A 54,965-nucleotide genomic window follows, 5' to 3' on the forward strand; every position below is an offset into this window, starting at 1 on the left:
AAACAGGCGTAGGTCAAAAATCTTCGTGCCAATCGATTGCAAGATGATCGCCAAGGAATTGAATGTCGACAGTGACATAGTATTTGGCAGGCTCTACTACCATATGGAACAAAAGTACGGCTACACCAGACACGATGGCACCAAGGTAGCGTTCTATACATCGATTGCAGGAGAGGAAGACCGCTGCGTCAACTTTCCACTTGTTGCCTCCGTGCTGGCGGGGCTTCAGCAAGAAAACAGTAAGTTTCTATGGGCAACTACCATGTCTGGTATCGCCTTGGCGGTATCAATCGCCGTGCCATTGGCTGGATGGCTTTCCAGATCATTAACCCCATGAGGATGACAGCCGTAGCGGTAACAGTTGCAATGGTCAGCCTATTGGTAAGCGGACAGGTTTATGCAAAGGAAGAGGCAGGACTGCTCGCGCAATGCAACGATGTAATTCAGTTTATGGACCACGAAGAGCTCCAACCTGAAGCGACACCCTCCATGGGCCTGTGCATTGGAATGGTTGAAGGTGTTCTTAAGACGATGAGGTCTATGAACTCGAAGCTTCCGAAAGAATTTCAAACCTGCTTCCCCAATAGAGAGATTGCAAACGACGAAGCAGTACGGCTGGTAGTGAATTACATTCGGCAGAGCGAGCTAACAGACACGGACGATGCCACGCTAGCCATGTTCGCCATCCAAGAAGCGTATCTCTGCGAGTGACTCGAAAATTAGTGGGGCTGGACGTAATCACATAATTCTCTGTACTCAAGACACTGCATTGATCTAGGGGATGGAATGAAACAACTTCAGATTCGAAAAACCGCCACGAAGAAAATAAATATCCACAACGACATATCCAATACGGCAAACCACCTAAGGAAGCGAGTCGAGGAAATGGATGCGACTGGCAACCGCGAAGGGATCTCACTAGACATTACTGCCTGCCTCGTCTTGCTCGCCTTCACCTTTGAATCGAGACTCAACTTCATAGGGGCCCAGAAGGTGGCGGACTGGAGAGAAAGAAAGCCGTTCGAAAGAAAACTCAAGTCTGTACTTCAGGCTCTTGATTTGACCCCGGACTTCTCGAAGCGGCCGTACTCGACTATCGATCAACTGAAGGACTTTCGAGACACCATCGCACACGGCCAGCCTGTCACCATTGAGGTAGACGAAACAGTATTTGTTGATCCGGGAGCTGCCTATGATGACGTTGATCTTCGAGGCAAGTGGGAGGACTTTGTGAATACGGACTTTATGCGGCAATGCTCTGAGGACATTGATGAAATATGGAAGGAATGGCGTGTCATAGGAGAAATTCAACAACATCAAACGCTCACTCACGGTGAGTACAGCTTTGAACTGATAGCAGACCACCTAGACCCGGTATAAATGTCACTTCTTAAATTCTTTGTTACCCGTATCTTTAAAAAATCGACACTTGCCAAAGGTCGAATATCAGCAGGGAGGACAGATTTATTTTCTCTACGCAGGTAAAACGATCTGCACGACTCTTGTCGCCAAACACGCTTTCCCAGCGCCAAAAAAAAAGCCCCGCAGCTTCTCAGCTACGGGGCTTTTTCTATGTATGGCGGAGAGATAGGGATTCGAACCCTAGGTACCGGTGAAGGTACAACGGATTTCGAATCCGTCCCATTCGGCCACTCTGGCATCTCTCCAACGGCGCGCATCATAACAACACTTTTACCGAAAGCAAACCCTCTTTCGAAAATTTCTCCGTGCTATCAGATGCTTGCGTCGATTAAAGCGGTACGCCCAGACGGTTGGCGACTTCTTCGTAGGCTTCGATGACGTCACCGAGGCCCTGGCGGAAGCGGTCCTTGTCCATCTTCTTCTTGGTGTCTTTGTCCCACAGACGGCAGCCGTCCGGGCTGAACTCGTCGCCCAGGACGATGGAGCCGTCGCTGAACACGCCGAATTCAAGCTTGAAGTCCACCAGCAGCAGGCCGGCGTCGTCGAACAGTTTGCTCAGGACTTCGTTGACCTTGAGCGACAGTTCTTTCATGCGCGCCAGTTGCTCGGCGGTGCCCCAGCCGAACGCCACGACGTGGGATTCGTTGATGAACGGGTCGCCCTTGGCGTCGTCCTTCAGGAACAGTTCGAAGGTGTACGGGTTGAGCTTCATGCCCTCCTCGACGCCCAGACGCTTGACCAAGCTGCCGGCGGCGTAGTTACGCACGACGCACTCGACCGGGATCATGTCGAGTTTTTTCACCAGCACTTCGTTGTCGGCCAGCAGCTTGTCGAACTGGGTCGGAATGCCGGCCGCTTCGAGTTTCTGCATGATGAAGGCGTTGAACTTGTTGTTCACCATGCCTTTGCGGTCGAGCTGCTCGATGCGCTTGCCGTCGAACGCCGAAGTGTCGTTGCGAAACAGCAGGATCAAGCGGTCAGCGTCGTCGGTCTTGTAAACCGATTTGGCTTTGCCGCGGTAGAGTTCTTCACGTTTTTCCATGATGGGCTCCGCTTGCTAAGTAGATGGGCTAGGCGATGTGGCGCCAGTCGAGCCCTGAATCTTGATCGGCCAGTTGCAGCCAGTCCGGGTCGCACCCGAGGGTGTCGACAAAACATTGCCGGGCCAGCTGCGGCAGGTTGTTCTTGCTGCTCAGATGGGCCAGGACCAGGTGTTGCAGGCCTTGCCAGCCCAACTCGGCCACCAGGAATGCCGCCTGATGGTTGTTCAAATGTCCCAGCTCGCCGCCCACCCGCTGCTTGAGAAAGTACGGGTAATGACCACGGGCCAGCATGTCGCGACAGTGATTGGACTCGATCATCAACGCATCGAGGTCCCGATAACCGTCCAGCACCCGCTCGCAGTAAGAGCCCAGGTCAGTCAGCAGGCCGAAGCGCCGCTCACCGTCACTGAACACGTACTGGGTCGGTTCCTGCGCATCATGGGCCACGGCAATGACCCCGATGTTCAGAGCACCGATCTGCAGTTGCTCGCCACCAGTCACGAAACCGGCAGGTTCAATCGGTTTGCGCATCCCGCGCAGTGTGCCGCGACTGAGGTAGACAGGCAGATTGTAGCGCCGAGACAGCAAACCCACGCCATGCACGTGGTCGGCATGTTCGTGGGTTACGAGTATCGCGCTCAGTTGCGCCGGGTTCACACCCAGGCGCAACAGGCGTTTTTCGGTTTCCCGCAGGGAAAAACCACAATCCACCAGCACATACGTACCAGCACTGGCGATCAGCGTGCCGTTCCCTTGGCTACCGCTGCCGAGAACGGCAAAACGCATTGGATCAGCCCAGGTTGTCCTGAATCACGCTCAACACTTTGCGAGCCACATCGGCCGGCGCAACGGTGTTGATGTTTTTCTCGACGGTCACCTGAACGTTCTCGCCGACCTTGCTCAGGCGAACCTGATAACGCTCGGCGCGAGCTTCAACTTCTTCCTTGGTCGGCGCGCTGCCGAACAGGCTGCTGAAGAAACCAGGCTTCTCGTCTTTCTTCTCGGCCTTTTCGGACAAGTTGATGTAGTAGAGACCCAGGCTGCGGTTGATGTCTTCAACGCGCCATTCGCCCTGTTCCAGCGCACGACCGACGCTCGACCAGGCACGATCCAGGTCCGTACCGACGTTCAGTACCGGGTTGCCGCTGCCGTCTTCACTCAGGCTGACACGGCTCGGGGTATCGAAATCACGCGAAGCCAGCATCGACACCGAACCACCCTTCTCGGAGGTACGGCTCATGCTTGCGAGCATGTCGTCGACCAGCGCAGCGTCCAGGCCAGTGTTGACCGAACGGTTGGTGAAATCGACATTGGCGGTGCTGCCGGCAGGACGCTCGGCGCTGACCACATATACTTCACTGGTGTTGCGCTGCACGCCTGGCTCGATGCGCACCCGCACGCGGGTTTCGCTGTCGGTGCTGACGCCGGCGGCGCTCAGGCGCTTGGCCATGGCGGCGGACAGTTCGTCGGAATGCTGCCAGGTAGTGGTGAATTCACCGGTTTGCGGGCGCTGTTCATCCAGACGGAAACCGTTGTCCTGGAAGTACTGCACCGCCACTGGCCAGACTTCGGCCGGTGGGTGCTGGGCCATGACCCAACGCGAATCACCGCTCTTCTGCAGCGAGTAGTCGCTGGCGTCGGCAACGGTCGACAGGGGTTGAGGGCGCGGAACGATGTATTCACCCTTGGCGGTGTCGTCGGCCACGTTGCGCGGGATCGGCAGCAGCGGATCCAGGCGCTTGGAGGTGCTGACATCCGGTGGCAGTTGCATCGGTGCAGTCTGTTGCGCTTCCAGGTAATCGCTACCACGGTCACGGAAATAACCTTCCGGGCCCCAGACCCATCCGCAGCCACTGGTGCTGGAGATAATCAAGGCAAGTGCGGAAAGTCCGGCCATTCGCTTCATGCGTTGTACTTCCTCAATTAAACCAGGACGCTGCACTGGCGCAGGGCCGAGCGCAACGTTTCATGACAAGGTGTGCTCAGCCAGGTCAGCGGCAGGCGGATGCCTTCGTGCATCAGGCCCATTTCGACCAAAGCCCACTTCACAGGAATCGGGTTGGCTTCGATGAACAGGTCCTTGTGCAGCGGCATCAGTTTTTCGTTGATGGCCCGTGCGGTCTCGGCGTCGCCCTTGAGCGCGGCCTCGCACAGGTCGGCCATTTCGCGCGGGGCGACGTTGGCGGTGACGGAGATGTTGCCCTTGCCGCCCAGCAGAATCAGCTCGACTGCGGTCGGATCATCGCCGGACAGCACGATGAAGTCCTTGCTCACGCCGTCGATGATCGCCTTGGCGCGTTTCAGGTCGCCGGTCGCTTCCTTGATGCCGATGATGTTCGGCACGGTGGACAGGCGGATCACGGTCTCGGCCTGCATGTCGCAGGAGGTGCGGCCAGGAACGTTGTAGAGAATCTGCGGGATGTCGACCGCTTCGGCGATGTGCTTGAAGTGCTGGTACAGGCCTTCCTGGGTCGGCTTGTTGTAGTACGGGACTACCAGCAGGCAGGCATCGGCGCCGGCTTCCTTGGCATTGCGGGTCAGCTCGACAGCTTCGCGGGTCGAGTTGGCGCCGGTACCGGCGATCACCGGAATGCGACCGGCAACCTGTTTGACCACGGCTTTGATGACGGCGATGTGTTCTTCTACATCAAGGGTTGCCGACTCGCCGGTGGTGCCGACCGCGACAATGGCATGGGTGCCGTTCTTGAGATGGAAGTCCACGAGTTTGCTGAGGCTGTCCCAGTCAAGACGCCCTTGTGCATCCATGGGTGTGACCAGTGCCACCATACTGCCCGCAATCATGAAACCGCTCCTGCCGGAAAAAGAGAGCGGTAATGGTACTGGCGCCAAGATGCTTGCACAAGCGAAGTACTGTGCCGCCATTCCCCTTGGCGCCGCTTTTCGCTACCCTTCAGACTTTGATCGGTACTGATCAGCTTGTACGCCGGGTTCCAGTCTCCCGTTTCGGCCTCCCGGGCCCCGTTCCAGTGTCGTTGCCGTACGCTTGCTTGTTGATGGAGCCGTAGCGCCACACGAATCGGGTCTTCCGGACAGTCATTGCCCCGGCAATCAACGCCCTCTCCCTACCGACCGCTCATCGCTTTAGGAATGCTGCATGTCCACCCCCACAGTTCGCGAACAATTCCTTGTCATCAGTGCCCTCGGCGCCAATCCCATGGAGCTGACCAACGTCCTGTGCCGCGCCAGCCATGAAAACCGCTGTGCGGTCGTCACTTCGCGCCTGACCCGCCACGGCGAGTGCAGCGCGCTGGTGCTTGAAGTTTCGGGCAGCTGGGACGCCCTGGCTCGCCTCGAAGGCAGCCTGCCCGTGCTGGCCAAGCGTCATGCGTTCACCGTCAACGTGGTGCGCAGCGCCGCCCTGGAAAACCGTCCGCAAGCCCTGCCGTACGTGGCTTACGTGTCTTCGGCGTACCGTCCGGATATCATCAACGAGCTGTGCCAGTTCTTCATGGATCACAACGTCGAGCTGGAAAACCTGACGTGCGATACCTATCAGGCACCGCAGACCGGCGGCACCATGCTCAACGCCACGTTCACCGTGACCCTGCCCGCCGGCACCCAGATCAGTTGGCTGCGCGACCAGTTCCTGGATTTCGCCGACGCCATGAACCTGGATGCACTGATCGAACCGTGGCGCCCACAGAACCCAATGTAAGGAAGCTTTCATGGCCGTTGTCATCGACCAACCGGTTACGGATTTCGAAGCACCTGCCACCAGCGGGCAGACTGTCAGCCTGTCGGCCCTCAAGGGCAAGCAAGTGGTGATCTACTTCTACCCGAAGGACAGCACCCCGGGCTGCACGACCGAAGGCCAGGGATTTCGCGATCAATACGCAGCATTCAAGGCTGCCAACACGGAAATCTTCGGGATTTCCCGCGACAGCCTGAAGTCCCACGAGAACTTCAAGTGCAAGCAGGAGTTTCCGTTCGAACTGATCAGCGACAAGGACGAAGCCGTCTGCCAGCTGTTCGACGTGATCAAGCTGAAAAAACTCTACGGCAAGGAATACCTGGGCGTTGATCGCAGCACCTTCCTGATCGACAAGAACGGTGTATTGCGTCAGGAATGGCGTGGCGTGAAAGTGCCAGGACACGTCGATGCAGTGCTGGCTGCTTCTCAGTCGCTGAACAAGGCCTGATGTTGTCGGCGCCCTTGCGGGCGCCGATTCATTCTCAAAGCAGCGGCGCCACCACCGGCTCCTTGCGCGGCCAGGCATCAAGCACAGCCTTGAACAGCGTTGCCAGCGGAATCGCGAAGAACACTCCCCAGAATCCCCACAACCCGCCGAACAACAGCACCGCGCAGATGATTGCCACCGGGTGCAGGTTGACCGCTTCGGAAAACAGCAATGGCACCAGCACGTTGCCATCCAGCGTCTGGATGATCCCGTAAACCGCCATCAGATAGATGAACTGATCACTCCAGCCCCACTGGAACAGCGCAATCAGCAGCACCGGTACGGTCACCACCACCGCCCCGACATACGGCACCACCACCGATACGCCGACCAACAGGGCCAGCAGCGCCGCGTAGTTGAGACCCAGTGCGACGAAAGCGATATAGGTCACGCCGCCACAGATCACGATTTCGATGACCTTGCCGCGAATGTAGTTGGCGATCTGCCGGTTCATTTCCTCGGCGACCCGGGTGATCAGCGCCCGCTCACGCGGCAAATAGCCGCGCACCCACTCGCCGATCATTGCCCGATCCTTGAGGAAGAAGAACACCAGGATCGGCACCAGCACCAGATAGATCATGATGTTCACCAGCAGCGGCAGGCTCGACAACGAGAATGTCAGCGCCCACTGGCCGAACTTGCCGATCTCGCCTCGCGCCGCTTCGATCGCCTGCAACACTTGCTCGTCAGAGACCAGATGCGGATAGCGCTCCGGCAGCAACAGCAGCAACGATTGCCACTTGGCGAGCATGCCCGGCAGCTCGTTGAACAGGGTGATCAACTGATGCCAGAGCAACGGCAGCACCACGACGATGAACACCATCAGCACACCCATGAACAGCGCAAACACCAGACCGACCGCCGCGCCGCCGGGCACACGTAAGCGTTCGAGCGTAACCACCAGCCCCTGCATCAGGTACGCCAGCACCATTCCGGCCAGCACCGGCGCGAGCATTCCGCCCAGCGTCAGTACAGCGGTGAAGGCGAGAAACAGCAAAACCGCCAGCACCACCGCTTCCTCATCGGAGAAGTAGCGCTGAATCCAGTCGCGCAACACTTTGAACATCAATTTTCCTTAGGTCATTTACGCGGTCGGTTTCAGGCTTTTTTCAGCCAGTAGCGGTAGACACCCGCCTCGTCTTCTTCACGCAGCAGCGTATGACCGGCCAACTTGGCAAAGGTGCGAAAGTCGCGCTGCGAGCCGGCATCCGTGGCAATCACCTTGAGTACCGCGCCACTGGGCAGCTTGTTCAGCTCCATCTTGGCCTTGAGCAACGGCAACGGACAATTCAGGCCACTGGCGTCCAGTTCACAGTCATGGGCTACAGCGTCGGTCATGCGTCACTCCGGATCAGGTGGTCAGGCTGCCTAGAATATCTGGTCGCAGGCCCGGTGTCCGGCTACAGTAAGGTCTTTGTCGACTAAGGCTTTGTGCATGACATTTCTGCGCCCTACCCTGCTGACGCTCGCTTGCCTGCTCGCCTCACCGGGCTTCGCCGACGACCTGCCGTCACTCGGTGACGCCAGCTCTGCCATCGTCTCGCCACAACAGGAATATCAACTGGGTCGCGCCTGGCTGGCCTTGCTGCGCAGCCAGGTTTCGCAGCTCAACGATCCACAGCTCAAGGACTACGTCGAGTCCAGCGTCTATAAGCTGGTGGAAACCAGCCAGGTCAATGACCGACGCCTGGAATTCATCCTGATCAACAGCCCGCAGCTCAACGCCTTTGCGGCGCCGGGCGGGATTGTCGGGGTCAACGGCGGTTTGTTCCTCAATGCGCAGACCGAGGGCGAATATGCCTCGGTACTGGCTCACGAACTGGCTCACTTGTCCCAACGCCACTTCGCCCGAGGCGTCGAGGCTTCGCAGCGGATGCAGGTGCCGATGATGGCGGCGCTGCTGGCCGGCATCGTGATCGCTGCGGCAGGCGCAGGCGATGCCGGCATTGCAGCGATTGCCGGCACTCAGGCGGCGGCGATCCAGGAGCAACGGCGCTTCTCGCGCCAGAACGAGCAGGAAGCCGACCGCATCGGCATCCTCAATCTGGAGAAGGCAGGCTACGATCCGCGCTCGATGCCGACCATGTTCGAGCGTTTGATGCGCCAATACCGTTTTGACGCCAAGCCGCCGGAATTCCTGCTGACTCACCCGGTCACCGAATCGCGTATCGCCGACACCCGTAACCGCGCCGAACAGGCAAAACCCGGCGGCATCGAAGACAGCAAACGCTACCAACTGATACGCGCGCGAGTGCAGTTGACCTACGAAGAAACGCCGGGCCTTGGTGCCAAGCGCTTCCGCGCGCAACTGGACGATAATCCGAACAACGATGTGGCCCGTTACGGATTGGCGATCGCCCAGATCAAGGGCGGTCAGCTGAACGAGGCACGAGAGAATCTCAAGCAACTGCTGGAGAAATCGCCGAACGAGATCATCTACAACCTGGCGCAGGTCGATCTGGACATCACCAACAATAAGTTGGCCGATGCCCAGTCACGCGTTGACCGGATGCTCAGTCAGTATCCAGGCAACTACCCGCTGAACCAGGTACGCGTCGATCTGCTGCTGAAACAAAATCGTACCGCCGATGCGGAGAAGGCGCTGGAAGGTTTGTTGAAATCGCGTCCGGACGATCCGGACGTCTGGTATCAGGTTGCAGAAACACGCGGACTGTCCGGCAACATCATTGGCCTGCATCAGGCCCGTGCCGAATATTTCGCGCTGGTCGGCGATTACCGCCAGGCCATCCAGCAACTGGACTTCGCCAAGCGCAAGGCAGGCAGCAACTTCCCGCTGTCCTCACGCATCGATGCTCGCCAGCGCGAGCTGATGGAGCAGGAGCGCATGGTCAAGGACATGATGGGTTAAGCCTGCGCCGAGACAAATTCCGGACACAAAAAAACCGCCTCTTTCAAGGCGGTTTTTTTTACTTCTTAGATAACTGGATCATTCAGCCAGTTTGAAGGTGATGAAGCTGGCACGACCCTGACGAAGAACGCGCATCGACACCGAACGGTTCTTCGGCAGCGCCTTGGCGATCTCGGCAAACTCCTTGGAAGAACCAATGGCCTGGTTGTTCAAGTGCGTGATGATGTCGCCCGGTTGCAGACCGATCAGGGCCGCAGGACCGTCCTGCACTTCCTTGATCACCACACCGCCCTTCAGGTCGTAGGTTTTCTTCTGCTCGGCGCTCAGCTCGGCAACCGATACACCCAGACGATTGCTGTTGGTCTCGGCACCGGATTTCGGCAGGGCATCCAGTTCCTTGTCTTCATCTGGAATGGCGCCGACAGTCAGCTCGACATTCTTGCGCTTGCCGTCACGAATCACTTCGAGATTGGCTTTGGCGCCAGCCTTCAAAGCACCCACCAGATGTGGCAGGTCAGCGGACATGACGATCGGTTGACCGTTCATGCTCAGGATCACGTCACCCACTTGCAGGCCGCCCTTGGCAGCCGGGCCATCATCCTGAATCTGTGCAACCAGCGCACCGGCCGGTTTATCCAGACCGAACGACTCGGCCAGATCCTTGTTCACTTCCTGGATGACGACGCCCAACCAGCCACGGCTGACTTTGCCGCCGCTTTTCAGCTGATTTGAAACGTCCATGGCCACGTCGATCGGAATGGCGAACGACACGCCCATGAAGCCACCGGAACGGGTATAGATCTGCGAGTTGATCCCGACCACTTCACCGTTCAGGTTGAACAGTGGGCCACCGGAGTTACCCGGGTTGATCGGCACGTCGGTCTGGATGAATGGCACGTAGTTTTCGTTCGGCAGACTGCGGCCGACGGCACTGACGATGCCTTGGGTCACGGTGTGGTCAAAGCCGAATGGCGAACCGATTGCGACCACCCATTGACCGGCTTTCAGGTCCTGGGATTTGCCGAGTTTCAGCACTGGCAGATCCTTGCCTTCGATTTTCAGCAGCGCCACGTCGGAGCGTGGGTCGGTGCCAATCAGCTTGGCTTTCATTTCACTGCGATCTGCCAGACGGACTAGAATTTCATCGGCATCGGCGATTACGTGGTTGTTGGTCAGGATGTAGCCATCCGGCGAAATGATGAAGCCCGAACCCAACGATTGCGCTTCGCGCTGACGATCACCACGCGGAGAACGCTGTTGCGGCGGCATGCCCCGCTCGAAGAACTCGCGCAGCATCGGTGGCAAGCCTTCCAGGTCAGGCATTTGCTGGTTCACTTTGCGATCCGGCAGCTTTTGCGTGGTACTGATGTTCACCACCGCAGGCGAGGCCTGTTCGACCAGTTGGGTGAAATCAGGCAGGTTGGCCGGACTGGCCGCTTCAGCCGCCTGGACTGCAGGAACAGCCTGACCGAGCACCAGCACAGTGGCGAAAATGGAGAGATAAGACTTCAAGCTTGGTATCGACATACAGCTCCCGTTACGACGAGCAGGGTTAAGCGATATGGAGCAAGGAACACCGGAAACCACAGGCCGGCATTTTTGTTCCGGGAACAACAAACAAGGCCAGAGCCGAGAGGCTCTGACCTATAAAAAATTTTCGGGTGTTTGGCAAATGAAAATGCTCAGCAAACATTTCACGTCTCGACGACGAAGTGGAGATAGCTGGAATCAGCTCACTGCTTGCTGGTTGCAGCGCCATCATTGCGCATCGACAGGGCAATCCGTTCGGCGGTCCCGATTGGAATCTCGCCAACCACCGTCACCATCATTTCGCCTTGAGGCGTTGTCAGACGGCGGGATACGGCAACGGTCGGGCCCAGTTGAGTCCGGGTATCGGTGACAGTTGCGCCGTTCAGCGGCTCGAGAAACACGGAGAAGCGGGCAAGACCATCGTCATACATCAGGCTGTTGACCTGGGTCTTGGTTTCCGGATCCTTGTGCGAGGAACTGCTGGTCAGTTCAAAGCCAGGAGGCAGCCAGTCGGAACGCCAGACCTGTGCGGTTTTGACCGCAGACGCCTTGTCGCTGTCGAGCGTGACTGTCTTGCAATCGGAGTTGGCTTGCAGGTCTTTATCGGATGGGACTTCAGAGGTATCCAGCCGCGTAAACTGGAATCTCTCAAGCAACTGCCCCTTGTCGTTCAACAGCAGAGACTTGAGCGGCAGGCCCGTTTCCTTGTCCAGATGCAGTTCGAAACCGTAGCGGTGCTGATCACGCGGCGTCAGCGATACGATCACCGCTTCACGCCCGGCCACGCGCGACTTGCCAATGACGGCAAGCTCATACCAGTTCTTCAGCTTTTGGGGATCGAGAGGGCGAGCGGCGGAATTGGGAGAATCCCCCAGACCCGCAATCAGGGTGCCGCTGACGCATTGAGTATGCCCATCAATGCGCACGACTTCCTGAGCCGAACCGTCGAGCTGAAGCAAACGCTCTCGGACCTGGCCATTCTGGACGCGATGCCAGATGTTGTGGGTAGAAAAGCTACCGTTACGCTCGTAAACGAATGTGCCGTGAAAGCTTTGCTGCTGCTCGGCCTGGCCCAGGCGGGTCAACCAGTCCTGAGCCTCGTCGGCGTGGGCTGGGACAATGAACCAGCCGCTGAGCAGAAGCGAAAGTAGAGGTATGGCGCGCATGATCCCCCTTAACGGTTTTCCAGGCTTGCTGCACGTGCATATGGCAGCGCGCTCTCGGTGCCTTTCAAGGCAGCCTGTTGAGCATGTTGACGCAGGTAACCTGGCAGACGCTGATCGTGCCAGCCTGGCTGACCTTGCAGTACGCCATTGGCCATTGGGCCAGTAGCTTCCGAACTCTCATTATAGCCTGCCAATACCGCCGGGCCTTTGACCTGAGGGGTAGCCAGCACTGGCTGATTGGATTGCTGAGCGAGTTCGACGCCGGCGATTTCGTCCTGGTTGTACAGACGAACACCTGCCAGTACAGCAACGGTCACCGAAGCGGCTACAGCCAGACGACCGAGGCTGCGCCATGGGCCGCGTGTCACTTTGGCAGGGGTCGCTTCGTCTTCCAGCGCAGCTGAAACCGCCGCAGCGAGATCCAGACGTGGAAGCAACAGATCCTTGTGCATGGCTGCCCGAGCGATCTGGTAACGAGCCCAGGTTTCACGGGTTTCAACGTCGTCCAGTGCATTGAGCACTCGACGCAATTCCAGTTCGTCCGCTTCGTTATCCATCACTGCGGACAGCGATTCCTGCAGGGCTTCACGACTCATGGCGTTCCTCTCTTGGCTGTCGCCGCTGTCTTTAGTTTTCCTGCAACAACGGTTGCAGAGCTTTATCGATGGCCTCCCGGGCGCGGAAAATCCGGGAGCGCACGGTACCAACCGGACATTGCATGACGCTCGCGATGTCCTCGTAACTCAGACCATCGAATTCGCGCAAAGTTAACGCCGTGCGCAAATCCTCTGGCAGCTGCTGAATGGTTCGATGGACGGTGCCTTCGATCTCATCCCGCAGCAATGCACGTTCAGGAGACTCGAGATCTTTCAGGCCGTGATCGCCATCGTAGAACTCTGCATCCTCGGAACTTACATCGCTATCCGGCGGCCGACGGCCGCGTGAAACCAGATAGTTCTTCGCCGTGTTAATGGCGATGCGGTACAGCCACGTATAAAACGCACTGTCGCCGCGGAAATTTCCAAGCGCTCGATACGCCTTGATAAAGGCTTCTTGTGCGACGTCCTGGGCTTCATGGGTGTCGTGCACAAAACGCACGATCAACCCGAGAATTTTGTGCTGATACTTCAGCACCAACAGATCGAAAGCTCGCTTGTCGCCACGCTGAACGCGTTCGACCAGCTGCTGATCCTCTTCCTGGGTTAGCATGAACACTCCTCGATAAACTCGGAGGAGGCTTGCATGACCAAACGACCGGACTTGCAAACATAGACTCGGGCTTTTCGCAAAAGTTCTCCCCCTCCAAGCAAGTTTCCTGCGGGCTCTGATTTGGCACGCACGAAAAACGCAGCGCGGGATGAACCGGCTGCGCGAATAATCTTGTCATCGGCTCGCCGGCAAGAACCCAACCGCAGGTTCCGCATTGAAGCCGACACTGTCCCTTGTTTCGGGCAACTGTCTATTGATCTTGGGCCTTTGGCAAAAGTTCCAAATATTTATAGACGTGCCGCGCCGACATTGTGCAACCGTGAGCGGAAAAAGCGTGTTTCATCTGCGATACAGTCGCTTTTTCTCAAAACCGCTGAAAAAAACATCCGACAAAGCGTCGGTATTTCTCCGTCACGGTAGTTTCACAATGCCATATCGGCCCGGCTATTGTGCCGCCCCACCCCTCTATATACTAGTGGGCTGTGTGGCTGTCTCGACTCGCCCATCCGCCTGTCCTGCGCCAACCCCGACCCGGGTCGCTTTGAGCGGAATCCTGAAATGAGCCAACAGTTTCAACACGATGTTCTGGTGATTGGCAGCGGCGCTGCCGGTTTGAGTCTCGCGCTGACCCTGCCCGGTCACTTGCGCATCGCCGTACTGAGCAAAGGCGACCTCGCCAACGGCTCGACCTATTGGGCCCAGGGTGGCGTCGCGGCCGTGCTGGATGATACCGACACCGTCGAATCCCACGTCGATGACACCCTGAATGCCGGCGGCGGCCTGTGCCATGAAGACGCCGTGCGTTTCACCGTCGAGCACAGCAAGGAAGCGATCCAGTGGCTGATCGACCAGGGCGTGCCCTTCACTCGTGACGAACAGTCCGGCACAGAAGATGGCGGCTTTGAATTCCACCTCACCCGCGAAGGCGGCCACAGCCATCGACGGATCATCCACGCCGCCGATGCCACTGGCGCTGCGATCTTCACAACCCTGCTGGCCCAGGCCAAAGAACGCCCGAACATCGAATTGCTCGAACAGCGGGTAGCGGTCGATCTGATCACCGAGCGTCGGCTGGGGCTGGAAGGCGAACGCTGCCTGGGCGCCTACGTGCTCAACCGCAAAACCGGGGAAGTCGATACCTTCGGGGCACGCTTCGTGATCCTGGCGTCCGGCGGCGCTGCCAAAGTCTATCTCTATACAAGCAACCCGGACGGTGCCTGCGGTGATGGCATCGCCATGGCCTGGCGTTCGGGCTGCCGGGTTGCGAACCTGGAGTTCAACCAGTTCCACCCCACCTGCCTCTATCACCCGCAAGCCAAGAGTTTCCTGGTGACCGAAGCCCTGCGTGGTGAAGGCGCTCATTTGAAGCTGCCGAACGGCGAACGCTTCATGCAGCGCTTCGACTCACGTGCAGAACTGGCGCCACGGGACATCGTCGCCCGCGCCATCGACCATGAAATGAAGCGTCTGGGTGTCGATTGCGTCTACCTCGACATCAGCCACAAACCCGAAGCCTTCATCAAATCGCACTTCCCGACCGTCTACGAGCGCTGCCTAGGATTCGGCATCGACATCACCAAACAACCGATCCCGGTCGTACCGGCGGCGCACTACACCTGCGGCGGCGTGATGGTCGATCAACAGGGCCGCACCGACGTGCCCGGCCTGTACGCCATCGGCGAAACCAGCTTCACCGGCCTGCACGGCGCCAACCGCATGGCCAGCAACTCGCTGCTCGAATGCTTCGTCTATGCCCGTTCGGCGGCGGCGGACATTCTCGAGCAACTGCCCGACGTCGCGATCCCGCGTGCCCTGCCCGCCTGGGACGCCAGCCAGGTGACCGACTCCGATGAAGACGTGATCATCGCCCACAACTGGGACGAATTGCGGCGCTTCATGTGGGACTACGTGGGCATCGTGCGCACCAACAAGCGCCTGCAGCGGGCACAGCATCGCGTGCGCCTGTTGCTGGATGAAATCGACGAGTTCTACAGCAACTATAAAGTCAGCCGCGACCTGATCGAATTGCGCAACCTGGCGCAGGTAGCGGAACTGATGATCCGCTCGGCCATGGAGCGCAAGGAAAGCCGAGGCCTGCATTACACCCTCGACTACCCGGACCTGCTGCCCGAAGCACTCGACACTATTCTGGTGCCGCCCACCTACGTCGGCTGAACTTGAGGCGTACCCGCAGGCGTCGGTGCAGATCCGCCGCCTGCGAATCCCGGGGCACGCAGATCGACCTGACCCGCCGCTCACCACGCAATCGAAAGCGCAACACCACGATCAGTGGCAGCGCCAGGCTGTCCGGGCGCAATTGCACCGCTTGCCAGCCATCGGCCTTGTTCCACAGTTGCCAGCCATCGGCGTCACGGCGCAATCCGCAAAATGCCTCGGGATGACTCAGCAGAATCTGCCGCGGTAACACCCAGGCAACATGGGCAAGACACGCGAAAGCCCCAAGCAGAAAAACCCAGAATGGAATCGATAACAGAAACAAAGAACCCAGCGCGAATGCCTGGGCCAGAAGATACGCCGCCAGCAACTGCCGTGAGGCATGCCAGCGGCATTCGAACGTATTACTTGGGCTGGACACGATCCAGGATCATGCGAACCATGCGTTGCAGCTCGGGATCTTCCGATTCGCTGCGCTCCATGAACCAGCCGAACATGTCCTGATCCTCGCACTCGAGCAGGCGGACATACAGCGCGCGATCCACCTCGTTCAGATTGGCGTAGACCTCTTTCACGAACGGCACCAGCAACACGTCGAGTTCCAGCATGCCGCGACGGCTGTGCCAAAAGAGGCGATTCAGTTCAACTTGTTCGACCATGGAGCCCTCCTCAAATAGGCCGCAAGTATACAGGCCCGAAGCGGGTCGAACAGTCGGCTTTGGTCGGGCACCACCGATCCTTTATCAACTACCCATTTCAACACCACCCCCTTATGATGTGCCCCAGTCTATTTACCCTGCGATGACCCATGGCCGATTCTGCTTTTTTCTGCACCCTCTCTCATGAAGGCGTTCTCGCGGTTCGCGGCGCGGATGCCGGCAAATTCCTGCAAGGCCAGCTGACCTGCAACATCAATTACCTGAGTGAAACCCAGGCCAGCCTTGGTGCCCGTTGCACGCAGAAAGGCCGGATGCAGTCGAGTTTCCGCATCGTGCTGGAAGGCGACGGCGTGCTGCTGGCGATGGCCAGCGAGCTGCTGGAGCCGCAACTGGCGGATCTGAAGAAGTACGCAGTGTTCTCCAAATCGAAACTGACCGACGAAAGCGCCTCCTGGGTGCGCTTCGGTCTGGATCATGGCGATGCTGCCCTGAGCAGCCTGGGTCTGGAACTGCCGGCAGACATCGACAGCGTGGTTCGCCACGAAGGGCTGATCGCGATTCGCGTCTCCCCGAACCGTGCCGAACTCTGGGTGCCTGCCGATCAGGCCGACTCCGTCAAAGGCAAGCTGTCCGCGCAATTGAGCGAAGGCGAACTCAATCAATGGTTGCTGGGCCAGATCCGCGCCGGCGTCGGTCAGGTCATGCCGAGCACCCGCGAGCTGTTCATTCCGCAGATGCTCAATCTGCAGGCCGTCGGCGGCGTGAGCTTCAAGAAAGGCTGCTACACCGGTCAGGAAATCGTCGCGCGCATGCAGTATCTGGGCAAACTCAAGCGTCGCCTGTACCGCGTGCAACTGGACGCCAGCGAATTGCCGGAGCCGGGCACCCCGCTGTTCGCCCCGAGCCACGGCAGTTCCATCGGCGAAGTGGTGCTGGCCGCCCGTGCCGAAAAGAATATTGAACTGCTGGCGGTGTTGCAGGCCGAAGCTGCCGACGCAGGCGATTTGCATCTGGGCACGGCCGAAGGTCCGGCGCTGCACTTGCTCGACCTGCCTTACGAACTGGATCGCGACCGCGAAATCCAGCGTTGATCGCAGCATTTGTTGCAACACCCTAGAGAAACGACATGAGTGAGCTGGCGGATAAGGTCCAACAGGATTTGGTTGAGGCCATCGATAACGATGACCTGGTTCTGCCAACGTTACCGGAAGTGGCCCTGCAGATTCGCAAGGCCGCTGAAGACCCGGACATCAGCGTCAGCGACCTGAGCAAAGTGATCGGCCGCGACACGGCGCTGTCGGCGCGCCTGATCAAAGTGGTCAACAGCCCGCTTCTGCGTGCCACCCAGGAAGTCACCGACCTGCACACCGCCATCACCCGGCTCGGCGTCAATTACAGCAGCAACCTGGCGATCGGTCTGGTGATGGAGCAGATCTTCCACGCCCGCTCCGACGTGGTCGAACAGAAGATGCGCGAAGTCTGGCGCAAGAGTCTGGAGATCGCGGGGGTCAGCTACGCCCTGTGCCGTCGCTATACCCAGCTCAAACCCGATCAGGCCGCGCTCGGTGGACTGGTTCATCAGATCGGCGTGCTGCCGATCCTGACCTATGCCGAAGACCACTACGAGTTGCTGTCCGATCCGGTCAGCCTCAACCATGTGATCGACCACATTCATCCGTTGCTCGGCGACAAGCTGCTGCGGGTCTGGGAGTTTCCGGAGCGTCTGGTGGAGCTGCCGGGGCTGTATCAGGACCTCAAGCGCGAATCGCAGCAGATCGATTACGTCGACATCGTGCAAGTGGCCAGCCTGTATTGCCACAAGGACACCGACCATCCGCTGGCCCGCATCGATCCGTTCAGCGTGCCGGCATTCCGCAAGCTTGGCATCGATCCGGAAAACAAGGCGCTGTGCGCCGATCTGGAAGAATCGCGGTCGATGTTCTACTGATCAACCGGCGACAAAACTCACCCGCACTTTCAAACCTGCCTGCTCGCCATCGTGCAGACTGATCTGCGCCAGATGCGCGCGGCAGATTTCCCCGACAATCGCCAACCCCAGCCCGGAACCGGCCACCTGCTGGTTGCGCCGGTAAAAACGTTCGAACACCCGATCCCGCTCTTCCAGCGGAATGCCCGGCCCATCGTCTTCAACCTCCAGCACCGCCGGCGCCGTGACCCGCAGAATCACGTTGCCGCCCGGCGGCGTGTGCGCCAGCGCGTTGTCCACCAGATTGCTCAGCAACTCGTTGAGCAATGTCGGTTCGCCACGCAGCCAGACCGGCTCGTCCGCTTCCAGCGCCAAGGCAACGCCGCGAGCATGAGCCAGCGGTGCCATGGCCATGCCCAGTTCCCGCGCCAACTGACTCAGATCGAGCAACTGCGCCCCGCCCTCGGCGATCGCCCGGGCGCCGTTTTCCACCCGCGCCAGCGACAACAACTGGTTGGCCAGATGGGTCAGGCGATCCGTGCTTTGCGCCGAGGATTCCAGTGTGTCGCGCCAGGTCTGCGGCTCGTTTGAGCGCAAGCCCAGTTCAAGTCGAGCCTTGAGTGCCGCCAGTGGCGTGCGCAGTTCATGGGCCGCATCGGCGATGAATTGCGCCTGCCGCTCGAATTGCCCGCGCAGGCGTTCGGTAAAGTGATTGAGCGCCCGCACCAGCGGCCACAACTCGTGTTGCACCTCGACCAGCGGCAACGGCCGCAGGTCATCGGGCTGACGCTCTTCCACTGCCGTGCGCAAACGCTCGATCGGCCGCAGCGCCGCACTCACCGCAAACCACACCAGCAACAACGCGCCAATCGCCAGCATCCCGAGCCGCAGCAAGGTATCGGCGGCCAGGCTGCGGGCCATGCTGACGCGCGCCTCGTCGGTTTCGGCGACGCGGATTTCCGCCATGCCGTTCATGTTCGGCTCGCTCACTGCCTTGAGCAGACTCACCACACGTACGTTCTGCCCCTGATACTTCGCGTCGTAAAAGCGCGCGAGGGCGGGATAGCTGTCGGTTCTCGGGGTGCCCGGCGGCGGGCCCGGCAGGTTTTCGTAGCCGGAAATCAACTTCTGGTTGATGTCGTTAACCTGGTAATAGATGCGCCCCGCGCTGTCGTAAGCGAAGGTATCCAGCGCCACATAAGGCACGTCGGCACTGAGACTGCCGTCGCGCTGCGACAGGCCGGCGGCAATGGTCCGCGCCGAGGCCAGCAGCGTGCGGTCATAGGCGGTGTCGGCGGCTTCGCGACCGTTCCAGTACGCGCTCAATCCGCTGGCGAGCATCAACACCACCAGCAACAGCGCGAGGTTCCACAACAACCGCCAGCGCAGGCTGCTGGGCTTATGCATCGCGGCTTTCCAGCAGATAACCCAGACCGCGGAAAGTCACGATGGCCACCGAATGGCCGTCGAGCTTCTTGCGCAGGCGGTGCACGTAGATTTCGATGGCATCGGGGCTGGCCTCTTCGTCGAGACCGAACACCTGCGCAGCCAGTTGCTCCTTGCTCATCACTCGACCCGGACGGGCAATCAGCGCTTCAAGCACGGCCTGTTCGCGAGAGGTCAGCGTCAGCAATTCATCGCCGAGGGTGAAGCGCCGAGTGTCGAGGTCATAGGCCAGCACACCGCAACGCTGCTGGCGTTCGCCGCCCAAAACACTTCGGCGCAGCAACGCCTTGACCCGCGCTTCGAGTTCGGTGAGTTCGAACGGTTTGGCCAGATAATCGTCGGCCCCAAGATTGAGCCCATGAACCCGATCCTTGACGTCGCTGCGAGCGGTCAGCATCAGCACCGGCAGGTTCTTGCCCCGGGCCCGCAGGCGCGCCAGCACTTCAAAACCGTCCATGCGCGGCAGGCCGACATCGAGGATCGCCACCGCGTATTCCTCGCTGCCCAGGGCCAGATCGGCAGCCACGCCATCGTGCAAGACGTCCACGGTCAGACCGGTGCTCTTGAGCGCCTGGGCGACGCTTTCGGCCAGCGGCAAATGGTCTTCGACGAGCAGGACACGCATGGATCTCTACCTCATTCAGGGATGGCCGACGCCATTCTTTGCGGCGGAGTTTACAGCCGCAACCGCCACTGTGAAGCCCGAAAACACGCGAAAGAATACTGAAAGGTTAGCGAAAGGTTGGGCCGTTAGAGTCGCTTTACCGAAGGTCCCGACTGCCGACCTTCGCCGTTTTGTCTGTCCATACACCGTAGCTTCAAAACGTAGCTCTCGAAAAACGCCTCGATGCGTTTTCGCCAATAAGAACAATAACGAGGTACTGCACCATGCTGTCGACACAGCTTCAGGTTGACCCGTTTCATTCTTCCTCTCGAATTTCCCCGTTTTCGCTTGTCAGCGCCATCCTCGGCTGCGCGGCGTTCAACCCGTCCGGGTCTGAGCCTGATAGCCTGCGCGCGCGAAACTGCCGCACCTGAAACATCCCCAAAAACAACAACTCCCGTGGAGACACTCATGAACCGATCCCTGCGCCGTTTCGCCCTCGCCGCCGGTTGCGTGCTGTTCGCCGGCCAACTGATGGCCGAACCGAAACGTCCGGAATGCATCGCCCCCGCCTCCCCCGGCGGCGGTTTCGACCTGACCTGCAAACTGGCGCAAAGCGCGCTGGTCAACGAAAAACTGCTGACCAAACCGATGCGCGTGACCTACATGCCCGGCGGTGTCGGCGCAGTGGCGTACAACGCCGTTGTGGCGCAGCGTCCGGCCGATGCCGGCACGCTGGTGGCGTGGTCCAGCGGCTCGCTGCTCAACCTGGCTCAGGGCAAGTTCGGTCGGTTCGATGAAACCAACGTGCGCTGGCTGGCGGCGGTCGGCACCAGCTATGGCGCCATCGCGGTGAAAAACGATTCGCCCTACAAAACGCTCGACGATCTCGTGCAGGCGCTGAAGAAAGATCCGAGCGCTGTGGTGATCGGTTCCGGCGGCACCGTCGGCAGCCAGGACTGGATGCAGACGGCACTGATCGCCAAAGCCGCCGGGATCAACCCGCGCGACCTGCGTTACGTCGCCCTCGAAGGGGGCGGCGAGATCGCCACCGCCCTGCTCGGCGGCCACATTCAGGTCGGCAGTACCGACATCTCCGACTCCATGCCGCATATCCAGAGCGGCGACATGCGCCTGCTGGCCGTGTTTGCCGAAAAACGCCTGGATGAGCCGGAAATGAAGGACATTCCTACCGCGCGTGAACAAGGCTACGACATCGTCTGGCCGGTGGTGCGCGGCTTCTACCTCGGGCCGAAAGTCAGCGATGAAGACTACGCCTGGTGGAAAGACTCCTTCGACAAACTGCTGGCCTCGGAAGACTTCGCCAAGCTGCGCGATCAGCGTGAACTCTTCCCGTTCGCCATGACCGGTCCCGAGCTGGACACCTACGTCAAGAAGCAAGTGGCGGACTACAAGGTGCTGGCCAAAGAGTTCGGCCTGATTCAGTGATCGTCTCGGTCTAGCGTCCATGGCCCTCTCGCCGGGGCCATGGCAGGAGTTCCCTCATGCTTATTCAACGCATTTTTGCCTCGGTGCTGTTGCTGGCCTGCGCCGGCCTGGCGCTGATGGCGTGGCCGTATCAGGCGGCTTTTTCCTACGAACCGGTCGGTCCTCGGGCATTCCCTCTGTTGATGTTGGGCCTGATGAGCCTGGCGCTGCTGTACATGGTGTTTCGCCCGGCGCCGATCAAACACAGCGATGACGAGCCGCCGCTGGATCGCGAAACCCTGACCAAGATCGCAATCTGCGTCGCCTTGCTGCTGGTGTTCGCCGGCTTGTTCGAACCGCTGGGCTTCATCCTCAGCAGCATTCTGATCGGCATCCCGATGGCGCGCCTGTACGGCGGGCGCTGGGTGCCCAGCGTCATTGTCACGACGCTGATGGCGATTGGTTTGTACGTGTTGTTCGACCGCGTGATGGACGTTCCGCTGCCCCTCGGCCTGCTCGACGTTCTGGAGAACTGATATGGATACTCTCGGTTATTTGGGTCAGGGCTTCGGCGTCGCGCTGAGTCCGTACAACCTGGTCACGGCCCTGACCGGCACGCTGATCGGCACCGTGGTCGGCTTGTTGCCGGGCCTGGGCCCGATCAATGGCGTGGCGTTGCTGATCCCGATCGCATTCGCCCTCGGCCTGCCGCCGGAATCGGCATTGATTCTGTTGGCGGCGGTGTATCTGGGCTGCGAATACGGCGGCCGGATCAGCTCGATCCTGCTGAACATTCCGGGCGAAGCCTCCACCGTGATGACCACGCTCGACGGTTACCCGATGGCCCGCAAAGGCCTGGCCGGCGTGGCGCTGTCGTTGTCGGCATGGAGTTCGTTCATCGGCGCCTTCATCGCCACCTGCGGCATGGTGCTGTTCGCCCCGCTGCTCGCGAAATGGGCGATTGCCTTCGGTCCGGCGGAATACTTCGTGTTGATGGTGTTCGCGATTGTCTGTCTCGGCGGCATGGCCGGTGACCGGCCGGTGAAAACCTTTATCGCGGCGTTGATCGGTCTGTTCCTGTCCAGCGTCGGTATCGACGCCAACAGCGGCGTTTACCGTTTCACCGGCGACAACATTCACCTGACTGACGGCATTCAGTTTGTGGTGCTGGTGCTGGGCCTGTTCTCGATCAGCGAAATCCTCCTGCTGCTGGAAAAAACCCATCGCGGCCAGGAAGCGGTGAAAGCCACCGGGCGGATGATGTTCAACTTCAAGGAAGCAGCGTCGGTGTTCGTGGTGAACATCCGTTGCGGCCTGCTCGGTTTCATCATGGGCGTGTTGCCGGGTGCCGGCGCGACCCTGGCCAGCGCCGTGGCCTACATGACCGAGAAACGCATCGCCGGCGCCAGCGGCAAGTTTGGTCAGGGCGACGCCCGCGGCCTCGCCGCACCGGAAACCGCCATCGGTGCCTCCGCTTGCGGCGCGCTGGTGCCGATGCTGACCCTCGGCGTTCCAGGTTCGGGCACCACGGCGGTGATGATCGGCGCCCTGTCGCTGTACAACATCACTCCCGGCCCGCTGCTGTTCCAGCAACAGCCGGACATCGTCTGGGGCCTGATCGCTTCGCTGTTCATCGCCAACATCATGCTGGTGATCCTGAACATCCCGATGATCCGCATCTTCACCCGTATCCTCGCCGTGCCGAACTGGGCTCTGGTGCCGGTGATCGCGATCATCACCGGGATCGGTGTGTACGCCGTACACGCGACCACATTCGACCTGTTCCTGATGGTCGGCATCGGCATCTTCGGCTACATCCTGCGCAAACTGGATTTCCCGCTGTCGCCAGTGCTGCTGGGGTTCATCCTCGGCGGGCTGATGGAGCAGAACCTGCGCCGGGCGCTGTCGATTTCCAACGGTGCGCTGGAGATTCTCTGGTCGAGTCCGATCACCTTCGGCGTCTGGGTGCTGACCGCGCTGATGCTGGCGTTCCCGCTGCTGCGAATCTGGCGCCGTCGCTCCGCTGCCCGGAACGCGATTGCCGATGTTTGATCGCTCCTCGTTGAAGCAATGGTGGGGAACCCCGCTGGTCGGTCTGCTTGGCGGTTTCATCGCCAGCCAGATCGGCTGGCCGCTGCCGTGGATGGTCGGCTCGTTGCTGGCGATCATCCTGGTGCGCTGCCTGACCCCGTGGCAATTGACAGAAATCCCTGGCGGCCGCAAGTGCGGCCAGTGGATCGTCGGCATCGGCATCGGCCTGCACTTCACCCCGCTGGTGATGGAGCAGGTACTCAGCCACTTCGGCCTGATCTTCTTCGGCGCACTGGTCACCAGCCTCTCGGCGGTGGTCGGCGTGTGGCTGATGCGCCGCACCGGCGAGGATCGCGCCACGGCATTTTTCTCCAGCATGCCCGGCGGCTCCGGCGAGATGGTCAACCTCGGCGCCCGCAACGGCGCGCTGCTCAGCCATGTCGCGGCCGGGCAGAGTCTACGGGTGCTGGTGGTGGTGTTGTGTGTTCCGGCGGCGTTCAAGTATCTGCTGGGTGACGGCACCCCGATTTCACACGCCGGCAGCGTCGATTGGCGCTGGCTGGCGATTCTTTTTCCGGCGGGCGGCCTGCTCGCCTGGATCTGGCAACGCCTGCATCAACCCAACCCATGGCTGTTCGGCCCGCTGCTGGTCAGCGCGGCGGTGAGCATCGGCTGGGATCTGCACATCGGTTTGCCCAATGGCGGCAGTCAGATTGGCCAGTGGTTGATCGGCAGCGGCCTGGGTTGCCACTTCAACCGGCAGTTCTTCCGCCGCGCACCATCGTTCATGGGACGCACGTTGATCGGCACGGCGCTGACCATGTTGATCGCGACCCTGGCGGCGTTGGGGCTGAGCGCAATGACGCATCTGGATCTGCGATCGCTGACCCTGGGCATGATGCCCGGCGGGATCGCCGAGATGAGCCTGACGGCGGAAACCCTGCAACTGTCAGTGCCGTTGGTGACGGCGATGCAGGTGATGCGGTTGTTGTTCGTGTTGTTTCTGGCGGAACCGTTGTTCAAGTATTGGAATAGAAACGGGGAATGTCCGTAAGTCATGTAGACGCCCAATACGCTTCAAGACCGGAGGAGCATGACTTGAAGCGTATTCTTAGCCCAATCAGGAAATATCGAATTTCCCCATCATCACTTCTACCGTTTTACCAGACGCGCCTATGCGGCCTGTCAATCGAAACTCCGAGGCTTTATAACGGGTACCTTCGACGACTTCAGTGAGCGTGATCTCTCCACTAATCGCTCGGTAGTGCTCTTCGCCATCACCCACATCAACGAAGAAATCTACGTCAATACTGCCGGGCCCGAGAGCGTGCTTGCCACTCGCGAGGCCTTTTGGAAGCTTAAAAATAAGCGACGTAAAATAGCTATCGATATCGATACGACCACCTGCAGCGAAATAGTTGTCGTCATCGTGGAGAAAAACATCTTGAGTGTCGATAACGTTTCGTGGGTCATCTTGATCAAACCGCGTAGTTCTTGCAAAAAGACTTCCCGACGCCTTCGGAAAGGACTTTACATTCTTGATTCTCAAATCTGTCATGACGATCTCCCGCTCCAATGTTTACCAGCGCACTCGACTGTGGACGCCGACTGCATAACTAAACGCGGGTTTCGCTTTTATATCTACTGTCAGAAATAACAGGTCGATGAAGCAATCCGACGGGCGGCTCTCACCACCCGAGAGACTTCAGAAGATTAATTAAACAACCGACGGCAGGCGCCACTCGATCGGCGCTTCGCCGTTCTGCTCCAGGAATTTGTTGGTGCGGCTGAAGTGCCCGCAACCGAGAAAGCCACGATAGGCCGACAGCGGCGACGGATGTACCGACGTCAGCACCAGATGCTTGGTGGCGTCGATCAGCTTCTGTTTGCTCTGCGCATGAGCGCCCCAAAGCATGAACACCAGATGCGGTTGCTGCTGGCTGACCACCTCAATGATCCGGTCCGTAAAGAACTGCCAGCCCTTGTCCTTGTGCGCGTTGGCATTGGCGCGTTCGACGGTCATGGTGGTGTTGAGCATCAACACGCCCTGATCGGCCCAGCTCTGCAAGTAGCCGTGGTTGGGGATGTCGATGTTCAGGTCGCGCTTCAGCTCTTTATAGATGTTGACCAGCGACGGCGGCGCCGGCACGCCCGGTTGCACCGAGAAGCACAAGCCGTGGGCCTGACCCGGGCCGTGGTACGGGTCCTGGCCGAGGATGACCACTTTCACCTTGTCCAGCGGCGTCGAATTCAGCGCGTTGAAGATCATCGGGCCCGGCGGATAGATTTCCTTGCCGGCCGCCCGCTCCTGCTGCAGAAAAGTGCGCAACTCTGCCATGTAGGGCTGGTCGAATTCGGCACGCAGTGCCTCCTTCCAGCTCGGTTCGAGTTTGATACGGTCGTCAGCAGTCATGGTCATACCCGGCAAAAACAATGGGGCGAACCCTAGGAAAGCCGACCACGCTTGTCAATTGATCTGACGCAGATCCGGCACTTTCCCACACAGCGATCATACTGATCGTTCAATTTCCCGATCGAGGTCACGATGAATCTGCACTTCGAAGAACTCACCGGCACCGACGGCGCGCGCATCGGCGTGGCCACGCTGGATGCCGAAAAGTCGCTCAATGCGCTGTCCCTGCCGATGATCCACGCCCTGAGTGACAAATTGAACGCCTGGGCCAAGGATCCGCAAATCGTCTGCGTGCTGCTGCGCGGCAACGGCGCCAAGGCCTTCTGCGCCGGCGGCGAAGTGCGCAGCCTGGTGGAAGCCTGCCGAGCCCATCCCGGCGAAGTGCCACCGCTGGCCGCACAGTTCTTCAACGCTGAATATCGGCTGGATTACAGCCTGCACACTTACCCGAAACCGTTGATCTGCTGGGGCCATGGATATGTGCTCGGCGGAGGCATGGGCCTGCTGCAAGGCGCGAGCATCCGGATCGTCACGCCGAGCAGTCGTCTGGCGATGCCGGAAATCAGCATCGGCCTGTACCCGGACGTCGGCGCCAGTTGGTTCCTGTCGCGTCTGCCGGGCAAGCTCGGTCTGTTCCTTGGTTTGACCGGCGCGCACATGAACGGCCGCGATGCGATCGATCTGGACCTGGCCGACCGCTTCCTGCTCGACGAACAGCAGCAGGAACTGATCGACGGCTTGTTGCAGTTGAACTGGCAGGAACAGACCGCCATGCAGCTCAACAGCCTGCTGAAGGCATTGCAGCAGGAAGCCGTGGCGCAGATGCCCGAGGCGCAATGGCTGCCGCGTCGGCAGCAGATCGATGAATGGCTGGATGTCAGCGACGTGACCTGCGCCTGGAAAGCCATCAGCCTGCATCGGGACAGCAGCGACCTGTTGATTGCCCGTGCGGCGAAGACCATGAGTGAAGGCTCGCCATTGACGGCGCATCTGGTCTGGGAACAGATCATTCGTGCCCGCCACTTGTCGCTGGCCGAAGTCTTTCAGATGGAATACACCCTGAGCCTCAATTGCTGCCGGCATCCGGAGTTCAGCGAAGGGGTTCGGGCGCGGCTGATCGACAAGGATCACAAACCGCACTGGCACTGGCCGGACATCGCCCGGGTGCCGGACGCGGTGGTCGAGGCGCACTTTCACAAGGTGTGGGAGGGGCGGCATCCGTTGGCGGATCTCTCCAGCTACTGAAATCCGGGCACAAAAAAAGCGGCGCTCAATGCGCCGCTTTTTTGCGGGGGGGTTACCAGCGGTTGCCGTGTCGGTTGTAATCGCCGCGTCCACTGTGACGGTCGTAGTTGCCACGACCCCGGCGATCATCCCAGCCGCCGCGACGGTGGTCGTCCCAGCGTCCGCGATCATGACCGTGCCAGCGACGGTTCTCGTAGTAACGCGGAGCCGGTTGGTAGTAACGAGGCGCCGAGTAATAGCGTGGAGCCGGTTGGTAATAGCGTGGTGCTGGCTGGTAGTAGCGCGGCGCCGAATAATACGTGCTGCCGCCGCTGTAATAGGTGCCACCGCTGTAATACGAAGGTGCCTGCGATGTGTAGACCTCTGAGCTGTAGTAGCCATCTCCGTAGGAATAAGGGACGCATCCGCCAAGGGAAAAAAGCATCACGGTAAACAGAAGAATTCGGCGATACATGGCGGCCTCCTGGACCGCGGGTAGCCACACCAGCGACGCTGGCAGGCGTCAGTCTTTCATTCGGCGACTGACGAAATATCTGACAGCGTTTTCGGCATCCGGTGCGTTTTTGCAACAACTTGAAACAAGTGATTCATGAAACCTTGTTCATGCAGAAACTCCGTCATTCAGCCGCTGATTAGTGGTGCCCACCGTGGTATCCGCCGCCGTGATAACCCCGTCCGTACCCGCCGCGATAGCCATGGCCGCCGTAGTAATAGCGGGCGCCACCGTAGTAGCGCGGACCGTAATAACCACCGTAGTAATAGGGCGAGTAATAGCCGGGATAGTAATAGGGCGTGGAGTAAACATCGTAGCCGCCGGCGTAGTAGTAACAACCGGACAGCCCTAGACCGAGCACTGCTCCCAGCAGCACCCGACGCAGCAATTTTGAAATACGCATGGCGGCCTCCTGAAAGACCTGTGACAGCAGTCGGCACAGACCGGCTGACACCAGATTTGACTGGCTGGCCGGCACCGAGTGCCCAATCCTCTAGGGCATCGGATCAGCGGCAGCGGACGCTGCATGACGGTGCAACCGCGCACCAACACAAAGCGCCCACAGGCGTTTGCCATCCGCCGCAACGTCACGAAGCCCGTAACAGAGCGCCCGACCCGACTTGGCACGCCTCTCGCTTTAGCAAACCCGTGCAGGAGTCATCACAGGTTCGCGGCACCACAATTTGCAATGGCTGACTAGGGTTCCGGCTCGCATCTGCGAGTGGCTGGTCCGAGAGTTGGCGACCTCCAGTTGAGGTTACACGGCGGGACAAAAGCCCGGGAGACAAGCCACCGTTCGCGGTGCCGCGTTGCCTTCCTGTCCGCCCACGATCAACTGGAGAAGCCACCATGTCCCGACCACGTTTGCCCGCCCTGCTCGCCGCCGCGTTCGCCGCGCTCATCAGCACTCAATCCCCCGCCGCGCAGAAAGACCACTTCAGTGTCTGCTGGACGATCTATGCCGGCTGGATGCCATGGGAATACGCCGGCAGCCAGGGCATCGTCGATAAATGGGCGAAGAAATACGGGATCAAGATCGACGTGGTCCAGCTCAACGACTACGTCGAATCGATCAATCAATACACCGCCGGTCAGTTCGATGGCTGCACCATGACCAACATGGATGCGCTGACCATTCCGGCCGCCGGCGGCGTCGACAGCACCGCGCTGATCGTCAGCGATTTCTCCAACGGCAACGACGGCATCGTCCTCAAGGGCGAAGGCAAGAAAGTCGCCGACCTCAAGGGCATGGACGTCAACCTGGTCGAACTGTCGGTCTCGCATTACCTGCTGGCCCGCGCGCTGGACTCGGTGGACCTGACCGAGAAAGACCTGAAAGTGGTCAACACCTCCGACGCCGACATTTCCGCCGCCTTCAACACCGAGCAGGTCAACGCCGTCACCACCTGGAACCCGATGCTTTCGGACATCAAGGCCAAACCCGGTGTGACCGAAGTTTTCAACTCCAGCCAGATCCCCGGCGAAATCATGGACATGATGGTGGTCAACAGCGCCACCCTCAAAGACAACCCGGCGCTGGGCAAGGCGCTGACCGGCGCGTGGTTCGAAGTGGTCGACTTGATGAACGCCAAGAACGCGGCGGGCAAAGCCGCACTTGAGCACATGGCAAAAGCCTCGGGCACCGATCTGGCCGGATTCCAGGCGCAACTGGACACCACCAAACTGTTCGCCACACCGAAAGAAGCCCTGGCGTTCGCCACCAGCAAGCAACTGCCGGAAACCATGCGCAAAGTTGCCGAGTTCTCGTTCCAGCACGGCTTGCTCGGCGAAGGCGCCAAGGACACCAGCGCCGTCGGCATGACCTTCGCCAACGGCGTGACCAGCGGTGACACAGGCAATCTCAAGCTGCGTTTCGATCCGACTTATGTGCAGCTGGCCGCCGACGCCAAGCTGTAAGCCACGGAGGATTTGGCCATGCGCCTGATCAATCGTCACCCGGATCGACCGAGTCGCCTGTTGCTGGTGATCCTGCCCTTCGCCCTGGTGCTGTTCGCCTACTTCATGGGCTCGGCCGAGCGCCTGGCGGACAACCCCAACGACAAACTGCTGCCCAGTGCTGTGCAGATGAGCGATGCGGTCAAACGCCTGGCATTCAATGCCGATAGTCGAACCGGCGAATACCTGCTCTGGCAGGACACCGCATCGAGTCTCGGACGCCTGGCCATCGGCCTCGGCATCGCGGCGCTGGCCGGGTTGTGCCTGGGCATGGCGGCCGGCACCCTGCCGCTGTTCGGCGCACCGTTGTCGCCGATGCTGACGGTGCTGTCGATGGTGCCGCCGCTGGCGATCCTGCCGATTCTGTTCATCGTCTTCGGCCTCGGCGAGCTGTCGAAGGTAATGCTGATCGTGATCGGTATCACCCCGGCGCTCGCCCGTGATCTGGAGCAGCGCGCGCGGGACATTCCGGTCGAACTGCTGATCAAGGCGCAGACCCTCGGCGCCTCGACCTGGACCCTGATGCTGCGCGTGGTTCTGCCACAACTGTTGCCGCGCCTGCTGATCTCGCTGCGGCTGATGCTCGGTTCGGCGTGGCTGTTCCTGATCGCCGCCGAAGCCATCGCTTCCACCGACGGTCTGGGCTACCGGATTTTCCTCGTGCGCCGCTACCTGGCGATGGACGTGATCCTGCCGTACGTGGTCTGGATCACCCTGCTCGCCTGGCTGATGGATTGGGGCCTCAAATACCTGACCCGTCGGGCATTCCCCTGGTATGAGGGGGCGGCCAAATGAGCTTCATCACGGTGAAAAACGTCTGGCAGCAATACGCCGACCAAGTGGTGCTCGAAGGCTTGAACCTCAGCGTCAACGAGGGCGAGTTCTGCACGCTGGTCGGTGCCTCGGGTTGCGGCAAATCGACCTTCCTGCGCCTGCTGCTGGGGCAGGAAACCGCCAGTCGCGGCACAATCCTGCTCGATGGCCAACCGCTCGCCCGCGAACCGGATGCCAGCCGTGGCGTGGTGTTCCAGCGCTACTCGGTATTCCCGCATCTGAGCGTGCTGGACAACGTTGCGATCGGCCTGGAATTGCCGCGCGCTCCGCTGCTCGGGCGCTTGTTCGGAAGCGCGAAAAAAGACGCCCGCGAACAGGCCTCGGCGCTGCTGCACAAAGTCGGCCTCGGCCATGCGCTGGACAAGTACCCCGCGCAGCTCTCCGGCGGCATGCAACAGCGGCTGGCGATCGCCCAGGCGTTGATCATGAAACCGCGGGTTTTGCTGCTCGACGAACCGTTCGGCGCGCTCGATCCGGGCATTCGCAAGGACATGCACGCGCTGCTGCTGTCGCTGTGGCGCGAGACGCAACTGACCGTGTTCATGGTCACCCACGACCTGTCCGAAGGTTTCAGCCTCGGCACCCGCCTGCTGGTGTTCGACAAGGTCCGCCTCGACCCGCACGCCCCCGGTGCCTATGGCGCCCGCATCACCTACGACATCCCTTTGAACAGTGACCGCCGCGCCGAACGCGCCGCCGTCGACGCCCTGCCCGCCGAGCTGACCGGCACACTTCGTATTGCCTGAGAGGACTGCTCCCATGACTGATTCGACCCAACTGTTTCCACCCTTCGCCGAAGAAACCCTGCCCGGCGGCGGTCACCGCTCCTTCGTCTTGAAGCGCGGGCAACTGCTGCGTCTGACCGACCTGCGCGGTGGTGCCAACGTCAGCCTGACCCTGCTCAACGCCAACGAAAAAACCGAGCGCCTGAACCTGCCCGACAGCCTCAAATGCCAACACACCGCCAAGCTCACCACCGGCCATTGCCTGTACTCGGACATGGGTCGGGTGCTGGCGGCAATCACGGCGGATACCTGCGGCTGGAGCGACAGCCTCGGCGGCGTGCTGTGCGCCGAGGAAGTCGCGGAAAAATACGGCCAGGGCCGCTATCAGGAACTGCGCAACGGCTTCTTTCGCAACGGCACCGACAACCTGCTGGTGGAGCTCGGCAAGTGGGGGCTGGGCCTGTCCGACCTGCTGATGACCCTCAACCTGTTCAGCCGGGTCAACGTCGATGACAGCGGGCGTTTGCACTTCGTCGAAGGCCACTCGCAGGCCGGTGACTACATCGAACTGTATGCACCGATGGACACCCTGGTTGTGCTCACCGCCCTACAACATCCGCTGGATCCGTCGCCGCAATACGCCCCCAAACCGCTGAAGCTGAGCTGGATGAACGCCGACCCGAGCGTCGCCGAGCACTGCCGTACCTCGCGCCCGGAAAACGAGCGCGGCTTTATCAACACCGACCGTTTGTTCGCCTGAGGATCGTCGCCATGTCAGTTGCTATCGCCACTTCGCAAAAACAACCCGACGCTGCGGTGTACCGCGCCACCATTCCCGCCGGCGAACCCTGGCTGATGGAGGTCAAGGCCGGCCAGACCCTGCGCATCCTCGACCTGGAAGGCAATCAGGCGGTCGATACGCTGTTCTACAGCCTCGCCAATCCCCGTGAACGCTACGACGTGCAACGCACATTGCGCCGACAAAACAACGTCTACCTGAGCACCGGCAGCGTGTTGTATTCCAACCTTGGCAAACCGATGCTGACGATCATCGCCGACACCTGCGGCCGCCACGACACCCTCGGCGGCGCCTGCGCGCAAGAGAGCAACACCGTGCGCTACGCCCTGGAAAAACGCTACATGCACAGCTGCCGCGACAATTACCTGCGCGCCTGCGCCCACGACGGGCGCCTGGGCAAAGGTGACATCGGGCCGAACATCAATTTCTTCATGAACGTGCCCGTCACTGCCGAGGGCGGCCTGACCTTCGAGGACGGCATTTCCGCGCCGGGCAAGTACGTCGACCTGCGCGCGGAGATGGACGTGATCGTGCTGATCTCCAACTGCCCGCAACTGAACAACCCGTGCAACGCCTACAACCCGACACCTGCGGAGCTACTGGTATGGAACTGAAATTCGTCCGTCTGCGCCGTTGGCTTTTTGCCCTGTGCCAGGCCCGTTCCGGCCAGTGTCTGAAATCCCCAAAACACCCCTGAACCCTGTGGGAGCTGGCTTGCCAGCGATGGCGTCGGCACAGCCAACATTGATGATGACTGACACACCGCCATCGCAGGCAAGCCCGCTCCCACAAGGTCAATGGTGACTTTCGAATTGTGATTTTGCCGTCGGGGACGACCCCGGCGCTCATCGAAAAACTGCGGGACGGCCCGCATCCCCTTCAGGGGTTTTGCCATGTTCAAAAAAGTCCTGATTGCCAACCGTGGCGCGATTGCCTGCCGCATTCTGCGCACCTTGCGTGAACTGCACGTCGAAGGCGTCGCGGTGTACTCCGAAGCCGATGCCGCCAGCCTGCACATCCTGCAAGCCGAGGAAGCCCACAGCCTCGGCGAAGGCGCAGCGGCCGGCACCTATCTGGCCGTGGACAAGATTCTCGCCATCGCCAAAGCCACTGGCGCCACCGCGATCCACCCCGGCTACGGCTTCCTCTCGGAAAACGCCGCGTTCGCCGAAGCCTGCGCAAACCATGGCATTGCCTTCATCGGCCCGACACCGGAGCAACTGCGAGTGTTCGGCCTCAAGCACACCGCACGGGCCCTGGCCAAACAGCACGGCGTGCCGATGCTCGAAGGCACCGAACTGCTCGACAGCCTCGATGCTGCACTGATTGCCGGCGCGCAGGTCGGTTATCCGGTGATGCTCAAAAGCACTGCCGGTGGCGGCGGCATCGGCATGCGTGTGTGCCGTAACGCCAGCGAACTGAGCGAGTCGTTCGAGGCAGTGAAGCGCCTCGGCCAGAACAACTTCAGCGACGCCGGAGTGTTCATCGAAAAGTACATCCAGCGTGCGCGGCATCTGGAAGTCCAGGTGTTCGGCGACGGCCACGGCGCGGTGATCGCCCTCGGCGTGCGCGACTGCTCGGTGCAGCGACGCAACCAGAAAGTCCTCGAGGAAACCCCGGCACCGAACCTGCCCGAAGGCATGGCGGATGAGCTGTGCGCAGCGGCGATCAAACTGGCCAAAGCGGTGAATTACCGCAGCGCCGGCACCGTCGAATTCGTTTTCGACAGCGATGCGCAGCGCTTCTATTTTCTCGAAGTGAACACCCGGTTGCAGGTCGAACACGGCGTTACCGAACAGGTGTGGGGCGTCGATCTGGTGCGCTGGATGATTGAACTGGCGGCGGGAGACCTGCCGCCGCTGAGCACATTGTTTGAGGGCCTGAAACCGGACGGCCACGCGATTCAGGCGCGACTGTACGCGGAGGATCCGGGGCGCGATTTCCAGCCGAGCCCAGGGCTGCTGACCGCTGTGGAGTTTCCTGCGGCCAACGGCATTCAACTGCGCATCGACACCTGGGTCGAGGCTGGCTGCGAGATCCCACCCTACTTCGATCCGATGATCGCCAAAGTCATCAGTTGGGCGCCGACCCGCGAACAGGCGCGTGCCGATCTGCATCAGGCCCTCGGCGCCAGCCTGCTGTACGGCGTGGAAACCAACCGCGACTACTTGCGGCAGATTCTGCTCGATACGCCGTTTGCCAGCGGTCAGCCCTGGACCCGTTGCCTGGAAGGCCTGGTGTACCGGGCCAACACGTTTGAAGTGCTGAGCGCCGGCACCCAGACCAGCGTCCAGGACTACCCCGGTCGCCTCGGCTACTGGGCGGTCGGCGTGCCACCTTCGGGGCCGATGGACAGTCGCGCGTTGCGTCTGGGCAATCGCTTGCTGGGCAATGACGAAGGCGCGGCGGCACTGGAAATCACCATGAACGGGCCGTTGCTGCGCTTCAATTGCGATGCGGTGGTGGCCGTGACCGGCGCACCGATTGCCCTGACGCTCGACGGCCAGCCGCAGGCGATGAACACCGCCCTGCTGATCCCGGCGGGCAGTCAATTGCATCTGGGCAATCTGCCGGGCGCCGGGGCCCGCAGCTACCTGTGCCTGCGTGGCGGCGTGCAAGTGCCGGATTATCTGGGCAGCAAAAGCACCTTCACGCTCGGTCAGTTTGGTGGTCATGGCGGACGGGCTTTGCGCGCCGGTGACGTGCTGCATCTGGCGGCCCTGAGCGACCGCAGCGCCGGGCAGACATTGGCGCCCCATCACGTCAGCGAATTACCTGCCGTGCGCCGGATCCGCGTCATCTACGGCCCTCATGGCGCGCCTGAATATTTCACTGAAAACTACATCGGCACCTTTTTCGCCACGCAATGGGAAGTGCATTTCAACTCCAGCCGCACCGGCGTGCGCCTGATCGGGCCGAAACCAGAGTGGGTGCGCGCCGACGGCGGCGAGGCCGGGCTGCATCCCTCGAACATCCACGACAACCCCTACGCCATTGGCGCCGTGGACTTCACCGGCGACATGCCGGTGATCCTCGGCCCGGACGGCCCGAGCCTTGGCGGTTTCGTGTGCCCGGTGACGGTGATCGAGGCCGATCTCTGGCAACTGGGTCAACTCAAGGCCGGGGACAAAGTGCAGTTCGTGCCCGTCGATCTCAAGACCGCACGCGATCTCGCCCTCAATTGGGACACCTGTGGGAGCTGGCTTGCCAGCGATGGGGCCCGAGCAGACACCGAGTCAACTTCATCGCTGGCAAGCCAGCTCCCACAGGCCCTGGTTTCGCCTGTGGTTCTGGAATTGGGTCAGTACGACAAGCGGCTGGTCGGGCGTGTGTCCGGCGATACCCATCTGCTGCTGGAAATCGGCGCGCCGGAACTGGATCTGGTCCTGCGCTTTCGCGCCCATGCCCTGATGCAGGCGCTGGAAGGCAAAAACCTGCACGGCGTGATCGACCTGACACCGGGCATTCGTTCTTTGCAGATCCACTACCAGCCCGAACAATTGCCGCTGGCCGATCTGCTCGGCATCGTCGCCGGTGAATGGGATGCGGTGTGCGCCGCCCAGGACTTGCAAGTACCGTCGCGCATCGTTCATCTGCCGCTGTCCTGGGACGATCCGGCCTGCCAGTTGGCGATCGAGAAATACATGACCACCGTGCGCAAGGACGCGCCGTGGTGCCCGAGCAATCTGGAGTTCATCCGCCGCATCAACGACCTGCCGAACCTCGACGAGGTGCAGCGCACGGTGTTCGACGCGAGCTATCTGGTGATGGGCCTCGGTGATGTGTATCTCGGCGCACCGGTCGCCACGCCGCTCGACCCGCGCCATCGGCTGGTGACCACCAAGTACAACCCGGCGCGCACCTGGACCGCCGAGAACTCGGTGGGCATCGGCGGCGCCTACATGTGCGTCTACGGCATGGAAGGCCCGGGCGGTTATCAGTTCGTCGGGCGTACCTTGCAGATGTGGAACCGCTATCGCGCAGTCGCCGCGTTCGACGGCAAACCGTGGCTGCTGCGGTTTTTCGATCAGATCCGTTTCTACCCGGTCAGCGCCGAAGAACTGCTGCGCATCCGCCGGGATTTTCCCCTCGGGCGTTTCGACCTCGACATCGAACATAGCCAGCTCAACCTCGCCGACTACCAGGCCTTTCTGCAACGCGAAGCCGAGACCATCGACGCCTTCCGAACGCAGCAACAGGGTGCCTTCCAGGCTGAGCGCGAACGCTGGATCGCCAGTGGCCAGGCGCACTTCGACAGCGAAGAAGCCGTGCCGGACAGCAGCGAAGACACACCGCTGACCAGCGGCCAACAAAGCATCGACAGCCACATCGCCGGCAACCTCTGGCAGGTGCAGGTCGAGGTCGGCAGCCGCGTGGCGGCCGGTGATGTGCTGGTGATTCTGGAGTCGATGAAGATGGAAATCCCCGTACTCGCGCCCATGGCCGGGGTGGTGCAGGACATTCGCGTGCAGCCGGGATCGGCGGTGCGTGCCGGACAACGGGTCGTGGTGCTGGAACTCGACTGAAACCATTTGCCAAAGGATCAACCCATGAATCTGCAACTCGATGCCCTGCGCCAGGCCTACCGCAATGGCGACACCACACCGCGGCAATTGCTGCTGGCGCTGCGGGACAAAGCGGCGGCGCTGAACCCGGACTATCACCTGTTCATCCATCTGCTCAGCGCCGAAGAACTGGAACCGTATCTGGCCGCCCTCGACGGTCGCGACCTCGACAGCCTGCCGCTGTATGGCGTGCCGTTTGCGATCAAGGACAACATCGACCTCGCCGGCATTCCCACCACCGCCGCGTGCCCGGCGTTCGCCTATGTGCCGGAGCGTTCGGCGACCATCGTCGAGCAACTGCTGGCGCTGGGGGCGATCCCGCTGGGCAAGACCAACCTCGACCAATTCGCCACCGGCCTCAACGGCAGCCGTTCGCCCTATGGCGCTTGCCCGAACAGCGTGTTGCCGGAGTATCCGTCCGGCGGTTCGAGTGCCGGTTCGTCGCTGGCCGTGGCGCTCGGCGTTGCCAGTTTCGCGCTGGGCACCGACACCGCCGGCTCCGGCCGGGTGCCGGCGGCGTTGAACAATCTGGTTGGATTGAAGGCCAGCAAAGGCCTGATCTCCACCGCCGGCGTGCTGCCGGCCTGTCGCACGCTCGATTGCGTCACCACGTTCACCGCAACGGCGCGGGAAGCCAGTCAGCTACTGGCGCTGACCGCGCGCCTCGATCCACGGGACGAATACAGCCGCAGCAATCCGTCATGGAACGACGGCTCCGCGTTCGGTGCGCCACGGCCGTTTCGCTTCGGTGTACCGCGTGCGCAAGACCTGGAATTTTTCGGCTGTGAAGAAGGCCCGCAGCTGTTCGGCGACGCCATCGACCGTCTGAAAGCTCTGGGCGGTGAAGCGGTCGAGCTGGACTTGTCGCCGTTCCTCGAAGCGGCGCGGTTACTTTATGAAGGGCCCTGGGTGGCCGAGCGCTACAGCGTGGCCGGCGAGTTGATGGAAGAAAATCCCGCAGCGGTGCTGCCGGTGATCCGCGCGGTGCTGGCCAAAGCACCGGCCGTCAGCGGCGTGCAAACGTTCCGTGCGCAATACCGACTGCAAGCGCTGAAAGCCGTTTGCGATAAAGCGCTGGAAGGACTCGACTGCGTGCTCACGCCCACTATCGGTCGTCTGGTGACGCTGGCGGAACTCGACGCCGAGCCGGTGCTGCGCAACGCCGAACTGGGTTACTACACCAACTTCATGAACCTGCTGGATTATGCGGCCGTCGCCGTGCCCAGTGCGGTCATGGACAATGGTTTGCCGTGGGGCGTGACGCTGTTTGGCCGGGCGTTCACCGACCAGTATCTGCTGGGCCTGGCGGACGCCTTGCAGCGCCAGCAGAATCCGGCGCTGCCGACACCAGCGAATCCGGCACGCAATGACCGGGCACGACTGGTAGTCTGCGGCGCGCACCTCGATGGACTGGCCCTGAACTGGCAGTTGCAGCAACGCGGCGCACGCCTGATCGAAGCCACCCACAGCTCGAAGGACTACAAACTCTACGCGCTGGCCGGCGGCCCACCGCTGCGTCCGGGCATGCTGCGCGTGGCGGAGGGCGGCGTGGCAATCGAGGTGGAAGTCTGGGAGTTGCCAAGCCGCGAGCTCGGTTCATTCCTGACCGGCATCCCGGCCCCCCTCGGGCTGGGCAAGGTACAACTGGCGGACGGCCGCTGGGAGAGCGGATTCATCTGTGAACCGTACGGCCTGGAAGGTGCGCTCGACATCAGCCATCTGGGTGGCTGGCGCGCCTACCTCGCCAGCCGCGACTGACCCGAAAACCTGGCAAATCGCCGACCTTCTCTGCTGGAGAGGGTCGGTGAGAGAGAGCGGCGTCTGATTACCCGTCATTTCAGGCACAAATCCCGCAGTTTTTTCCCGGCCATCTCACTAGAATGCTGCCATCGGGTCACTGTCAACGGAATTGCCAATGCCGCTCAGATCTGCGTTTCACTCCCAACGTTCGCTGGTACTGACCCTGATCGCCCTGCTCGGCGCAGGTTTCCTCGCCACCTCCCTGCTCAGCTACTACGCCTCGCGGGCATCGATCCGCGACAACATCGTCAACACCGAACTGCCGCTGACGTCCGACACGGTGTACTCGGAAATCCAGAAAGACCTTGTCAGACCGATCCTGATTTCCTCGATGATGTCCCGCGACACCTTCATGCGCGACTGGGTGGTGAACGGCGAGAAAGACAGCGACCAGATGACCCGTTACCTCGACGAGGTCATGACCCACTACGGCGCCTACACCGCGTTCTTCGTCTCCAACAGCACCCACACCTACTACCACGCCAAGGGCGTGCTCAAGCAGGTGAAAATCGACGAACCGCGCGACGCCTGGTACTTCCGCGTACGCGATATGAAGGACCCGTACGAGATCAACGTCGACCCGGACCTGGCCAACAAAGACAACATGACCTTCTTCATCAACTACAAGGTCTACGACTACAACGATCGCTTCATCGGCGCCGCCGGCGTAGGGCTGACGGTGGACGCGGTGATCAAGCTGATCGACAAGTACCAGCAGCGCTATCAACGCAGCGTTTACTTCGTCGACACCTTCGGCCGACTGGTCTTGACCGGCGCCGAGGGCGGGCCGGAGGGGGCGCCAGTCGGGAAAAGCCTGAACGACCTCGACAGCATGAAAAGCCTGGTCAGCCAATTGCCCAAACCCCACAGCGGCAGCTATGAATATTCCACCCACGGCCAAGGACATTTCCTCAACGTGCGGTTTATTCCAGAGCTGAACTGGTACTTGTTCGTCGACAAACGCGAAGACGGCGCGCTGAGTGAAATCCGCCAGTCGCTCTATCTCAACCTGCTGATCTGCCTGCTGGTGACGCTGATCGTGCTGGCCCTGGTCAATCGATTGATCAAGCGCTATCAGGACAAGATCCACGCTCAGGCCACCCTCGACAGCCTCACCGAACTGCCCAACCGCCGCGGCTTCGACCTGCTCGCCGTGCAAGCGCTGCACGAAGCGCACCGTGAGCCGAAACCGCTGACCGCGCTGCTGCTGGATCTGGATCACTTCAAGGCCTTGAACGACACCTACGGGCACATGGCCGGCGATCAGGTGCTGATCGGATTCGCCCGGGACCTGCAAAGTTGCCTTCGGCATTCCGACATCGTCTGTCGTTGGGGCGGTGAGGAATTTATCGTTCTGCTGAAGGACACCGACGGCGAGACCGGTCAGAAGATTGCCGAGAAGATCCGCCAGCACGTCGAACAGCATGAATATGCCTACAACGGTCACACCCTGAATCTGACGGTCAGCATCGGCGCCACCACCCTGCAACCGGATGACACCTTGCACAGTCTGCTGTCCCGGGCCGATCATGCGATGTACCGGGCTAAACAGACCGGCCGTAACCGCACCTGCGTGGAAATGCCTCACTCGACCTATGCCTGACGCCAAGAACACACCTGACCTCTGCCCGGCCTGCGGCGCCCGCAACGACTGCAGCCTGGCCGACCCGCGCACCGCCGACCGCGCCTGCTGGTGCTACGGCGTTTCCATCGATCCGGCAGTGCTCGAAGCCCTGCCGGCGGAACTGCGCGACCAATCCTGCCTGTGCCCGCGCTGCGCCCAGGTCGAGGCGCAACTGCAAGCGGCCAAGCCGTCGATCCCGTAAGATGCGCGCCCCGCTTCCTGCCGATTGCTGATCATGCGTGTCGACCGTTTCCTCAGTAACCTGCCCCGCTACAACCGCAAGCAGGTTCGCCTGCTGCTGGTGGAAAAGCGCGTGAGCATTGACGGAAAAGTCGTCAGCGATCCCCACAGCGAAGTCCTGGAATTCAGCCGCGTCGAAGTCGACGACGAAGTGCTGCAACCCGGCAAACCGGCGCGCTATTTCATGCTGTACAAACCGCAAGGCTGCGTCAGCGCCACCCGCGACCCCGAACATCCGACCGTGCTCGACCTGATCCACGAGCCGGACAAGGACGACCTGCACATCGCCGGGCGCCTCGACTTCAACACCACCGGATTGATGCTGATCACCAACGACGGCAACTGGTCGCGACGCCTGACCCAGCCGCAGACCAAACTGCCGAAGGTCTATTACGTCGAGACCGAACAGGAGATCGGCCCGGAATATGCGATCAAGTTCGCAGAGGGGATCTACTTCGCCTTCGAGGACCTGACCACCCAACCGGCGCAGCTGCAAGTGCTCGGCCCGCGAACGGCGCGGTTGAGCATCGTCGAAGGTCGTTACCATCAGGTGAAGCGCATGTTCGGCCACTTCAACAACAAAGTGCTGCGCCTGCACCGCGAATCCATGGGCCCGCTGCCGCTCGATCACGCGCTAAAACCGGGCGAGTACCGCGCTTTGCGCACCGAAGAGATTCATTTGTTCTAAGCAGCCGACCGCTCAGCAGAAGTTGTCGAACAATTTACTAACGGCACTTGCGCGATCCGGATCCCCCTGCTTGAATCAGGACGTCGGCCAAATTGTGACCGATGAGTCACACATAACATCCAAGAAACTTTTTGTCGGTAGACAGCCCATCAGGGCTGCGCCTCAGCCGGCAGATTGCCCGCCAATAACAATACCCGTCGACCTGCCGTTCCGGATCGACATGGGCTCCAAAATTCCAGGCATATGCCTACCTGTCACAAAGCTCGTGCAATCTCATTTGCGCGCATACCCGCTTGCTTGCCAGGAGTCTTATGACATGAGGCCAGAAATCGCTGTGCTGGATATACAGGGTCAGTATCGGGTTTACACGGAGTTCTATCGCGCAGACGCCGCAGAAAAGACCATCATCCTGGTCAACGGCTCGATGGCCACGACTGCGTCGTTTGCACAAACCGTGAAAAATCTGCACCCGCAATTCAACGTGGTCTGCTACGACCAGCCCTACGCGGGCAAGTCGAAAGTCCACAACCGCCACGAGAAACATCTGACGAAAGAAGTCGAAGGTCTGATCCTGCTGGAGCTGATCGATCACTTCGCGGCCGAGCACGTTTTGTCGTTCTCCTGGGGTGGCGCCGCGACCATGGTCGCCCTCGCGCATCAGCCTCGGCGCATTGAAAAAGCCGTGATCAGCTCGTTCTCCCCGGTGATCAACGCACACATGCTTGATTACCTCGAGCGCGGCGTCGAATGCCTCGGCCAACGTGACGGCGACCGAGTCGGGCACCTCGTCAACGACACCATCGGCAAACACCTGCCGTCGCTGTTCAAGCGCTTCAACTATCGCCACGTCAGTAGCCTGGCCGAGCACGAATACGGGCAGATGCATTTCCACATCAACGACGTGCTGCACAGCGACCGTCAGTGCTATCTGAATGCGGCGAAGAAAATCAACGTACCGGTGCTGTTCATGAACGGCGAATGGGACGAATACACCGCCGCCGAAGATGCGCGCCTGTTCGGCAACCATGTCGCGCAGAGCACCTTCACCACCCTGCAGGCCACCGGGCACTTCCTCGACATGGAACACAAATCGGCCTGCCGGGACAGCCAGAACGCCCTGCTCGGTTTCCTGAAACCGGCGCAACAGGCCAGCCGAACGCGTTACCAGTTTGTCCAGGATCACCATGCATTGGCCATTTGAAACAGTGTCGTCGCGAGCAAGCCTGCGAGGCTGAGATTCAGCCGTCCTCCAGCCCGCAGCGCTTGCCCGCGATTGACCGATTTCGGCTCTGTTTCAGGACTTTCCGTAGTTCGCGTGCAAAGAAAACTTCAAATCCGTGGCCGAGTCTGGTACAAAGTCAGCCGCTCTGAGCGGGTGTCGTATAATGGCATTACTCCAGCTTCCCAAGCTGATAACGAGGGTTCGATTCCCTTCACCCGCTCCAATCGAATTTATGTCCTGCGTCGTGGTTTGACGGGGGATGCGCAAACAGAAAAAACCGGCCTTGATGGCCGGTTTTTTTGTGTCCGGGATTTGAGTTTTCATTAGTAAATCCAAAGATCGCTACCGTCGAAACAACCCTGCCCCTACTGCTCCATCGTGATCAGCTTATCGCTGCAAATTCCCCATACGCATGATCCTTCTCCGACGGCGAAATCAGGATTAAACCCTCTAAGCTACGCTCCGTATCCAGGCTAAATAAGCTGGTAACCAACCGGAAGAGGGATCGACCATGAACGACACCGCTATCCCCGAGGGCTTCACTCCGCTGACCCGCAGCAGTCCGCTGCTCGACTTGCTTGGCCCGATCTATACCAGAGGCAGTGGCTTGCAACTTGAAATCGGTCTGCGGACAGACTCACGACATGCCAACGGACGGGGCACGTTGCATGGCGGTGTATTGGCGACTTTGGCGGATGTCGGCATGGGTTACGCCATGGCATTCTCCAGCGACCCTCCCCTGCCATTGATCACGGCGAGTATGACCCTGGACTATCTCAGCGCGGTGCAGATCAATGAGTGGCTTGAGGTACGCGTTGAGCACTCCAAAAAAGGACGGCAGCTGGCGTTTGCCACTGTTGGGTTGCATGTCGGTGATCGAATGGTTGCCCGTGCCAGTGCGGTGTTCGCGGTGCCGCAGTAGTATCCCCCCTGCATCCAACCGGTCTTGATGACCGGTTTTTTGTGTCTGGGATGTGGAGCAAGCCGAATGAATCAGAACACACTCAACAATGGTGCACGCGTAACCTCAACTGCAGCTAACTCCATTTAATTGTGAGTTATCCCGACTAAACCGAGATAAGCCCCAAACTGTTGGAGTTAGAAGCAGCCAGCGGTTTCCACCTTCACGCGGGATCAGTCGCGCATTCTGGTCTCAGTCTCGCGTCTGAGACCGGTTCATCCTTGTCGACGCATATATTCCGCAAAAAGTGGGACGGTGAAATTCAAGTAGCCGTGATCTGTGCTGTAGATCATTCCTTTAAAGATTATGTTGGCACGAGTCGGCCCAAGCGATGACTGTGTACGCCCCATCGCTTTCGCAATATCGGCCATTGCATAGGGGCCATCCCCGAGCTCCGACATCGTCTTCACGAACTGCACTTCCGACTTTGTCAGTCGATCAATGCGCACCCTGAAAAAGCCCGCATCAAGAGAAGCCAACGTCTCCGCGTATGAATGGTCCACATCTTCGACTGTGATTTCAGGTCCTTCAGCGTTGTTCCAAGCAGTGGATGCCCACTCTTGAAGGAAGAAAGGATACCCTCTCGTCCGATCAACAATATTGCCAAGTGCTGCGAGTTCGATCGAAGCCTCCTCATCCGCGATTGGCTTCTGAACTGCTTGAATTGCAGATACTTGATCAAGCGCATCAACCGCAGGGTATAGAAAAAGCCGCTCTGCGTAGGATTTTGCTTCGCCTGCCAAACGAGCAACCTGGGGAAGACCAGCACCGACGAGAAGTACCGGCAGCCCTTCTTGAGACATGTGATGGATCGACACAATAAGCGCAGATAAATCTGCTTCGGAAAGGTACTGAACTTCATCAATCAGAAGAATCCAGCCTTTGCCTGCAGCTTGCGCAGCTTGACCTATCACGGCAAAAAGGTCTGGAAGATCGTATTGAAGATCCCCGCTGTCAGCGAATCCTGGCTCCGGTTCGACACCAATCTCCACGCCTGCGATATCGATCTTGAAAATAGAGGCGAAACCGCGCAAACCATTCAGTCCACGGGTCGCAATTTGCTTGGCAGCTTCTACTGCAGAAAGTGAGCGCATGACTTTGCGCATTTCAGGAAAGAGAAGGCGTGCAAGACTTTCACGCTCCGGAGCCTCTACTTTTGAAACGAGAAGTCCCTCTTCCCTCGCAATTTTTCCAATCTCGTTCAGCAGTACCGTTTTACCCGTGCCTCTCAATCCAAGAAGCATGATGGATCGGGCGCTTCGTCCGTTGATGGCTCGCCCACATGAAATCCTGGCTGCCTCAAGGATTGTGTCGCGTCCTGCCAACTCAGGCGGTCTGCTGCCTGCGCCTGGAGCGAATGGATTACGGTATGGATCCATGAAAGCCTCACAAATGCTTGTCTCTACACGAATATATCGTTGTATAGCAGATATCCCTATACACCCTTAGATTTCACTATATTTTGCTATTTATTGGGCTGAACTCTGTCACCCACACAAGCATTGCGTCTGAAATACTGACTCGAATACTCGCCCGATACGGACTTCGACAACACTCGACGCTTTGCAGCCAGGTTGAAATGAAACTAAAAACCGGTCGCGTGACCGGTTTTTTATGCCTGCCAAAACAGCTGCAATTCAGTCCTTCACCTCAACATGATCCAGCGCCTGATTCACCGCCAATTCCCCCAGCATCACCAGTTGCGCAATGCCTATCGCGGTTCTGCGGTGGGCGGGGTCGAGGGTGGCGGCGAAGTTGTTGAGCATCTCGGATGCCGAGCCCAGTGATTCGCTGGCGTTGGCCAGCAGGGATTCGGTGTCGTAGGCAGGGTTGGCGAAGTACATCGGGTCGGGCTGGTTGGTCGTGCCCATGACATGGGCGCCGGGGCAGAGGTAGTGATCGAGGGCGCGGTTGGCAGCGTCGTTGAGTTTTCTGCAGTCATTCGAGACGTACGGGGACGCTGGGTCGGTTTCGACTTCTGGGGGATTCGGGGTTGGCTTGAACATGATTTGATACTCGGTGTGATGGTTAGAGCTGCCCCATTCGGTTCCACGCGAAGGGGTGGCAGCTGTACGCAGGTTGGAACCCGGGCCACCAAGCAAAACCCGACAGACTCTAAGTCTCCCGCGCACAGCCGCCATAACAGAGTGCACACCATCAAGGTGCGCAAGCATACGTCATGAACGACGCTTTGCATTCAGTGAAGTCGCCGGGGTTCCAATCCCGATCGCCGATTCATCAGCGACCCTCACAGGCTAGAGTCCGCACTTCCGACGGACAACCTGAAAACCTTGTGGGAAGGTTCAGTAAACAGGGCCAACTCTTTAAACATCCCGTATCGAAAAACCGCGTTTACAGATCCCCAACACTCCCCCGGTTCTCACACTCGCCACGACCCGCTAGCATTTCCCCATCGCCCACCACCCTCCCCCTGCGCGGCCATCGACGAATACGCGCCATCACGTTTCGAGGGATTCAAAACCGTGGCCTCCGAGCCACCCAAATCAAATTCAAAAGAGCATCAAATCCATGACCCAGAACATCTACGACGACCCCGAGTTTTTCCAGGGCTACAGCCAGATGAACCGCTCCATCGGCGGCCTCGATGCCGCGCCGGAATGGCCGGTGCTGAAAGCCTTGTTGCCCTCCCTGCACGGTTTGCAGGTAGTGGATCTGGGCTGCGGCTACGGCTGGTTCTGCCGCTGGGCGAGCGAAAACGGCGCTGCCCAAGTGCTGGGGCTGGATGTCTCGGAGAAAATGCTCGAGCGGGCGAAGGAAACCACCTCGGCCGCGAACATCCGCTACGAACGTGCCGACCTGGAACACCTCGACTTGCCTGCGTGCACTTACGATCTGGCCTACAGCTCACTGGCCCTGCACTACATCAAGGATCTCTCGGGGCTGTTTAACAAACTGCACGCGGCGCTTAAACCCGGTGCGCATTTTGTGTTTTCCATCGAGCACCCGATCTTCATGGCGCCGCGCAATCCGGGCTGGCTGATCGACAGCGAGGGCCACAAGCGCTGGCCGCTGGACAGTTATCAGATGGAGGGCGAGCGGGTGACCAACTGGCTGGCCGATGGCGTGATCAAGCAGCATCGCACGGTCGGCACGCTACTCAACGCGTTGATAGGCGCCGGATTCACGATTCAACACGTCAATGAATGGGGCCCGAGCGATGCCGAAGTGGCCGCGCAACCGGCGCTCGCTGAAGAGCGTGAGCGGCCGATGATGATGCTGGTCGCCGTACAACGCTGACTCCAAAAGAAAGGGCCGATCAAGTCGGCCCTTTTTCATTTCAACGTGTGGCGACAATGAACAACCGCGGAAACGGCAACAACACCGAACCATCCGCCAGCGCCGGATAAGCCTTCGCAACCTCCGCCAGATATTGCGCCAGATAGTCCGCCCGCTCGGCTTCCGTCAACGGACTGAGAAACGGAATCAGACCGCTACCCTTGAACCACTCGACAACGCCGGAAGCCCCGCCCGCCAACTGATGGTGATAGGTGGTGCGCCACACATCGACCCGCGCGCAATGCGGCCGCAGCATCGAGAAATAAGCACTGGCATCCGCCATTTCCGTCCGCTGCCCCGCCGCACCGGCCAGTTTGCTGGCCCACGGCCCGTTGGCAGCCACCTCACGCATCAACCGATGGGACGGCTCGTTGAGGTTGTCCGGCATCTGAATCGCCAGACTGCCACCCTGCGCCAACTTGCCCGCCAGTGCCGGCAACAACGTCGCGTGATCCGGCACCCACTGCAAAACAGCGTTGGCAAAGATCACATCGAACGGCCCTTCATCGGCCCATTTATCGATGTCCGCCACCTCGAACTGCAACTGCGGCAGACGCTTGCGCGCGGCGTCGATCATGTCCGGCGAACTGTCGAGTCCCTGCACTTTCGCCCCCGGAAAACGCTCCACCAGAAGCTCGGTCGAGTTGCCGGGGCCACATCCGATATCGACCACGGAACGCGCCTCGGCCGTGGGAATCGCCGCCAGCAAGTCGCGGGCCGGGCGGGTGCGTTCATCTTCGAAAGTGACGTATTGCTTGGCGGACCAGGTCATTGCGTTCTCCTGTCGTGGACGTTCTGGCGAAACGTGGAAAAGCGGCTGCCGTCACGATACAGCGATCGTGTTTATCTGCCCTCCCCTACGTAGGTCCGATATCGCCGGGAACGCTGTTTTCGGCCGTGCCCACAGGGACTCAGAAAACTGTAAGTAGAATTTTCCGCCCACCCCCGATGTCTGAATTTCAAGCTCCCCCCAACAAGGAACACGGCCATGAAATTCGCAAAGATTTCGCAAACGCTGGCGCTCTGGGCCGGCAGCCCCAAGACGTTCATGGGGGCTTTGATTCTGATCGGGCTCTGGGGGTTGAGCGGGCCGATTTTCGATTACAACGACACCTGGCAACTGATCATCAACACCTCGACCACGATCATCACGTTCCTGATGGTGTTCCTGATTCAGAACACCCAGAACCGCGACACCGACATCATTCATTTGAAACTCGATGAGTTGCTGCGGGTGAACAAGGAGGCGCAGAACGCGATGCTCGGGCTGGAGTCGCTGGATCTCAAGCAGCTGGAAGCGCTGCGCCGGCATTACCGGGCGATGGGCGAGAACGAGGTGTTCGACCTGGAAGGCCTTGGGGACAAGAGCAAGCCGAAACAGGATCTGAACGACTGTTGAAGAACGCAAAAACGGCGCCATGAGCGCCGTTTTTTTATTGCTGCGGATTTAGCGACTGGCCAGGGCCTTGGCCATTTCCAGATGACTCTGCAGTTTTGGCAGGGTCTCGTCGGCAAACGCCTTGATCTCCGGCACGTCGGTGGTCTGAGCCTCCTGCTGGATCTGCTGAATGGCCTCTTCCGTGGCTTTGACCTGGCTGGCGGCGTAGGCCTGATCGAAACTGGCGCCTTCTTTGACTTCCGGCATCAACGCCTTGGCCTTGTCGGCGACTTCTTCGCGGGGCGCCACCGGCAGGTCCAGTTTCTTGGCGATTTTCGCCAGGTGCTGGTTGGCGGTGGTGCGGTCGTTGATCACGACGATGGTGTAATCCTTGACCTCTTTGGACTCGGCCTTGCTGTGCGCCAGACGACTGGCCTCGATGTCGGCCATGCCTTTGGCCGAGGCTTCGTTGATGAAGTCGGCGGGCGACTGGGCAAACGCGCTGCTGGCGAACAACCCCAGCAGGCTGACAAAACTGATGTGGCGTACTCGGGTGGCCATCCGGCTCATGGTCGCGCCCTCCTTCTTTGCAGATTCAAGCGGGAGCTTGCGCCCCCGCCTCTCAATCAAAACAACCTTCGCCGACTACTTCGATTTCTGAGCAGGCTTGCGGCCCATGTCGGTTTTTGGCTCTTTGTCGACAGTCGTGGTGGTGGTTTTCCCACCTTTGCGACCGGCTTCAGACGCCTTCGTTCGATCGTTGGCGAAGTTTCCCGAGTTCGAGTTTCTTGAGTTAGGCATGATTCTCTACCTCTTGGCATTGATCGTAAGCGAGCAGGTGCCCGCCTAGATTGAGAATTTCCTGACTGCCAAAGGTTTAGAAAAGTTGCCGTCGCCGCGACGAACGGTGAACCGCCAATCAGCTGTCCAGCCTTTTATGATTCTGCCGTTTGGCGGCGTACATCACCTGGTCGGCGTGACGAAACAGTTGCTGTTCCTCATCACCATGCTCGGGATAACGGGCCACGCCGATGCTCGGTTCGATGTGCAGGTTGTGCCCGTCCAGGCGCATGGGTTGCACCAGTACCTGTCGGATTTTTTCCGCGACACTGTCGGCATCGTCGGCGGCGTGGACGCTGTGCAACAGCACCACGAACTCGTCGCCGCCGATCCGCGCCACGGTGTCGGTCTCGCGCACGCAGCCCTTGAGCCGGTTGGCCACCGCCTGCAACAGCATGTCGCCGACCCCATGGCCAAAGGTGTCGTTGACCTGTTTGAAACGATCCAGATCGACGTATAGCAGCGCCATGTGCCCGGCCCGTTCCCGCGCATGGTTCAGCGCAGCCTTGAGCCGGTCGCGCAGCAGTTCGCGGTTGGGCAACTGGGTCAGTTGGTCATACTGCGCCATGCGTCGAAGACGGGCGTGCAGTTGCTGGCGTTCGATGGCAGTGGCGACCTGGGCGCAGACGTATTGCAGCAGTTCCTTGTCGCGCTCGGTATAACGCTCGCCGCCGGGCAGGCTTTTGACGATCAGCGCGCCAATCGTGCGGTCTTTCGAACTCAGCGGCACGCCGAGCCAGCACGGCGATTGCTGTCCGGCCACCAGCGCGGCGAACTCCGGCGGCGCGTGGGGGCAATCCGGGGTCAGCAGGATTGGCTGGCCGCTGCGGATTACTTCCGCACACAGGCGCCCGGTGACGGTGCCGGGTTGTTCCGGTTGCAACTCGTCATCGTCGACGTGATAGGGAAAATTCAGCTGCGCGCAATGTTCGTCGTACAGCGCCACGGAGAAGTTCAGCGCCGGCAGCCACTCGCCGATGATCAGGTGGATGCGCTTGAACAGCGCCAGCAGATCCTCCGCCGCGTGCGCCGCTTCGGAGATCGCGTACAACGCCGCCTGACGGGATTCGGCGAGTTTGCGTTCGGTGATGTCCCGGGCCACGGCGATGCGCAGTTGATCGACCTCCGACCAGCGCGCCGACCACAGAATGTGCACGACGCTGCCGTCCTTGCGTACGTAGCGGTTTTCGAAATTGTGCTTGGGCTCGCCGCCCATGATGTCGCTCGCGGCGGCCAGGGTGCGCTCACGGTCGGCCGGGTAGACGTAGTCAATCATCGACTGGCCGATCAGTTCGTCAGGCGTGTAGCCGAGAATCCGCTCGCAGGCCGCGCTGACAAAAACGAAACGACCTTGCCTGTCGACCGCGCAAACGGCGTCCAGCAACAGATCGATGTAACTCGCCAGCGGCGCGGAATTTCGGCTTTTCATGGTTCAGAAAAGGTGTCCGGACAATGCAGCACTTATCCACCGTCCCTGACCCCGACCTCGCATCCTGCGATCGATTTCAAGCCTTGTTCGGCATCAACCCCGGCAGCGCATGCACCAGCGCGTTGATGGCAAAACCGATGAACATGATCCCGCACAATCGGGTGATCGCCAGTTCATGGCGCTGGTACAACGTACGCACCTGGCGCGCCCCGACGATGCCAATGAGGATAGCGTAGGCGAGCAATCCGCCGAGGAAACTCAAAGCGATCAGCATCGGCAGCATCGACCAGTTGAGCAGTTCGGCGCGGCTCGACAGCAGCGCAGTGAAGGTCGCCACCGCCACCGGGTAAGCCTTGGGGTTGGTCAGGCCGAACAGGATGCCGTGCCAGAACGGCTGACGCGCCGCACCCTGCGGCTGCTCGCCATTACTGCGCTTGGCCCGCACCGCACGCCAGCCGAGCCAGAACAGGTACAGGCCGCTGAGTACGCCGAGCACATCGAACGCGGTACTGCCGATTTCCCGGGCGCCGACAATCGCGATCAGCGCGGTGCTGCACCAGATCACATCGCCCAGCAGATGCCCGCACAGAAACCCCGCCCCGGCCCGTCGTCCTCGCGCAGCGCCGATACCGAACACCGCCAGCACACCCGGCCCCGGCGTGATGCCGTAAATGAAACCCGAGGCCAGCACGGCCATTAGCAACGATGGAGTCATGAAAACCTGCAAGTCCCGGAAAACGTGGCCGCCAGTCTATCCCAGCGGTTTGTGAATATTCACGACTCGTTGAAAAAACGCATCCCCGCATAAGGCTTTTGCCGACACGCGGACAGTCGCGAGGCGAGATCGCCGACGTGGGCTTCGAGTTTGTGCCCGTCCGGGTCGAGGAAGTAGAACGACGCGCCTTCGCTGCGGTTGTCACGCCATTCCTCCACGTTGGCGGCGCGAAGCTGTTGCACAAACAGCGGGAAATCCGCTGCGCCAAGGCTGAAGGCGTAGTGGGTGTAATCGGCGGCGGACTCGGGTTGGCGTTGCGCATCGAGCGACAGGCACAACCACAGGCCCGGGAGCGACAGATAGGCACCGGCGTCCCACGTGGCTTCGACTCGCAGCTTCAGCACGTCGCGGTAGAACCCGAGGCTGCGATCCAGATCGGTGACGGCGAGGGTCAGGTGGTTGAGGCCGGTGAGCATCGGTCAGTAACCTCTGAGGTCTTCGGGGATGAGGTATTGCTTGCCGTCGTAGGTCAGGGTGATTTGGGTTTTCTTCAGTGGGGAATCCTGGGAAACGCATTCCTTGCCGGCCTTGACGGTTTTCATCGCCGTGCCGCTAGAGGTGATGATCAGGTCGGAATAGCCATTGTGGCTGGTCGGGCCGATTTCCACGGTTCGGCGAATTTGCTGACCTTCACCCACACAGTTTTCCAGCCACTCACCGTTATTCTTGTAGACCACCAGGCCATCAAGTACCGGGCGCAGTTTATTACCCTCACGCACATAGAGTGTCAGGTCGGTTTTTTCGTAGGGGATGGCGCTTGAATTGTGCGAGAACTTTGACCGCAGCCCGAACGCGCGAACATCCGGGGCCAGGCGATAGCGAGCGGTATCGACCAGCAGATCGGTGAAACGAATGGCATCGGAATTGTAGGCACCGGGTTTCGCATACGTCGCCAGCGTCTTCCAGTTGCTGGTATCGATGATCGCCAGATCCAGATCAAACACACCGGCATCGTCACTACCAGCATCCGGCACGTAGGTGGATTTGAGGGCAATCGCCTGATCCTTGAAAGCCGGCCATGCCTTGCAACGTGCCATTGACTGGTCGTTGAAATCCTTGGTGACGCAGGAAACCTGGGCCTGGGCTGGAGCGGTGATGGCCAGAAAGCCGAGGGCGATAAGAAGTCGGGTTGGGGTAAACATTGTTCTTCCTTGAAATAAGTCGCGTTGGTTCTGTATCACTCGATCGCCTGGAAACCTTTAGGCAAGACGTACGATTTTCCGTCGTAGTGAAGGGTTGTCAGTTCAGGACTGCTGACACTGATTTTGTCTTCACAAGTATTGCCTTCAACGACATTGGTCGTCCCTGTCGTCTTGGTTTTAATGATCAGATCGGCATAACCATGGGAGCTGGTCTTGGCAATTTCTACCGTTCTGGTTGTCTCATATCGCTCGCCGGCGCAATCACCGTCCCATTCACCCCCGTACTCATAAACCACTAATTGACTGAGCACGGGACGTAACTTTTCACCCTCTCTCACATAAAGAGAGAGGTGCGTTTCTTCAAGCGGGTTGAGGCGAGAGGCATTGGTGAATTGCACGCGAACGCCAAACGCCCGTACCTCAGGGGTGAGCTTGTAGCGCGCGGTATCGAGCGAGAGATCTCGCAATGCCACCCCACCCGAGAAGAAAGCGGAGGCTTGGTGATAAGTGGCAACCGGTTCCGTTTGGTCGCTTTTAATGACCGATAAATTGAAATCATAAGTGCCGCTCGTGCCGGTGCCACCCGGCACGGAGCTGCGTTCAAATTTCGCATCCGCGCTGATGTTCAACCCCGGATACGCCGGCCACTGCTTGCACACGGAGAAATCCAGATCACCGATCACCGGCGCAGGCACACAATCAGCCAGCACCTGCCCCGCCATCAGCGCCCCACAAAGCGCCAGCCCCACAACAACCCCAGACTTCACTGTCACGCCCCGCTCCTTGATGTTTTTTCAGCCGCGCACTATCCCCTGCTCAATTCGCCGATTCAACCAGTTCAACGCCTGATCCCCGCCCCGCCGCTTGTGCCACGCCGATACAAACGTGAACGGCTCTATTTCAAACGGTGGCGGCACGACGATCAGCGATTCGTCATCCACCTCGTTCAACGCCCGCGAAGCCACGGTCAGGATCAGATCCGTGCCGCTGATGAACCGCGGCGCAACGCTCCAGTGCGGCAGGCTGATGGCGACGCGACGGCGTTCGCGCAGGGCGGTCAGGGTGCGTTCGATTTCCGGGGTGCCGCTGCCGCGCATTTCCAGTAAGACATGGGGACGGGAGAGATAGGTTGGCAGGTCGAGAACACCTCCGGCGGGAAGGCCCTGGCGATCCAGGAGGCAGACGTAGCGCTCTTCGAACAGCGGCGTGCTGCGCAGTTCGCCGGGCAATTCGGGGAGTACGCCGGCGGCGAGGTCGATGTCGCCGTTGAGCAGGCCTTCGACCATGCCTTCGCGGCTGGCATGGCTGATTTGCAGGTCGATGCCCGGCGCTTCCGCGCGCAGAGTGCGAATCAGCCCGGGCAGGATGAGCGCCGCGCCGTAGTCCGACATCGCGAGGCGAAAGGTCCGACGGGCGCTGGCAGGATCAAAGGTGTTCGGCGCCAGCAGCGATTGCACCTGAGCCAGGGTTTCGGCCAGCGGTGCCGCCAGCTCCAGCGCCCGCGCGGTGGGCACCAGCCCCGAACCGGCACGCACCAGCAACGGATCACCCAGCAAGTCGCGCAGACGCGCCAACGCATGGCTGACTGCCGGTTGGCTCAGGTGCAGGCGCTCGGCAGCGCGGGTCACGTGCTGCTCGCCGAGCAAGGCGTCGAGGATCACCAGCAGATTGAGATCGATACGGCGCAGATCATTCATTAGGTGCATGTTCCGGATACAAAAACAGAATTTAAATCTGCGCGACGAATACCCTAGAGTCCAGCAAAACCTTGCCGGAGAACGATCATGGGAACGATGCAGTGGGTCGGATTGCTGCTGTTGGCGGTATTTGCCGGGGCGGTGGTGCCGTTTCAGAGTGCGATCAACATCAATCTGGCGCGCGGGTTGGGGCATCCGCTGTGGGCGACGCTGACCTCGCTGGTGGTGAGCGTGCTGGTGCTGTTGCCGGTGATTGTCGCCTTGCGCCTACCGTTGCCGTCGCTGGCCCTCGCCGGCAAGCTGCCGTTGTGGATGTGGACCGGCGGCGCGTTCGGGGTGTGCTTCGTCGCATTGGCGGTGGTGTTGCTGCCGAAGCTGGGGGCTTCGGGATTTCTGGCGCTGGCTTTGGCCGGGCAAATGATCACGTCAATCTTGCTGGATCACTTCGGACTGTTCGGGCTGGTGGAGAAACATCTGACGTTGCCGCGCCTGTTCGGCGCGGTGTTGTTGATGGCGGGAATGGCGTTGATCCAGTTCTCCCCGACGCTGGAAAAGAGCGCCACAGCCGTTGGATAAGGGTTCAAGCGTAGGCTCTCTAGCACCGGACTTGTCGGGCATTTCATCGCTTCACAGCCCGGCAAGGCTTCGCCCTACAAGTAAATCTCCAACAGCCGTCAATGCTATCGGACGCAGCCGATTCTGACCTTGCATAGGTCTCTGTAAAGTCTGGCAACACACACAATTTGCAACACCCCATGGATTGCCCTGCTCAAGGAGAGCTGCCTATGAATCACCTGACGGAATCCGCCAACACTTTCTCCAATTACCGCAAAGTCATCGCTTTGGCAGACCACGATTGGGAGGCCGCCGAAGCCGGAAAAATCGCCGCACTCAACGTCGAGGTCAAAGGCTGCAATCACTTGCTTGATCAGCACGGGCGCCAACTTCATCATTTCTGCACCACCTCCTATCTGGGTCTCGACCACCACCCTGCCCTGCTTGAAGGCGCCATCGCGGCGCTGCGTGAAACCGGGACACTGCGCGTTGCCAATTCGAAAAACCGCTGCAAGCTGGCACTGCTCGATCAGTACGAAAACGAGCTGTCGCAATTGTTTGGCGCGGTGTGTCTGAGCA

Annotated in this window: 59 protein-coding genes, 2 tRNA genes and 1 riboswitch (1 of these 62 running past the window's edge); of the genes, 31 read left to right on the plus strand and 30 right to left on the minus strand. The window is 60.1% G+C overall.

The annotated features are described in order from the left end of the window. The 3 genes from EIY71_RS18375 to EIY71_RS18385 all read left to right on the plus strand — a co-directional run. The coding region (locus EIY71_RS18375; RefSeq protein ID WP_218568800.1) for a hypothetical protein at window positions 1–337 on the plus strand (337 nt) is incomplete at its 5' end. Beyond that, a complete protein-coding gene (locus EIY71_RS18380) occupies window positions 250–711 on the plus strand; it encodes a Rap1a/Tai family immunity protein (protein ID WP_134022616.1) in 462 nt (153 codons plus the stop codon). The genes EIY71_RS18375 and EIY71_RS18380, both read left to right, overlap by 88 nt. Before the next feature lie 75 nt (window positions 712–786). Beyond that, entirely contained in the window at window positions 787–1,380 is a 594-nt protein-coding gene (locus EIY71_RS18385) for a hypothetical protein (protein ID WP_134022618.1), read from the plus strand. 197 nt (window positions 1,381–1,577) lie between these two features. Here the strand turns inward: EIY71_RS18385 and EIY71_RS18390 are convergent. From EIY71_RS18390 to dapA, 5 genes are all read right to left on the minus strand, one after another. Beyond that, a tRNA-Ser gene (locus tag EIY71_RS18390) sits at window positions 1,578–1,667 on the minus strand. An 83-nt stretch (window positions 1,668–1,750) separates the two neighbouring features. Continuing rightward, on the minus strand, window positions 1,751–2,464 hold the full coding sequence (purC, locus tag EIY71_RS18395; protein ID WP_007958019.1) for a phosphoribosylaminoimidazolesuccinocarboxamide synthase: 714 nt from the start codon (window positions 2,462–2,464) through the stop codon (window positions 1,751–1,753). Between the two features lie 28 nt (window positions 2,465–2,492). Further along, on the minus strand, window positions 2,493–3,251 hold the full coding sequence (locus EIY71_RS18400) for an MBL fold metallo-hydrolase (RefSeq protein ID WP_134022620.1): 759 nt from the start codon (window positions 3,249–3,251) through the stop codon (window positions 2,493–2,495). Window positions 3,252–3,255: 4 nt separating this feature from the next. After that, complete coding sequence (gene bamC / locus EIY71_RS18405; RefSeq protein ID WP_064383102.1) at window positions 3,256–4,371, minus strand: outer membrane protein assembly factor BamC; 1,116 nt, start codon at window positions 4,369–4,371, stop codon at window positions 3,256–3,258. A 17-nt stretch (window positions 4,372–4,388) separates the two neighbouring features. After that, on the minus strand, window positions 4,389–5,267 hold the full coding sequence (gene dapA / locus EIY71_RS18410; protein WP_085747220.1) for a 4-hydroxy-tetrahydrodipicolinate synthase: 879 nt from the start codon (window positions 5,265–5,267) through the stop codon (window positions 4,389–4,391). 313 nt (window positions 5,268–5,580) lie between these two features. On the opposite strand from dapA, the gene EIY71_RS18420 reads away from it, so the two are divergent. Together EIY71_RS18420 and EIY71_RS18425 are read left to right on the plus strand one after the other, a co-directional pair. Further along, complete coding sequence (locus EIY71_RS18420) at window positions 5,581–6,141, plus strand: glycine cleavage system protein R (RefSeq protein ID WP_007958014.1); 561 nt, start codon at window positions 5,581–5,583, stop codon at window positions 6,139–6,141. Between the two features lie 10 nt (window positions 6,142–6,151). Continuing rightward, the gene (locus EIY71_RS18425; protein ID WP_134022624.1) at window positions 6,152–6,625 is read left to right on the plus strand and encodes a peroxiredoxin; all 474 of its coding nucleotides are present in this window, start codon (window positions 6,152–6,154) and stop codon (window positions 6,623–6,625) included. 34 nt (window positions 6,626–6,659) lie between these two features. Here EIY71_RS18425 and EIY71_RS18430 read toward each other — a convergent pair whose 3' ends face one another. Together EIY71_RS18430 and EIY71_RS18435 are read right to left on the minus strand one after the other, a co-directional pair. Further along, window positions 6,660–7,730, minus strand: coding sequence for an AI-2E family transporter (locus EIY71_RS18430; protein WP_007958012.1), 1,071 nt, complete (start codon window positions 7,728–7,730; stop codon window positions 6,660–6,662). 32 nt (window positions 7,731–7,762) lie between these two features. After that, entirely contained in the window at window positions 7,763–8,002 is a 240-nt protein-coding gene (locus EIY71_RS18435) for a sulfurtransferase TusA family protein (RefSeq protein ID WP_007958011.1), read from the minus strand. 97 nt (window positions 8,003–8,099) lie between these two features. Here EIY71_RS18435 and EIY71_RS18440 point away from each other — a divergent pair, with 97 nt between their 5' ends. Beyond that, window positions 8,100–9,533 (plus strand): M48 family metalloprotease, encoded by a 1,434-nt coding sequence (locus tag EIY71_RS18440; protein WP_134022626.1) that lies wholly within the window; start codon window positions 8,100–8,102, stop codon window positions 9,531–9,533. 78 nt (window positions 9,534–9,611) lie between these two features. Here EIY71_RS18440 and EIY71_RS18445 read toward each other — a convergent pair whose 3' ends face one another. The 4 genes from EIY71_RS18445 to rpoE form a co-directional block, all read right to left on the minus strand. Further along, window positions 9,612–11,060, minus strand: coding sequence for a DegQ family serine endoprotease (locus EIY71_RS18445; protein WP_085747221.1), 1,449 nt, complete (start codon window positions 11,058–11,060; stop codon window positions 9,612–9,614). 206 nt (window positions 11,061–11,266) lie between these two features. Next, window positions 11,267–12,229, minus strand: coding sequence for a MucB/RseB C-terminal domain-containing protein (locus EIY71_RS18450; protein ID WP_007958001.1), 963 nt, complete (start codon window positions 12,227–12,229; stop codon window positions 11,267–11,269). Window positions 12,230–12,237: 8 nt separating this feature from the next. Next, entirely contained in the window at window positions 12,238–12,825 is a 588-nt protein-coding gene (locus tag EIY71_RS18455) for a sigma-E factor negative regulatory protein (protein ID WP_085747223.1), read from the minus strand. A 31-nt stretch (window positions 12,826–12,856) separates the two neighbouring features. After that, window positions 12,857–13,438, minus strand: coding sequence for an RNA polymerase sigma factor RpoE (gene rpoE, locus EIY71_RS18460; protein ID WP_003172477.1), 582 nt, complete (start codon window positions 13,436–13,438; stop codon window positions 12,857–12,859). A gap of 558 nt (window positions 13,439–13,996) precedes the next feature. On the opposite strand from rpoE, the gene nadB reads away from it, so the two are divergent. Next, window positions 13,997–15,613 carry an L-aspartate oxidase gene (gene nadB / locus EIY71_RS18465; protein ID WP_007957994.1) on the plus strand — a complete coding sequence of 539 codons (1,617 nt, stop codon included), beginning with the start codon at window positions 13,997–13,999 and terminating at the stop codon, window positions 15,611–15,613. Here the strand turns inward: nadB and EIY71_RS18470 are convergent. Both EIY71_RS18470 and EIY71_RS18475 read right to left on the minus strand, forming a co-directional pair. Beyond that, on the minus strand, window positions 15,582–16,034 hold the full coding sequence (locus tag EIY71_RS18470; RefSeq protein WP_134022628.1) for a protein YgfX: 453 nt from the start codon (window positions 16,032–16,034) through the stop codon (window positions 15,582–15,584). The genes nadB and EIY71_RS18470 overlap by 32 nt on opposite strands. After that, entirely contained in the window at window positions 16,018–16,272 is a 255-nt protein-coding gene (locus EIY71_RS18475; RefSeq protein ID WP_007957989.1) for a succinate dehydrogenase assembly factor 2, read from the minus strand. The genes EIY71_RS18470 and EIY71_RS18475 overlap by 17 nt, the downstream gene beginning before the upstream one ends. A 149-nt stretch (window positions 16,273–16,421) precedes the next feature. Between EIY71_RS18475 and EIY71_RS18480 the strand changes: the two genes are divergently transcribed. Together EIY71_RS18480 and EIY71_RS18485 are read left to right on the plus strand one after the other, a co-directional pair. Beyond that, a complete protein-coding gene (locus tag EIY71_RS18480) occupies window positions 16,422–17,363 on the plus strand; it encodes a folate-binding protein YgfZ (protein ID WP_134022630.1) in 942 nt (313 codons plus the stop codon). A 35-nt stretch (window positions 17,364–17,398) separates the two neighbouring features. Beyond that, the gene (locus tag EIY71_RS18485) at window positions 17,399–18,220 is read left to right on the plus strand and encodes an HDOD domain-containing protein (protein ID WP_039772686.1); all 822 of its coding nucleotides are present in this window, start codon (window positions 17,399–17,401) and stop codon (window positions 18,218–18,220) included. Here EIY71_RS18485 and EIY71_RS18490 read toward each other — a convergent pair whose 3' ends face one another. Further along, entirely contained in the window at window positions 18,221–19,606 is a 1,386-nt protein-coding gene (locus tag EIY71_RS18490; protein WP_011332897.1) for a sensor histidine kinase, read from the minus strand. Beyond that, window positions 19,599–20,270, minus strand: coding sequence for a response regulator (locus EIY71_RS18495; RefSeq protein WP_007957980.1), 672 nt, complete (start codon window positions 20,268–20,270; stop codon window positions 19,599–19,601). Before EIY71_RS18495 ends, EIY71_RS18490 begins: the two co-directional genes overlap by 8 nt. A 450-nt stretch (window positions 20,271–20,720) precedes the next feature. Between EIY71_RS18495 and EIY71_RS18505 the strand changes: the two genes are divergently transcribed. From EIY71_RS18505 to EIY71_RS18520, 4 genes are read left to right on the plus strand one after another with little or no spacing between them, the layout of a single operon-like run. Beyond that, the gene (locus EIY71_RS18505; protein ID WP_127797195.1) at window positions 20,721–21,698 is read left to right on the plus strand and encodes a tripartite tricarboxylate transporter substrate binding protein; all 978 of its coding nucleotides are present in this window, start codon (window positions 20,721–20,723) and stop codon (window positions 21,696–21,698) included. A gap of 56 nt (window positions 21,699–21,754) precedes the next feature. Next, window positions 21,755–22,213 carry a tripartite tricarboxylate transporter TctB family protein gene (locus EIY71_RS18510; protein ID WP_102685961.1) on the plus strand — a complete coding sequence of 153 codons (459 nt, stop codon included), beginning with the start codon at window positions 21,755–21,757 and terminating at the stop codon, window positions 22,211–22,213. 1 nt (window position 22,214) lies between these two features. Beyond that, the gene (locus EIY71_RS18515) at window positions 22,215–23,729 is read left to right on the plus strand and encodes a tripartite tricarboxylate transporter permease (protein ID WP_102717516.1); all 1,515 of its coding nucleotides are present in this window, start codon (window positions 22,215–22,217) and stop codon (window positions 23,727–23,729) included. Then, entirely contained in the window at window positions 23,722–24,762 is a 1,041-nt protein-coding gene (locus tag EIY71_RS18520) for an AbrB family transcriptional regulator (protein WP_134022634.1), read from the plus strand. Before EIY71_RS18515 ends, EIY71_RS18520 begins: the two co-directional genes overlap by 8 nt. A 66-nt stretch (window positions 24,763–24,828) precedes the next feature. Here EIY71_RS18520 and EIY71_RS18525 read toward each other — a convergent pair whose 3' ends face one another. Both EIY71_RS18525 and ung read right to left on the minus strand, forming a co-directional pair. Continuing rightward, window positions 24,829–25,266: a hypothetical protein gene (locus tag EIY71_RS18525; protein ID WP_134022636.1), complete on the minus strand. Its 438-nt coding sequence runs from the start codon at window positions 25,264–25,266 to the stop codon at window positions 24,829–24,831. 159 nt (window positions 25,267–25,425) lie between these two features. Next, a complete protein-coding gene (gene ung, locus EIY71_RS18530) occupies window positions 25,426–26,121 on the minus strand; it encodes a uracil-DNA glycosylase (protein WP_085605867.1) in 696 nt (231 codons plus the stop codon). A 132-nt stretch (window positions 26,122–26,253) separates the two neighbouring features. Here ung and EIY71_RS18535 point away from each other — a divergent pair, with 132 nt between their 5' ends. After that, the gene (locus EIY71_RS18535; protein ID WP_129972865.1) at window positions 26,254–27,366 is read left to right on the plus strand and encodes an enoyl-CoA hydratase/isomerase family protein; all 1,113 of its coding nucleotides are present in this window, start codon (window positions 26,254–26,256) and stop codon (window positions 27,364–27,366) included. 52 nt (window positions 27,367–27,418) lie between these two features. On the opposite strand, the gene EIY71_RS18540 is transcribed toward EIY71_RS18535, so the two are convergent. After that, on the minus strand, window positions 27,419–27,820 hold the full coding sequence (locus EIY71_RS18540) for a hypothetical protein (protein ID WP_074691080.1): 402 nt from the start codon (window positions 27,818–27,820) through the stop codon (window positions 27,419–27,421). A 178-nt stretch (window positions 27,821–27,998) separates the two neighbouring features. After that, window positions 27,999–28,262 (minus strand): hypothetical protein, encoded by a 264-nt coding sequence (locus EIY71_RS18545; RefSeq protein ID WP_064383076.1) that lies wholly within the window; start codon window positions 28,260–28,262, stop codon window positions 27,999–28,001. Window positions 28,263–28,544: 282 nt separating this feature from the next. After that, a riboswitch (guanidine-I (ykkC/yxkD leader) is annotated at window positions 28,545–28,645 on the plus strand. 63 nt (window positions 28,646–28,708) lie between these two features. Between EIY71_RS18545 and EIY71_RS18550 the strand changes: the two genes are divergently transcribed. The 13 genes from EIY71_RS18550 (at window position 28,709) to EIY71_RS18610 (ending at window position 43,234) form a co-directional block, all read left to right on the plus strand. After that, a complete protein-coding gene (locus tag EIY71_RS18550; RefSeq protein WP_134022638.1) occupies window positions 28,709–29,776 on the plus strand; it encodes a putative urea ABC transporter substrate-binding protein in 1,068 nt (355 codons plus the stop codon). 18 nt (window positions 29,777–29,794) lie between these two features. After that, complete coding sequence (locus EIY71_RS18555; protein WP_102685956.1) at window positions 29,795–30,610, plus strand: ABC transporter permease; 816 nt, start codon at window positions 29,795–29,797, stop codon at window positions 30,608–30,610. After that, window positions 30,607–31,395 (plus strand): ABC transporter ATP-binding protein, encoded by a 789-nt coding sequence (locus EIY71_RS18560; RefSeq protein ID WP_134022640.1) that lies wholly within the window; start codon window positions 30,607–30,609, stop codon window positions 31,393–31,395. The genes EIY71_RS18555 and EIY71_RS18560 overlap by 4 nt, the downstream gene beginning before the upstream one ends. Window positions 31,396–31,408: 13 nt before the next feature. Next, a complete protein-coding gene (locus EIY71_RS18565) occupies window positions 31,409–32,134 on the plus strand; it encodes an urea amidolyase associated protein UAAP1 (protein WP_102685954.1) in 726 nt (241 codons plus the stop codon). An 11-nt stretch (window positions 32,135–32,145) separates the two neighbouring features. Beyond that, the gene (locus EIY71_RS18570) at window positions 32,146–32,787 is read left to right on the plus strand and encodes an urea amidolyase associated protein UAAP2 (RefSeq protein ID WP_134022642.1); all 642 of its coding nucleotides are present in this window, start codon (window positions 32,146–32,148) and stop codon (window positions 32,785–32,787) included. Window positions 32,788–33,066: 279 nt separating this feature from the next. Then, window positions 33,067–36,699: an urea carboxylase gene (gene uca, locus EIY71_RS18575; protein WP_134022644.1), complete on the plus strand. Its 3,633-nt coding sequence runs from the start codon at window positions 33,067–33,069 to the stop codon at window positions 36,697–36,699. Between the two features lie 24 nt (window positions 36,700–36,723). Further along, on the plus strand, window positions 36,724–38,496 hold the full coding sequence (gene atzF, locus EIY71_RS18580; RefSeq protein WP_134022646.1) for an allophanate hydrolase: 1,773 nt from the start codon (window positions 36,724–36,726) through the stop codon (window positions 38,494–38,496). A 157-nt stretch (window positions 38,497–38,653) separates the two neighbouring features. Beyond that, on the plus strand, window positions 38,654–40,141 hold the full coding sequence (locus EIY71_RS18585) for a sensor domain-containing diguanylate cyclase (protein WP_134022648.1): 1,488 nt from the start codon (window positions 38,654–38,656) through the stop codon (window positions 40,139–40,141). Beyond that, entirely contained in the window at window positions 40,134–40,364 is a 231-nt protein-coding gene (locus tag EIY71_RS18590) for a cysteine-rich CWC family protein (protein ID WP_102685950.1), read from the plus strand. The genes EIY71_RS18585 and EIY71_RS18590 overlap by 8 nt, the downstream gene beginning before the upstream one ends. Before the next feature lie 33 nt (window positions 40,365–40,397). Next, entirely contained in the window at window positions 40,398–41,090 is a 693-nt protein-coding gene (locus tag EIY71_RS18595; RefSeq protein WP_134022650.1) for a pseudouridine synthase, read from the plus strand. A 316-nt stretch (window positions 41,091–41,406) separates the two neighbouring features. Further along, window positions 41,407–42,291, plus strand: coding sequence for an alpha/beta fold hydrolase (locus EIY71_RS18600; protein WP_134022652.1), 885 nt, complete (start codon window positions 41,407–41,409; stop codon window positions 42,289–42,291). Window positions 42,292–42,461: 170 nt separating this feature from the next. Next, window positions 42,462–42,535, plus strand: a tRNA-Gly gene (locus EIY71_RS18605). A gap of 288 nt (window positions 42,536–42,823) precedes the next feature. Beyond that, complete coding sequence (locus EIY71_RS18610) at window positions 42,824–43,234, plus strand: PaaI family thioesterase (protein ID WP_039772722.1); 411 nt, start codon at window positions 42,824–42,826, stop codon at window positions 43,232–43,234. A 254-nt stretch (window positions 43,235–43,488) separates the two neighbouring features. Here EIY71_RS18610 and EIY71_RS18615 read toward each other — a convergent pair whose 3' ends face one another. Together EIY71_RS18615 and EIY71_RS18620 are read right to left on the minus strand one after the other, a co-directional pair. Then, complete coding sequence (locus EIY71_RS18615; protein ID WP_134022654.1) at window positions 43,489–44,652, minus strand: ATP-binding protein; 1,164 nt, start codon at window positions 44,650–44,652, stop codon at window positions 43,489–43,491. Between the two features lie 258 nt (window positions 44,653–44,910). Beyond that, window positions 44,911–45,279 carry a DUF6124 family protein gene (locus EIY71_RS18620; protein WP_134022656.1) on the minus strand — a complete coding sequence of 123 codons (369 nt, stop codon included), beginning with the start codon at window positions 45,277–45,279 and terminating at the stop codon, window positions 44,911–44,913. Between the two features lie 523 nt (window positions 45,280–45,802). Between EIY71_RS18620 and EIY71_RS18625 the strand changes: the two genes are divergently transcribed. Continuing rightward, window positions 45,803–46,531, plus strand: a complete 729-nt coding sequence (locus EIY71_RS18625) for a bifunctional 2-polyprenyl-6-hydroxyphenol methylase/3-demethylubiquinol 3-O-methyltransferase UbiG (RefSeq protein ID WP_102717501.1) — start codon at window positions 45,803–45,805, stop codon at window positions 46,529–46,531. A 40-nt stretch (window positions 46,532–46,571) separates the two neighbouring features. On the opposite strand, the gene tam is transcribed toward EIY71_RS18625, so the two are convergent. After that, window positions 46,572–47,342 carry a trans-aconitate 2-methyltransferase gene (gene tam / locus EIY71_RS18630; RefSeq protein WP_134022658.1) on the minus strand — a complete coding sequence of 257 codons (771 nt, stop codon included), beginning with the start codon at window positions 47,340–47,342 and terminating at the stop codon, window positions 46,572–46,574. A 216-nt stretch (window positions 47,343–47,558) separates the two neighbouring features. Between tam and EIY71_RS18635 the strand changes: the two genes are divergently transcribed. After that, window positions 47,559–47,969 (plus strand): low affinity iron permease family protein, encoded by a 411-nt coding sequence (locus EIY71_RS18635; RefSeq protein WP_102685907.1) that lies wholly within the window; start codon window positions 47,559–47,561, stop codon window positions 47,967–47,969. Between the two features lie 48 nt (window positions 47,970–48,017). Here EIY71_RS18635 and EIY71_RS18640 read toward each other — a convergent pair whose 3' ends face one another. The 8 genes from EIY71_RS18640 to EIY71_RS18675 form a co-directional block, all read right to left on the minus strand. Next, the gene (locus tag EIY71_RS18640; protein ID WP_134022660.1) at window positions 48,018–48,518 is read right to left on the minus strand and encodes a DUF4142 domain-containing protein; all 501 of its coding nucleotides are present in this window, start codon (window positions 48,516–48,518) and stop codon (window positions 48,018–48,020) included. A 75-nt stretch (window positions 48,519–48,593) separates the two neighbouring features. Next, window positions 48,594–48,749: a KGG domain-containing protein gene (locus EIY71_RS18645; protein WP_077045875.1), complete on the minus strand. Its 156-nt coding sequence runs from the start codon at window positions 48,747–48,749 to the stop codon at window positions 48,594–48,596. 118 nt (window positions 48,750–48,867) lie between these two features. Next, a complete protein-coding gene (locus tag EIY71_RS18650) occupies window positions 48,868–50,217 on the minus strand; it encodes a bifunctional diguanylate cyclase/phosphodiesterase (RefSeq protein WP_134022662.1) in 1,350 nt (449 codons plus the stop codon). A 76-nt stretch (window positions 50,218–50,293) separates the two neighbouring features. After that, a complete protein-coding gene (locus tag EIY71_RS18655; RefSeq protein ID WP_007957940.1) occupies window positions 50,294–50,932 on the minus strand; it encodes a LysE family translocator in 639 nt (212 codons plus the stop codon). 59 nt (window positions 50,933–50,991) lie between these two features. Further along, window positions 50,992–51,408: a fosfomycin resistance glutathione transferase gene (fos, locus tag EIY71_RS18660; RefSeq protein ID WP_134022664.1), complete on the minus strand. Its 417-nt coding sequence runs from the start codon at window positions 51,406–51,408 to the stop codon at window positions 50,992–50,994. Window positions 51,409–51,411: 3 nt separating this feature from the next. After that, window positions 51,412–52,134: a hypothetical protein gene (locus tag EIY71_RS18665; protein WP_134022666.1), complete on the minus strand. Its 723-nt coding sequence runs from the start codon at window positions 52,132–52,134 to the stop codon at window positions 51,412–51,414. 35 nt (window positions 52,135–52,169) lie between these two features. Continuing rightward, window positions 52,170–52,907 (minus strand): hypothetical protein, encoded by a 738-nt coding sequence (locus EIY71_RS18670; protein ID WP_134022668.1) that lies wholly within the window; start codon window positions 52,905–52,907, stop codon window positions 52,170–52,172. A 21-nt stretch (window positions 52,908–52,928) separates the two neighbouring features. After that, window positions 52,929–53,840, minus strand: a complete 912-nt coding sequence (locus EIY71_RS18675; protein ID WP_178083784.1) for a LysR family transcriptional regulator — start codon at window positions 53,838–53,840, stop codon at window positions 52,929–52,931. 78 nt (window positions 53,841–53,918) lie between these two features. On the opposite strand from EIY71_RS18675, the gene EIY71_RS18680 reads away from it, so the two are divergent. Next, a complete protein-coding gene (locus EIY71_RS18680; RefSeq protein WP_129972886.1) occupies window positions 53,919–54,407 on the plus strand; it encodes a DMT family transporter in 489 nt (162 codons plus the stop codon). 209 nt (window positions 54,408–54,616) lie between these two features. Beyond that, window positions 54,617–54,965, plus strand: the beginning of a protein-coding gene (locus tag EIY71_RS18685; RefSeq protein WP_102717492.1) for an aminotransferase class I/II-fold pyridoxal phosphate-dependent enzyme. 887 nt of this gene lie beyond the right edge of the window; 349 of the gene's 1,236 nt are visible here — the first part of the coding sequence; its start codon is at window positions 54,617–54,619; its stop codon lies beyond the right edge, outside the window.

The organism is Pseudomonas sp. CH235 (assembly GCF_004368175.1).
Classification (GTDB): Bacteria; Pseudomonadota; Gammaproteobacteria; order Pseudomonadales; family Pseudomonadaceae; genus Aquipseudomonas; species Aquipseudomonas paraglycinae.

What these genes read in the sequence shown, in the direction of transcription:
- EIY71_RS18380 (WP_134022616.1), top strand. Translation starts at nt 250, where the DNA reads ATGGGCAACTACCATGTCTGGTATCGCCTTGGCGGTATCAATCGCCGT.
- EIY71_RS18385 (WP_134022618.1), top strand. Translation starts at nt 787, where the DNA reads ATGAAACAACTTCAGATTCGAAAAACCGCCACGAAGAAAATAAATATC.
- purC (WP_007958019.1), bottom strand. Translation starts at nt 2,464, where the DNA reads ATGGAAAAACGTGAAGAACTCTACCGCGGCAAAGCCAAATCGGTTTAC.
- EIY71_RS18400 (WP_134022620.1), bottom strand. Translation starts at nt 3,251, where the DNA reads ATGCGTTTTGCCGTTCTCGGCAGCGGTAGCCAAGGGAACGGCACGCTG.
- bamC (WP_064383102.1), bottom strand. Translation starts at nt 4,371, where the DNA reads ATGAAGCGAATGGCCGGACTTTCCGCACTTGCCTTGATTATCTCCAGC.
- dapA (WP_085747220.1), bottom strand. Translation starts at nt 5,267, where the DNA reads ATGATTGCGGGCAGTATGGTGGCACTGGTCACACCCATGGATGCACAA.
- EIY71_RS18420 (WP_007958014.1), top strand. Translation starts at nt 5,581, where the DNA reads ATGTCCACCCCCACAGTTCGCGAACAATTCCTTGTCATCAGTGCCCTC.
- EIY71_RS18425 (WP_134022624.1), top strand. Translation starts at nt 6,152, where the DNA reads ATGGCCGTTGTCATCGACCAACCGGTTACGGATTTCGAAGCACCTGCC.
- EIY71_RS18430 (WP_007958012.1), bottom strand. Translation starts at nt 7,730, where the DNA reads ATGTTCAAAGTGTTGCGCGACTGGATTCAGCGCTACTTCTCCGATGAG.
- EIY71_RS18435 (WP_007958011.1), bottom strand. Translation starts at nt 8,002, where the DNA reads ATGACCGACGCTGTAGCCCATGACTGTGAACTGGACGCCAGTGGCCTG.
- EIY71_RS18440 (WP_134022626.1), top strand. Translation starts at nt 8,100, where the DNA reads ATGACATTTCTGCGCCCTACCCTGCTGACGCTCGCTTGCCTGCTCGCC.
- EIY71_RS18445 (WP_085747221.1), bottom strand. Translation starts at nt 11,060, where the DNA reads ATGTCGATACCAAGCTTGAAGTCTTATCTCTCCATTTTCGCCACTGTG.
- EIY71_RS18450 (WP_007958001.1), bottom strand. Translation starts at nt 12,229, where the DNA reads ATGCGCGCCATACCTCTACTTTCGCTTCTGCTCAGCGGCTGGTTCATT.
- EIY71_RS18455 (WP_085747223.1), bottom strand. Translation starts at nt 12,825, where the DNA reads ATGAGTCGTGAAGCCCTGCAGGAATCGCTGTCCGCAGTGATGGATAAC.
- rpoE (WP_003172477.1), bottom strand. Translation starts at nt 13,438, where the DNA reads ATGCTAACCCAGGAAGAGGATCAGCAGCTGGTCGAACGCGTTCAGCGT.
- nadB (WP_007957994.1), top strand. Translation starts at nt 13,997, where the DNA reads ATGAGCCAACAGTTTCAACACGATGTTCTGGTGATTGGCAGCGGCGCT.
- EIY71_RS18475 (WP_007957989.1), bottom strand. Translation starts at nt 16,272, where the DNA reads ATGGTCGAACAAGTTGAACTGAATCGCCTCTTTTGGCACAGCCGTCGC.
- EIY71_RS18480 (WP_134022630.1), top strand. Translation starts at nt 16,422, where the DNA reads ATGGCCGATTCTGCTTTTTTCTGCACCCTCTCTCATGAAGGCGTTCTC.
- EIY71_RS18485 (WP_039772686.1), top strand. Translation starts at nt 17,399, where the DNA reads ATGAGTGAGCTGGCGGATAAGGTCCAACAGGATTTGGTTGAGGCCATC.
- EIY71_RS18490 (WP_011332897.1), bottom strand. Translation starts at nt 19,606, where the DNA reads ATGCATAAGCCCAGCAGCCTGCGCTGGCGGTTGTTGTGGAACCTCGCG.
- EIY71_RS18495 (WP_007957980.1), bottom strand. Translation starts at nt 20,270, where the DNA reads ATGCGTGTCCTGCTCGTCGAAGACCATTTGCCGCTGGCCGAAAGCGTC.
- EIY71_RS18505 (WP_127797195.1), top strand. Translation starts at nt 20,721, where the DNA reads ATGAACCGATCCCTGCGCCGTTTCGCCCTCGCCGCCGGTTGCGTGCTG.
- EIY71_RS18510 (WP_102685961.1), top strand. Translation starts at nt 21,755, where the DNA reads ATGCTTATTCAACGCATTTTTGCCTCGGTGCTGTTGCTGGCCTGCGCC.
- EIY71_RS18515 (WP_102717516.1), top strand. Translation starts at nt 22,215, where the DNA reads ATGGATACTCTCGGTTATTTGGGTCAGGGCTTCGGCGTCGCGCTGAGT.
- EIY71_RS18520 (WP_134022634.1), top strand. Translation starts at nt 23,722, where the DNA reads ATGTTTGATCGCTCCTCGTTGAAGCAATGGTGGGGAACCCCGCTGGTC.
- EIY71_RS18525 (WP_134022636.1), bottom strand. Translation starts at nt 25,266, where the DNA reads ATGACAGATTTGAGAATCAAGAATGTAAAGTCCTTTCCGAAGGCGTCG.
- ung (WP_085605867.1), bottom strand. Translation starts at nt 26,121, where the DNA reads ATGACTGCTGACGACCGTATCAAACTCGAACCGAGCTGGAAGGAGGCA.
- EIY71_RS18535 (WP_129972865.1), top strand. Translation starts at nt 26,254, where the DNA reads ATGAATCTGCACTTCGAAGAACTCACCGGCACCGACGGCGCGCGCATC.
- EIY71_RS18540 (WP_074691080.1), bottom strand. Translation starts at nt 27,820, where the DNA reads ATGTATCGCCGAATTCTTCTGTTTACCGTGATGCTTTTTTCCCTTGGC.
- EIY71_RS18545 (WP_064383076.1), bottom strand. Translation starts at nt 28,262, where the DNA reads ATGCGTATTTCAAAATTGCTGCGTCGGGTGCTGCTGGGAGCAGTGCTC.
- EIY71_RS18550 (WP_134022638.1), top strand. Translation starts at nt 28,709, where the DNA reads ATGTCCCGACCACGTTTGCCCGCCCTGCTCGCCGCCGCGTTCGCCGCG.
- EIY71_RS18555 (WP_102685956.1), top strand. Translation starts at nt 29,795, where the DNA reads ATGCGCCTGATCAATCGTCACCCGGATCGACCGAGTCGCCTGTTGCTG.
- EIY71_RS18560 (WP_134022640.1), top strand. Translation starts at nt 30,607, where the DNA reads ATGAGCTTCATCACGGTGAAAAACGTCTGGCAGCAATACGCCGACCAA.
- EIY71_RS18565 (WP_102685954.1), top strand. Translation starts at nt 31,409, where the DNA reads ATGACTGATTCGACCCAACTGTTTCCACCCTTCGCCGAAGAAACCCTG.
- EIY71_RS18570 (WP_134022642.1), top strand. Translation starts at nt 32,146, where the DNA reads ATGTCAGTTGCTATCGCCACTTCGCAAAAACAACCCGACGCTGCGGTG.
- uca (WP_134022644.1), top strand. Translation starts at nt 33,067, where the DNA reads ATGTTCAAAAAAGTCCTGATTGCCAACCGTGGCGCGATTGCCTGCCGC.
- atzF (WP_134022646.1), top strand. Translation starts at nt 36,724, where the DNA reads ATGAATCTGCAACTCGATGCCCTGCGCCAGGCCTACCGCAATGGCGAC.
- EIY71_RS18585 (WP_134022648.1), top strand. Translation starts at nt 38,654, where the DNA reads ATGCCGCTCAGATCTGCGTTTCACTCCCAACGTTCGCTGGTACTGACC.
- EIY71_RS18590 (WP_102685950.1), top strand. Translation starts at nt 40,134, where the DNA reads ATGCCTGACGCCAAGAACACACCTGACCTCTGCCCGGCCTGCGGCGCC.
- EIY71_RS18595 (WP_134022650.1), top strand. Translation starts at nt 40,398, where the DNA reads ATGCGTGTCGACCGTTTCCTCAGTAACCTGCCCCGCTACAACCGCAAG.
- EIY71_RS18600 (WP_134022652.1), top strand. Translation starts at nt 41,407, where the DNA reads ATGAGGCCAGAAATCGCTGTGCTGGATATACAGGGTCAGTATCGGGTT.
- EIY71_RS18610 (WP_039772722.1), top strand. Translation starts at nt 42,824, where the DNA reads ATGAACGACACCGCTATCCCCGAGGGCTTCACTCCGCTGACCCGCAGC.
- EIY71_RS18615 (WP_134022654.1), bottom strand. Translation starts at nt 44,652, where the DNA reads ATGGATCCATACCGTAATCCATTCGCTCCAGGCGCAGGCAGCAGACCG.
- EIY71_RS18620 (WP_134022656.1), bottom strand. Translation starts at nt 45,279, where the DNA reads ATGTTCAAGCCAACCCCGAATCCCCCAGAAGTCGAAACCGACCCAGCG.
- EIY71_RS18625 (WP_102717501.1), top strand. Translation starts at nt 45,803, where the DNA reads ATGACCCAGAACATCTACGACGACCCCGAGTTTTTCCAGGGCTACAGC.
- tam (WP_134022658.1), bottom strand. Translation starts at nt 47,342, where the DNA reads ATGACCTGGTCCGCCAAGCAATACGTCACTTTCGAAGATGAACGCACC.
- EIY71_RS18635 (WP_102685907.1), top strand. Translation starts at nt 47,559, where the DNA reads ATGAAATTCGCAAAGATTTCGCAAACGCTGGCGCTCTGGGCCGGCAGC.
- EIY71_RS18640 (WP_134022660.1), bottom strand. Translation starts at nt 48,518, where the DNA reads ATGAGCCGGATGGCCACCCGAGTACGCCACATCAGTTTTGTCAGCCTG.
- EIY71_RS18645 (WP_077045875.1), bottom strand. Translation starts at nt 48,749, where the DNA reads ATGCCTAACTCAAGAAACTCGAACTCGGGAAACTTCGCCAACGATCGA.
- EIY71_RS18650 (WP_134022662.1), bottom strand. Translation starts at nt 50,217, where the DNA reads ATGAAAAGCCGAAATTCCGCGCCGCTGGCGAGTTACATCGATCTGTTG.
- EIY71_RS18655 (WP_007957940.1), bottom strand. Translation starts at nt 50,932, where the DNA reads ATGACTCCATCGTTGCTAATGGCCGTGCTGGCCTCGGGTTTCATTTAC.
- fos (WP_134022664.1), bottom strand. Translation starts at nt 51,408, where the DNA reads ATGCTCACCGGCCTCAACCACCTGACCCTCGCCGTCACCGATCTGGAT.
- EIY71_RS18665 (WP_134022666.1), bottom strand. Translation starts at nt 52,134, where the DNA reads ATGTTTACCCCAACCCGACTTCTTATCGCCCTCGGCTTTCTGGCCATC.
- EIY71_RS18675 (WP_178083784.1), bottom strand. Translation starts at nt 53,840, where the DNA reads ATGCACCTAATGAATGATCTGCGCCGTATCGATCTCAATCTGCTGGTG.
- EIY71_RS18680 (WP_129972886.1), top strand. Translation starts at nt 53,919, where the DNA reads ATGGGAACGATGCAGTGGGTCGGATTGCTGCTGTTGGCGGTATTTGCC.